A 57,671-nucleotide genomic window follows, 5' to 3' on the forward strand; every position below is an offset into this window, starting at 1 on the left:
TAGGTTACAGGTGTAAAGGTGGTGACATCAAAGCCGAGTAATACTAATCGCCCGAAGCTTTCTCAAGCAACAGAACTATATTGTTGTCTTCTCACCCTTTTCAATAACTTCTTTCAATAATATGTCAATTGTTATGGCAGCAGTGAACAGTGAATAGTGAGGTTTCCTTTCTATACTCACCAATCACCACTCCCAACTAACAATAAAGATCTTCAGGTGCCTATATCGGCGGTGTCCACCTCTTCCCATTCCGAACAGAGAAGTTAAGCCCGCCAGAGCCGATGGTACTGCGGTAAAACGTGGGAGAGTAGGTCGGTGCCAACCTTTACTAAAGCCCCTTTCAGCAATGAGAGGGGCTTTTTGCGTTTTATGCTCTTTTCCCTGCATATCCAACCGGAATGTCATTCCTCCTTAAAGCTTCGGCTATGCCCGATAATGCTCGCATATCTCTATAAATTTCATCAGAAGAAATAGCACCCAAGCTTCTATTCATTCTTCCTCTTATCTGCAGATCGTGTTACACCACCTGACGCGGTAGATCAGGCTTGGCACCCCCATCTTACTTATACAAATCGTACTGGATATCGCTTTGCCAGGATATGCTGAACAAACAATTTCACCATAACCCCACAAAGGGTGGAAGTAAAGAGGGCGTTCGCTTTAAAAACTATTACGACGCCCCGACTCGACGCTAAATGGAATATTTTAAAACCGAGCCGCCAGCCGATATCTGGAAGGGCAGCGGGAACGGTTTTCTGACATAAATTTCCAGCGTGTCAATCTAAATTGATACTGGCTTATACGTAAACTCGTTTTCACGCGACGCAACAATTTATACAAGGTAGCAATTTTAGCAATTTGTGGTGGCGATTAGGCCATTTCCGTAATACGCGCTTTTTTAATCTTCGGTTTCTTAGCTTTGTTGCGCCGCCCCCACCAAATTATAAAACCGGTAACAGGCATGCTCGCACAAATTAAACTGCCAAAAAAGGCGGCAATTTTACCTGCGAGGCCCGCAACAGCGCCTACGTGAATGTCATAGTTCATGCGGGCTATCTTATCAGCCGTACTGGCTTTTGCCAGCCTGCCGTAAATATGTTTAACAGGTAACTCTTCAAGCGTATATTGATCATAAAAGCGATAATCAGCCTGCCAATAGGTGTACGGGTCAGGATTAACAGCTATTTCAATGGAAGCCTTATTGTTTTCAGGGAAGTGCACATCCATGCTGCCTTTAAAGTTCGTCAGTGTGTCATTGGTACGTGCCCAAAGTATATCGGTCGGAGGCGCATTTTGGCTGATCTTATTCATTTTGGTAGTGTCGGACAGTGACTCGGTGAACTGCACTTGCGATTTACCGCCAGAAGTTACCCAGTACATTGATTTGGCAAACCATTGAAAACCCCACACCAATCCGGTAATGGCAATAAAAATAATTACCCAGGTCATGTAAAAACCCAGCACGTTGTGCAAGTCGTAATTTACGCGGCGCCACTTGGCATTCCACTTTATGCTGAAGCGCTGTTTGGTTGCCGCGCGGTTTTTTGGCCACCAGAGTACAACGCCCGATATCAGCAGAAACAAAAACATGAGGGTACCGGTAGCTACAATTGGCTGGCCTATTTTAGGCGGCAGCCATAGGTAAAAGTGCCCATCGATCACGATACGGAAAAAATCCTGGTTCATATCCTTAACCCTGAGCACCTGTCCGGTGTACGGATTCATGAAAACGATGTAGTAATATTTAGGCTCGTAGCCGTAGTAAACGGCCATTGCCGACCGCCCCGTCTGGTAATTAATGCTATGCGGTTCTTTACCTTTTATCTGGGTGTTGGCAATCTCCTTGAGTTTTGATGGCGGCAAAACCGGTTTATTTTGTACCTGGGAAAAGCGATAGGCTTGGGTAGCATCTTCAATTTCCCGTTCAAATGCCAGTATACAACCGGTAATGCCCAAAAAACAAACCAAAAGGCCCGACGCAAGGCCGAGCCAAAGGTGCATTTTTCCAATCCAGTATTTAAAGTTTTTTTTAGCCGCCATTGTCATCTGTTGAGTGACAAAAATGCGAAAAATATCTTTATTAAGATTGATTACAAATAAAATACTTACAGCATTACTGCTTTAAGTACACCCTGTGCATATTCGCCCCAGTCCTTCATAGCGCTTTTAACGGTGTTCACAAATGTTTTGCGGTCAACCGCCTTGCCTTTTGCCGGCGCGTTTAACGATGCAGCGGGAACGTTGGTGTCGGTAACTTTTGTTGCAAACCAAGTGATGTTATCATGCGGCAGGGCAACGCCCAATATCATGCCCGGTAAACCCGAAAATGATTCCGGCCCACCTGATACAGGTATCTCATCCGTGTAAAAAGCCACTACATAAATAGAATCTAAAACTAAGGCATTAGCCCGGCGGCATTCGTAACCGGCAATATTGCGGGTTTCGCTGGTTATCTTCCATTTAATTTGACGGGTGCTGTCTTTCAATAAAAAAGTTTCCTCAAATACCTTTTTCTGGGCGATAATTTTATTGGCGTTTAAGTCGGTAAACACCACGTTATTTTGCCCGACAATTGCCCGGTTACCCCAGTACTGCGGATTATTCTCTTCCGGAATAGGCGTGAACAACGTTTTATTATCACCAAATGCTAAGGTAGCCTTCAGCTTTTTAAACTGCGGATTGTTTCTTTTATAGGCATCATACACATTGGCCATGTATGTTTCATTGTCCTTGTTTATCTCTTTACGTAACAGGGCGTACATATTGGCTGATTTTTCAAACTCAATAGTGCCTGATTTGGTAAAGTGCTTATTTTGAGCATTCAATGTACCTATGCTTAGTACCACAAGTACTAACAATGCTGTAAGTTGTTTGTATATCGTCTTCATGCTGATATTAATTTTTGGCAACGCCGCCGCCCATGTGGTTAAAATCATAACTAATTGAGAACATAAAATACCTGCGTATAGTGGTATAAGTGTTTTGGTAGATGATGTTATTGTTTGCGCTACGGCTAAACCCGGTGTTTTGGTTTAATAAATCGTTCACAGCTAATGATAGCCTTAAATTATCCTGTTTCATGAAGGTTTTTGTAACAGAAGCGTTCCAGATAGTACGGCGGAACGGGTCGGCAAATGTTTGTGTTGCCGCCTGGTACTCATGTTCTATGTCTGAACCTATTTGTATTTTGAAAGGCAGGTAAACATTAAATCCGCCGGATAAGTTATATGCCCTACCATTGCTGTTACGCTCCGGATTTAACGAGGTTTCATTGGTGTTGTATGACGGACGAAAGTCTACCCTGATATCATATTTCTTAGTTGCGTATTTAGATAAAGACAGGCCTAATGAATAGGAGTATGCCTTGGTGCGATTCTCCTGGTTGTTCACCATGTTATAAAAAGTATTGCCATTGATATTACCGTTTAAGCCGGCGTTAAAGCCCCAGAATATTTTACGGTTATACCAAAGCCCGCCATAAAAGTTATTGGTTTGGCGGTTTGGCAGGTTGAATGATTGGATAACGCTTCTACCGGTAATGGTATCGGTAAATACGTTGGTAACTATCGGGTTGGTAGTGAATGAGTACGAGCCGTAAAGGTTCATCCACTCATCAGCCAAAACCTTATATGAGTTGGCGTTAAAATTAAGACGGTGCGTAAATGATGGATCCAGATCGGGGTTACCTAAAGTGATATTCAGTGGGTCATTATTGATGCGTATAGGCTGTACCTGATCAATAGTAGGCTGCGTGGTATTACCATTGTAAGATAACCTAAACGATTTTTGCTGCGAGAAACGGTATTGCCAGCTGGCCTGCGGAAACCAGTTGGTAAAGTTCCGGTCGAAACGCATATTGTTAATGCGGTTAACCTGTTGAAAGTTTACAATGGCTGCTCTTGTACCAAAATTTAAAGTGGTTTTCCCTTTTTTATAGTTAAACACGGCACCCGCCTGGTTTGATAGCTGGTTCAATTTAAAATCACTGCTTAATGAGTCTATCTGGCGGTTGTAAATGCCGTTAGCAACTGTTCTTTCGAAGGTGCGCCTGTCGGCAGTGGCATTGTTAATGTTCACACCGTAATTTAGCACCACTGAAAAATCTTTAGTGAACGGCTCCGTATATGTAATGTTTGAATTTAACAATACGCTTTGCAGGTCATTCACTTTATACTGGTCAATATTGGTCGTACTATCAAGCGCGCCGCTTCTGTCGTAATAATTGATGGTTGATTTCAGGAAACCGTCGGCATTGTTACGCGTTACTGATGGCGCTATATTTACCGAGAATGTACGACCCTTTTTCTTTAGCTTTTTGTTATAAAAGATAGATGCGTTAAAAAGCTTTTGATTACCGTCAGTTGTCAATTCACGCACGTTGTCGTTCTGTAAGGTATCATTACGGCGACTAACGGAGTTGAAATTCTGGCGGGTATCGCTTTCTTTTAAAGTACCGCCAAAAGTTAGCTTCAGGTTTGATGTGGTATCTATTTTCAGATTATATGTACCATCAAGTTTCTGCCTGAACAGGTAGTTATCAAATTTCTGATCGGATAGCGTGGTTTGGCTCAGCGTTGGCGAAAGGTTATTAATATTGATGGAGTTGTTGGTTCCTTCAACCTCTATCGAACCTATTTTGTAGTTGCCGTTAACAGATTCCTTATCCTCATTCCATTTGGTATCAAAATGAGCGCCGCCGGTGCGCGCTGTTGGTAAGCCCTGGCCGCTGTAACGCCCGTCAAACGAGTCGAGCTCATCGCCGCCGCTGCTAAAGAAAATGGACACGCTGCCATCGTCGCCGTAAGTAACGTTGTCTGATCCGCCGCCGTATTTATCATTGTCATTCCACCCCAGGCCGGTTTTACCGGTATTGCTCAGCGTACCGTATACCGAGAACTTCTGTTTGTTTTTAAAGGTGTTGAACATCAGTTCGCCCTGGTAAAAATCGCGGGTGCCAACGGCGGCCGATGCTTTACCGAACGAGCCTTTCTTCTTGTCCTCTTTTAGCTTTATATTAAGGGTTTTGGTTTTCTGGCCGTCGTCAATCCCCGTGAAGGTAGCCTGGTCGCTTTTCTTGTCGTACAGCTGCACCTTGTCAACCATATCGGCACGCAGGTTTTTGGTAACCAGGGTTGGGTCATCGCCAAAAAATTCTTCGCCATCAACCAATACCTTACTCACAGTTTCGCCTTGCGCGGTTATTTTGCCATCCTTATCAACCTGAATACCCTGAAACTGCTTTAGCAGGTCTTCCACCTTGGCATTCGGTTGTATTTTATAGGTTTTGGCATCGTATTCAGTGGTATCGCCCTTTATTTTTATTTGCGCCGCAGAGCCTTTGATCATCACTTCCTGCAAAAGGCGCGATTTGAGGCTGAGCTTAACCGTACCGAAGTTATAGTCGGTTTTAGCGCCGTCTAACTTAAACTGCTCCACGTAATCAGCATAATCAGGGTAGGCAACCAGCAAAATGTAACTGCCCGGCGCCAACTTCGGAAAGTTGAATTTACCATCGCTGGCGGCGCGTGTATAACTTACCAGGATAGAATCTTTAGCCAGGAGAATACTTACAGATGCGTTTTCAAGTTTTACATTGGATACGGTATCGGCAACAATACCTTTCGCTGTGTAATTGGTTGTAGGGGATGGCGTTTGTGCGAACACCGTAAGGCAACTCATCATGAGCATAATAAGCGCCGAAATTGTGTATTTCATATAAAGCGTATAGGTTGCAGCAATAATAACTAAATTTTTAGGTAATAAATATTAGCGGAATGTTAATTCGATTTTTTTAACACTTTTTAACAGTATTGTTACTCATTATATGTGCATAAGACATTTCTTGTACGCCCTTCGTTACACTTTCTGCAAAATAAATATCACCACTGGGAGTTAGATTTTGATTGAGGTTATGGCAACGCAATATTTGCATAGTATGGCCCGTAACCGCATTGTAGACGCGAAAATTGTACGTTGTTTATAATCAAGCGTAAAAAATTTGATAATACCTTTTAGCAAAATCAAAAACCCATATATTAGCAGCTTTGGAAAAACCCATACAAAACCAACCAAATGAAGAAATTATTAACTATTACTTTTTTATTGACCATCATTTTCAGGTCGTACGGTCAGCAAACTGACCTGGCTGCCCTGGTAAATCCGCTGATGGGAACCGATTCGCAGTACGATCTGTCGAACGGTAATACTTATCCTGCCGTAGCCCTGCCTTGGGGCATGAACTTTTGGTCGCCGCAGACCGGTAAAATGGGCGACGGCTGGATGTATACCTACGATGCGCACAAGATACGCGGCTTTAAACAAACCCACCAGCCATCGCCGTGGATGAATGATTATGGCCAGTTTGCCATTATGCCGGTTGTAGGCAAGGGCAAGGTAAACCAGGATGCAAGGGCCAGCTGGTTTTCGCACAAGGCTGAGGTTACCAAACCTTATTACTACAGCGTTTACCTGGCTGATCATGATGTTACTACCGAGATCACCCCGACTGAGCGTGCGGCACAGTTCCGTATCACTTACCCTAAAAGTGACGAGTCATTCATCGTGATTGATGCGCTGGACCGTGGTTCATGCATCAAGGTATACCCGGAGCAAAAAAAGATAGTTGGCTACTCAACCAAATATGCACGTGGCCCGCTTAAAAACTTCAAAAACTTTTTTGTTATTTATGTAGATAAACCGATTACCGTAGCTAAAACCTACAAAGATACGGTTGAAAACAACGGCCTTGAGGTTGATGATAAACACGCGCTGGCAGTTATAGGCTTTAAAACCGTAAAAGGCGAAAAAGTAAACCTGCGCGTAGCTTCATCATTTGTGAGCATTGAGCAGGCTGACTTAAACCTGAAACGTGAGCTTGCATCTGATAGCTTTGATCAAACTAAAGAAAAAGCACACACCACCTGGAACAAAACGCTTGGCCGTTTAACCGTTGAAGGTGGTACCGACGAGCAACTGCGTACTTTTTATTCATGCCTATACCGCATGTTGTTCTTCCCGAACAAATTGTACGAGATCGACGCTAACAACAAAATTGTTCACTACAGCCCGCACACCGGTAAAACCGAGCCCGGTTACAAATTTGCGGGTACCGGTTTCTGGGATACCTTCCGCGCGTTGTATCCGTTCCTGAATTTGGTTTATCCATCTATAAACAAAGAGATGCAGCAAGGCCTGATCAGCGATTATAAAGAAGGCGGCTGGTTGCCGGAGTGGTCAAGCCCTGGTTATGCCGATATCATGATCGGTAATAACTCAGCCTCGGTAGTTGCTGATGCCTACATTAAAGGCGGCCGTGGTTATGATATCAATACTCTTTGGGATGCCGTGATACATGGTGCCAACAACGAGGATTCAAAAAATTCATCTATCGGTCGTCGTGGTGTTAAATATTATAACGATTTAGGTTATGTGCCTTACGATGTTAAAATAAACGAGAACGCTGCCCGTACGCTGGAGTATGCTTATGATGACTTTGCCATCTACAGCCTGGGTAAAGCTTTGGGCAAACCTGAGTCAGAGATCGCTATCTATAAAAAACGCAGCCGTAACTACCGTAACCTGTTCGATAAATCAACCGGCTTTATGCGCGGTAAAAACCAGGATGGCACATTTGCTTCGCCATTCAGCCCACTTAAATGGGGTGACGCCTTTACCGAAGGTAACAGCTGGCACTATACCTGGAGCGTTTTTCACGATATTAAAGGTTTGATTGGCCTGTATGGCGGCAACAAACAATTCGCTAACAAGCTGGATTCAGTATTCATCATGCCACCGGTATTTGATGATAGCTACTATGGTGGTGTTATCCACGAGATCCGCGAGATGCAGATTGTGAACATGGGGCAGTACGCGCATGGTAACCAACCTATTCAGCACATGACCTACCTGTACAACTACGCGGCTGAGCCATGGAAGAGCCAGTACCATGTACGTGAAGTAATGGACAAACTATACAAACCAACTCCGGATGGATATTGCGGTGATGAAGATAACGGCCAAACATCGGCCTGGTATGTGTTCTCGGCAATGGGTTTTTACCCGGTATGCCCTGCGGTTGACCAGTATGTTATCGGTTCGCCATTGTTCAAAAAAATTACCTTAAAGCTGGAGAACGGCAAAACGGTAACTATAAATGCAGCCAATAACAGCAAAGCAACCCGTTACGTTAACACCATTACTGTTGATGGCAAGCCATACACCCATAACTGGTTAAGCCACTCAGCACTGCAAAAAGGTGGTGTTATCAACTTTAACATGTCGGCACAGCCAAACAAAACACGTGGTACAGGCGCGGCAGATGCTCCGTACTCACTGTCAGACACTGAGAAGTAATAGTACATTATTATAAAAGCAAAAGGGGCTGCATTGAAAAATGCAGCCCCTTTTTTAAGCTATATGTCAGCTTTTATTGCTGTACAATTTGCCATTGCTGGTTGTTGCCGCTATTCCACGGCCATTGAATAACGTTCGCGCCATCAGCGGTTGAGCCGCCGTTAACATCGAGCGCCTGGCCGCTATTACGGTTGATGATACGGTAATAACCGCCGTCGTTAGCAACCACCTGCCATTGCTGGCTGTTGGCTCCGCTCCAGGTTGATTGTGTGATGCCCGCGCCGTTAGTGGTCGATCCGCCATTAACTTCGAGCGCCTTGCCGCTGTTGCGGTTGATAATACGGTAATAACCACCGCCATTATCAATAACCTGCCACTGCTGGTTGTTGCCGCCATTCCATGGCCATTGTATAATGTTGGCACCGTTGGCGGTTGAGCCGCCGTTAACATCAAGCGCTTTACCGCTGTTGCGGTTATTAATACGGTAGTAAGCGGATGAGTTAAAGGTACTGCCCTCGCCCCAGCCGTAACGTATACGCGCCAAACCCGATGCATTGGTAGTAGTAAGCGTAATGTTGGTACCGCTGCCGCCACGGGTTTGTATGCTATAGCTGTCGCCGTCGCGCAGGCCCGGCCAGTAAACGCTGGCAATACCATCAGCCCTGAACACGTTTGTTGAGCCAACTATATAAGCTATCTCGTTATCGCTGCCTACGGTGCCGGTATAATTTTTTCCGGTGGTCATGGCGGCGCCGTATTCGGTTACTACGGTGCGGCTGGCATAGCTGCCAAAGCGGCTGCGCCAGTCGGACTCCCATCCGCTAAGTGTACGGGTAGCCCAAAAGGCGTAATTATGCAGGGACAGCAGGCAATTGGTAAAGCGGCTGTCGGCCCCGATGCCGGTTACATTTTCGGAGTAGCCGGTACCGCCAAGCAAAATGCGGTTACGGGGCACATTGGGGTAACGGGTAAGCCACTCGGCGTAAATGGTAGTAAGCTGTGCCTGGGTGTAACCGTGCGGCTCATTAAACACCTCAAAGTATACATTGGCGTTGCCCTGGTATTTGGCAACTACAGTTTGCCACATATCCCAAAATTGAGTGGTGTTATCGATCATGCCATCGCGGGATGAAGCTGCTTCCCAGCAGGCCAGTATCACTTTCATGTTTTTGTTGAGAGCGCGGTCAATAGCGCCGGTGTATGATCCCCACCATGACTCAAGGACACTTGGCGGATTAATAGGCAGCCTGACCGTATTTACACCTGGCATATTGGTTTGAAAGCCTGTTAAAATAGCATTCGCTTTATCAGATACCGTTGTATAATTATCGCCCGCTTCAAGGCCCGATGGGATCACCCACCCATCCACAAAGTTATCGCGCCCGTCGGCCCAGTTTACGCCGGCTATCGAGGCCGCGCCAACGGCCAGTGTTTGTGTGTCTGAAGTGGTATCGGGCGATTTAACATCTGCTTGTTTTTCTTTTGAACAGCCTGACCATAGCAAAGCCAGTAAGCCAAGCGACATAAGCGTCTTTCTTTTCATAATTTTAGGTTAAGAAGTAATGAATTATTGGTTAGTACAATTACACTGGGTACTAAAGTCGGGCTTTTTGTCAAGGCCGATGCGGGGTAAACGGGTACAATTCAGGGGAGTATTGAATAATAAAGCGGTGCCGACTGCATTACAGCATCATGTAATAGTTACATAAAATGCATTTGTAAGTGGGCTTTTGTTTGCATTTAACTATGTATTTTCATTAGTTTTAGCCCGGCACAATTATACCGGCCAATTAGTAACCTGTTTCTGTAAATTCTTTTTAATCTTTCAGCGCAATTACGCGTCTGAATAAAAAACAAGATTTATCGAACACTTGCTAAAACGTTTATGTTGATCAGATAATGTACGCTACATTACCTATCAGCGTATTGTTGTGCTGCAATTAAAGAATAAACTAACGGGTTATAAGCCCGCTATTCGGAATAAATTAAACTATGGAAAGAAGAAAATTCATCGCCAGCACCGCTATGTTAGGTGCGGGCGTACTGGCCAGCAAGCTATCAGTTGCGGGCTCACTGGCCGATTATCCGGTTGTACGGGTAGCTGCTGCCAAACGTAACTTTACCAGCAAAGCTGTTGAGGCCGCTATTAAGGAGTTTAAACAAAAGGTAAAAGATAAAGAGCTGGGCTGGTTGTTTGAAAACTGTTTCCCGAATACGTTAGATACTACGGTTACTTATAAACAAAAGGATGGCCGCCCGGATACGTATGTAATTACCGGTGATATTGATGCCATGTGGCTGCGTGACAGCAGCGCCCAGGTTTGGCCGTACTTTCACCTGATTAAAAAGGATAAGGCATTGCAGGACCTGATAGCCGGTGTGATAAATCGCCAGGCAACAAACGTGCTGCGCGACCCTTATGCCAACGCTTTTTATGATGACGCGGCAAAAGTAGGCGAGTGGAAAACCGACCATACCGATATGAAACCCGGCCTGCATGAACGCAAATGGGAGATCGACTCGCTTTGTTACCCCATCAGGCTGGCGTACCAGTACTGGAAGTTAACCGGCGATACCAAACCGTTTGATGCTACCTGGAAAAAATCTATCGAAACTATCCTGAAAACGTTTATTGAGCAGCAGCGTAAGGACGGCGATGGGCCATACCATTTTCAGCGTACCACACAGTTTGCTACCGATACGGTGCCAATGAGCGGTTACGGCTACCCGGTTAAGCCTGTTGGTTTGATCTGCTCAGCCTTCAGGCCAAGCGATGACGCTACGGTTTATTCATTCCTGATCCCGTCAAACTTCTTCGCGGTTACGAGCCTGAAACAGGCGGCCGAAATGGTAAAAACTATCTCGAAGGACGATGCCCTGGCAACTCAGCTAACCGCTTTGGCTACCGAGGTTGACGCTGCCCTTAAACAGCACGCTGTTATTGATGTGCCTACTTACGGAAAAGTGTATGCCTTTGAGGTAAACGGCTACGGCAGCTATAACCTGATGGATGATGCCAACGTGCCAAGCTTGCTGTCGTTACCTTATTTAGGCGCTATGCCAAATACTGATCCTATTTATATCAATACCCGTAAGATGATACTTTCGCTGGACAACCCTTTTTTCTACAAAGGTACCGCAGCGGAGGGTATTGGCGGCCCGCACGTAGGCAAGGATATGATATGGCCGATGGCGATCATTATGCGCGCGCTTACCAGTAACGATGATGCTGAAATAAAGGAATGCATCCAGGTGCTGAAAAGAACGCATGGCGATACCGGCTTTATGCACGAAACCTTCCACAAGGATAATCCGAAGAAGTTTACCCGCAGCTGGTTTGCCTGGGCAAATACGCTGTTTGGTGAGTTGTTGTGGGAAACCTATCAAACCAAACCGCAGCTTTTACAGGCGTAACCACAAATCATCAGCCTATGAAATTAAGAATAACTTTAGCTATAAGCCTGTGCACCGCCTTTGCCTTTAAGGCGGGCGCACAAACCAAGGCCGAATATCAGCAACGTATCAATACTTTATACAGCGGTGTGCAGCAGCATTTACATGATGCTGCCGCCGGTTTGTATTATGAGGATACAAAGCCCGAATCAAAAAAACGCCACTCGTACCTGTGGCCGCTTTGCGCGCTGGTGCAGGGTGCGGATGAGATGGATAAACTGGAGCCTAAGAAACATAGAATCGATACGGTATTGGCGGCTATACAGCAGTACTATCGTGCTACGCCGCCTGCGCCGGGCTACCAGGCCATGGTGGTGCATGACGAAAAGGACTCGCGTTTTTATGATGATAACCAATGGATAGGTATTGCCGCTTTAGACGCTTATAATCGTACCAAAACAAAAAAATACCTGGAGCTGGGTAAAATGATCCATCGCTTTCAGTTAACCGCTTATGACGATGAGGCCGGCGGCGGATTGTACTGGAAAGAGGATGAACGCACTACCAAAAACACCTGCTCAAACGGCCCGGCTGTATTGATCGCCCTGCAACTGTACAAGATCACCAAGGAGAAAAAGTACCTGGACACGGCAATGCTGATCTACAACTGGACCAACAAAAACCTGCAGGCGCCATCAGGTGTGTTTTATGATAATATCAAGATACCATCGTTAAATGTGGATAAAGCAACTTATACCTATAATGCAGGTACCATGCTGCAGGCTAACGTATTGCTGTACAACATAACCAGGGATCAGAAATATTTGACCGAGGCCAAACGTATTGCGGATGCATCAAAAGCGCATTTTTTCAGGAACGGGCGTTTGCCGGGCAACTACTGGTTCAATGCGGTGCTGATACGCGGTTATATGGAATTGTACAAGGTAGAGAAAGATAAAGCCCGCCTGCAATTTATTATTGATGATGCCAACGCCATCTGGAACACAGAGCGCGAGGGTAACCTGGTAGGTAAGCGTAAGGAAAAGGCGTTGATTGACCAGGCCGCCATGATCGAGATCTACGGCAGACTGGCCAGCCTTAAATAAGGGTTTACTTAAATTACTATATTAGCTATTCATCCCGCCATTAATTGTGGTTGGATGAATAGCTTTTTTTATGGACATGCCATCCGTTTTTCGCCGAACACGTATAGCGCCTACACCCAGCGGTTACCTGCATATAGGCAACGCGTTATCATTTATTATAACCGCCGGTTTGGCTGCCGAAACAGGTGCCCAAATGCTGCTGCGCATTGATGATATGGACCGCGCCCGAGCCGATGAACGCTATGTACAGGATATATTTGATACCCTCGGTTTTCTGAATATTCCCTGGCAGGAGGGGCCGCGTGATCCGCAAGAGTTTAATAGTGGCTGGTCGCAAATGTTAAGGCTGGATAAATACAACGCCGCTTTGGAGCAGGTACGGAAAAGCGGGCAGGTATTTGCCTGTAATTGCAGTCGGTCGCAACTAAAAGGGTTGGCGGCATATCCCGGCAATTGTCGCTATAAAAATATCCCGCTGGATGAACCCGGCGTGAGCTGGCGTTTAAAAACCGAACCGGCAACTATCAGTATAAAAACCTTGAACGGATATATAACCGAGCCGCTACCTGTCGAAATGACTGACTTTGTAATACGAAAAAAAGACGGTTACCCGGCTTACCAATTGTCATCAGCGGTGGATGATGTGCTTTTTAATGTTGACCTCATCGTGCGCGGGCAGGATCTGTGGGCATCAACACTGGCGCAATTATATTTAGCGCAAATATCGGGCTTGCCGTTTAGTAACGTTACTTTTTATCATCATCCATTATTGTTAGGTAGCGATGGCACCAAATTGTCAAAATCAGCAGGCGCAACATCCATCAAATATATGCGGGAGCAGGGCTATTCAACAGAAGAAGTGTTAATCGCTATCGCGAAGCAAACCGGAGTAAATGAAACTATGATTGATTGGCGGCAGCTTTATGATAGACTTAAAGGAAACCTGCCATAAAAAGAAATTACTGGCCGCCGGTTTTTAAATACATATAAATTATACCTACCGCTACAATGGTAAGCAGTATCAACAAACCGGCAACGCCGCGGCGTTTATCCTGGCGCATTACCCAAATCAAAAAAACTACCAGTGGTATAACAAATATCAGCCAGAATATAAGCGATGGAAAACTCATGTGTTTTTTATTGAGTCCGGAAGTCGGGAAAGACCGTATCCGGATGTGTTTGCAAATATAGATTTTTTTAGTCCGGAAGTTGAAAAGTCCGGAAGTCCGAAAGTTGTGCTTCAGACTTATACTATACGGCTATTTTCTTCTTCTTTCGGACTTTTCGACTTCCGAACTACTTCAGCTAAAACGGCATCCGTGCCAATGGCGCTACATCCTGGCCGATGAATTCACCTTTCAGGAATTTGTGGTAACCCGCAATGGCTATCATGGCGGCGTTATCGGTACAGTATTCCATTTTGGGGATAAAGGTACGCCAGCCCAGGTCCATGCCTAATTGCTGCAAGCCCTGGCGCAAACCGGTATTGGCCGATACACCACCCGCCAATGCTACATCGGTAATGCCGTATTGCCCGGCAGCTTTACGCAGTTTGTTGAGCAAAATGGTAGCAATACGCTTTTCAACCGAAGCGCAGATGTCGTTAATGTTTTCCTCGATAAAGTTAGGATTCGCCGCCACGTTATCCCTGATGAAATAAAGGATGGAAGTTTTCAATCCGCTGAAGCTGAAATCAAAACCGGGTATTTGCGGCTCAGGGAATTTATAAGCGTCGGGGTTGCCGCTGCGGGCGTATTTATCAATCAGCGGGCCACCCGGGTAAGGCAGGCCTAATACCTTACTGGTTTTATCCATGGCTTCACCGGCGGCATCGTCAAGCGTTTGGCCGATGATCTCCATATCAAAATAATCCTTCACCAGCACAATTTGCGTATGCCCGCCCGAAACGGTAAGACACAGGAATGGGAATGCAGGGTTATGATCGCCTATAAAATGGGCCAAAACATGCGCCTGCATGTGGTTAACCTCTATCAACGGGATGTTTTTTGCCAGCGCGAAAGCCTTGGCAAATGATACGCCAACTAAAAGTGAGCCTAAAAGTCCGGGGCCGCGTGTAAAAGCCACCGCATCAATATCATTTTTGTTTACTTTTGCGTTTAATAACGCCTGTTGAACAGCGGGAACAATATTTTGCTGATGCACACGCGAAGCAAGCTCAGGCACAACGCCGCCGTAAGCTTCGTGTATAGTTTGATTGGCAATAATATTGCTTAGGATGTTACCGTCAGCACATACCGATGCCGAGGTTTCGTCGCACGATGACTCTATGGCTAAAATTACAGGCACAATTATCTTTTAAAAACGCAAAGTTATTAAAAAAGTACTCAAAATAACGTTAAGCATAGTATTGCTCATTGTATTGATGATTAGTATACTACTGTTGGCTTTTCAGTACAAACCGGTGCAAACATGGGCAGCCAAAAAGGCCACCTCCTACCTGTCGAAAGAATTAGATACAAAAATTGATATTAAAAGTCTGTACATAAAACCGTTTTCATCTGTTGTGCTTGAAGGGCTTTATGTGCTCGATAAACAAAAGGACACCCTGCTGAGTACGCCAAGGTTAATAGTAGAAGTAAGTGGCTTCTCGATATTCAACAGCATCAAAAAGCGCTATATTGATTTTACCTCGGTGCAGCTGGATAACGGCTCGTTTTACCTGAAAAAACAGCGCGACAGCACAACCAACCTGCAATTTATTATTGATTACTTTAACTCGGGCGATACCACCAAAAAGGCCAGCAAACCCTGGATACTTGATTTTGAACGCATCGGCATCAATAACCTGCGGTTCAGGTACAAAAACCAGCTGCGCGATACCCTGGTAAAAGGTGTCAACTTTGATGATATTGATGTAAAGGGATTTAGTGCTGTTGTGCGTAACCTCGATTTAAAAAATCACCTGTTCAAAGCATCAGTTAACAAACTGACGCTTAAAGAAAAGAGCGGATTTTATCTTAAAAATTTAACCGCTCAAACTACGGTTGATACTAACCAAATTTTGCTACAGCAGCTTACGCTGCAAACACCTAATTCATTTTTGCGCGATCATTTTAAAATGAGTTTTGACTCCTTTGATGATTTCAGCGATTTTGAACGCCGCGTAAACATGGATGCCGATTTTAAGAACGCGCACCTCTCCTCAAAAGACGTAGCTTACTTTACCAGCAGTTTAGATAAAACCCAATTTGAACTGGGCGTAAACGGGCGCATCCGTGGCAGGGTTGATAATTTGCGGGCCACCAACCTGCTGGTTACCGCCGGGCAAAGTACCTATGTAAAAGGTAATTTCAGGGTGAAAGGCTTGCCCGATTGGGAGAACACCTTCCTTGGGTTGGATATAGAACAGATCGCCACTAATAAAAAAGATCTGGACTATATAGTGAAGCGCTTTACAGGCAGTAACAAGCAAATGATACCTGCTATTGTAAGCAAGTTTGGCAACGTAAACTTTAGCGGTAATTTCAGCGGCTTACAGAATGATTTTGTGGCTTATGGTACTTTCAAAACCAGGCTCGGCCGTTTTGATACGGACATCAACCTGAAGATCGGTAAAAATGGAATACCGTCATACAGCGGTAAGCTAACTACCAATCAGTTTGATTTGGGTACACTGATAGATGATAAAACCATCGGTCGTACCTCATTCACCGCGCAGGTTAAGGGCAGCGGCGATGAGCTTAAGAATTTGAACATAGCGGCCAACGCCAAACTGAAAACTTTCCAGTTTAAAGGGTATACGTATAACAATGTATCGGTGGATGGTACGTTTAAACGCCGTTTTATTGATGGGCTGGTAAAGATAAACGACCGCAACATCAGGCTTACGCTGGACGGAACACTTGACCTGAACCCGAAACTGCCCGTATACGATTTTACTGCTAATATTCAGAACGCTCATCTGAATAAGCTTAAGCTGATGAAGGATACCATTACGGTGAGCACCACCTTGAACGCCGATTTTTCAGGTAATAACCTCGACAACATAAATGGTAATATATTTTTAACAGGTACCAGGCTGGTAAATCCGCGAACTAATTATGTGGTTGATTCTCTTTACCTGGCGGCGAGTGGCAGCGGCAGGCAACGCTTGCTGGAGTTTCAGTCGGACGCGGCTAATGGCAGTATAACCGGTAACTACAGCCTTTCAACACTGCCCGATTATTTCAAGACCATTGTTAAAAAATACATTCCATCGTTAAAAACGGATATCAAGCCGTTTAAACCGCAGGATTTTGATTTCAATTTTAAACTAAAGGATGTTGATCCGTTGCTGGCTGTTTTTATGCCGGGTCTTAAAATACCTGATCAGGGTACGCTGATCGGTAAGTTCAATTCGGCGGACCAAACCGCCACACTTACCGGTTACATTAAAACTATCCAATACAATAAGATCATTCTGCACGATCTGATTATTGACGAGAATACGGCGGCTCAGTACCTCAACGCTAACATAACGTTAAGCAAGGTTGACCTGAGCGATAGTTTGTACGTGAAAGATGTAAGTATCACCAACTTTTTGAACCGCGATAGCCTGAACTTCAACGTCAAACTATCGGATAAGAACGCTACCAATCAGCTGGACCTTTACGGTTTGGTAGAGTTTGGCCGGGATACCACCGCCAAGCTGAAACTATTACCGTCTGACGTTATACTCGATCGTGAGCAATGGAAACTGGAAGAGCAGGTGCGGATCAGGCTGCTGGACGGTAAAACCCAGATATCAAACTTTGAGCTAAGCAACGGCGAGCAGATGGTAACTGTTGATGGTTTTATATCAGACAAAGCAGAGGATAAGCTGAATGTTGTTTTTAAACAATTCCGCATGAGTACGCTTAATCCGTTAACCAAACCATCGGGTATTGCGTTACGCGGGGCGCTCAATGGCGAGGTAATATTAACATCGTTGCTTAAAGCGCCGGGTATGGATGCTGATTTGGGAATTGATACGCTGATGATGAACGCCACGCAGGTTGGTAATGTCAAAATTATATCGAACCTGGATAACGAGCGTAAAAAAGCCATCGTTAGGCTAAATATTCTTAACCGCGGCTTGGAAACAATGGATATTGAAGGTGCTTACTCATTGCTGAAAGATGACGAGAACGCGCTTGACTTCGACATCAACATGAACCAAACGGAGGCAATTATTTTTACGCCTTTCATAAGCAACCTCGTGTCAGATGTTAAGGGAACCATATCAACCAGTTTAAAACTTACGGGCTCATTGCAAAAACCATTGCTTAATGGCTTTGTCACCCTGAACAATACTGGGGTAACGGTGAACTACCTGAAAACGCCGTATACTTTAAGTGACCGTTTGGATGTTGAAAATAGCGTAATCAAGATTGATAAGATGGTGCTGAAAGATAACCGGAAGGGGCAGGGCATCGTAAATGGTACGGTCGATCTGAACAATATATCAAACCCTACGCTTGATATTAAGATTGAAGCGACCAACCTGCTGGCGCTAAATACAACATTTAAGGATAACCACCTGTATTATGGTACCGCCTTTGGCAGCGGCGATTTTAGCTTTACCGGGCCTATTGATAACATGAAGATTGATATACGTGCTGCTACGCAGGCAGGTACAGTTTTCAATATTCCGCTCAACGCATCATCAACTGCGGCCGATTATGATTTTATCAGGTTTGTAAGCCATAGTGATACTACCAAAAAGGAAGCTGAAGATATTTCTAAAAAATTTAACGGCGTTACGCTGAACTTCGACCTTAGTGCGGATGAGGGCACTACGGTTAAAATTGTTACCGATTATGGTAAGCTTGAGGGTAACGGCGTTACGCGTAACCTGAAGCTGAATATTAACAGTTTAGGTGATTTTGAGATGTTTGGCGACTTCCTGATCTCATCGGGCAAGTTTGAGTTTACGGCCAAAAACTTCATCAGCAAAAACTTCCAGGTAAACCAGGGCGGTACCATCCGCTGGACGGGCGATCCGGCCAACGCCGAAATTAACCTGAATGCCGTTTATGAGGTGCGTACCAATATTGCGCCTCTGTATACCGCCGCAGGTTTTACATCGCCACGTGGCAACCAGCAGGTTTTGGTACAGGCGCAGTTGTTGCTATCCAAATCGTTGTTATTGCCGGTTATTGATTTTGATTTTACTTTCCCTACCGAGCCAAATATTAAAGAGGATGTGGCAACATATCTGTCAGATAATACCAACCGCAGCCAGCAGGCGCTGAGCATCATCGTTCGCAGGAGCTTTACGGCCGGTACAGGCGGCGGTAACCTTAACGAGCAGGTGCTGAGCACGGCCAGCGATGCAGTGAGTGAGTTTGCCTTTAATCAGCTGAACAGCTTTATAGCGCAGTCAAACATCAAGAATATCGACTTAAACATACGCTCCTTTAACGAGGCGAGTTTATCTGTTAGACTATTTAACGACAGGCTTATACTGAACGGAAGTTTGTTTACCAATACGGGTAGTAATAACCTGTTTTATAACAACACCAACCTGTTTAATGCTAACTTTAATAACCTGACCAAAGACTTTGAGGCGCTTTACCGAATCCGTAAGGATGGTAACCTTACCGCCCGTTACTCGTACAGGGTATTAAGCGGTACAGCGTTGAGTACCTTTAACCCGCTGGATGTGCAGTATGTAAATGGTATTGGTTTGGTTTACCAGCGCGATTTTGATAGCGTAGGTGAGTTTTTACGTAACATATTCAGGCAGGGCAGGCGCCGTACAGCACCTACAACACCTAACCCGATCAACCCAACACCGGCACAATCGCCAACGCCGGCGGTTAACTACAAGCTGAGGGATGACGATGAATGATTAATGATCGCGCATAATAGCGTGATCCATCTTATCGCGTTTGGTACGCAGGTAATGTTCGTTATGTTTGTTGGCCGGTATTTCAATAGGCACATTTTCAACCACCTCTAAACCATAACCAATTAAACCCGCACGTTTTTTGGGATTGTTGCTCATTAAGCGCATTTTGGTGATGCCCAGGCTGCGGATGATCTGCGCGCCTATGCCATAATCGCGGTGATCCATTTTAAAGCCAAGCTCCAGGTTAGCCTCAACAGTGTCGAGCCCGTTCTCCTGCAAGTGATAAGCCTTTAATTTATTTACCAGGCCAATGCCACGGCCTTCCTGGTTCATATATACAATAACGCCTTTACCTTCCTGCTCTATCATCTCCATGGCTTTGTGTAGCTGTGGGCCGCAATCGCACCTGCACGATCCGAATATATCACCGGTTACGCATGAGCTGTGTACGCGTACCAATACCGGTTCATCAGGCTCCCACGTGCCCTTTATTAAAGCCATATGGTTTTCGCCGGTGTCTATCTGTGTATAAGCAATCATATCAAAGTCGCCCCACTGGGTAGGCATCTTTACGGCGATCTCCTTAGTAACTAAGGTTTCGGTGCTCAAGCGATAGGCGATCAAATCCTTAATGGAGATGATCTTCATTTTAAATTCCCCGGCCATCTTCATCAGCTCCGGCAAGCGGGCCATTTCACCGTCCTCGGTCATTATCTCGCAGATAACCCCTGCCGGCTCAAAACCAGCCATCACAGCGAGGTCTACGGTAGCCTCAGTATGCCCTGCACGGCGCAGTACACCACCTTCCTTGGCAATCAGCGGGAATATATGTCCGGGTCTGCCAAGGTCAGCAGCTTTTATGGTCGGATCAATAAGGGCCAAACAGGTTTTTGAACGGTCAGACGCGGATATGCCCGTTGTACAACCATGCCCCAGCAAATCAACCGATACGGTGAAATTAGTTTCGTGCGAGGTGGTGTTACGCGTAACCATCAGGTCGAGCTCCAGTTCCTGCGCGCGTTCGGCAGTAATTGGGGCGCAGATAAGGCCCCGGCCGTAACGGGCCATAAAGTTTATCGCTTCGGGGGTGGCATTGCGGGCGGCGGTTAAAAAGTCACCCTCGTTCTCCCTGTCCTCATCATCAACAACTATAATTATTTCGCCATTTTTAAGCGCTTCAATGGCTTCGGGTATGGTGTTAAGCATCTTAGTCAGATCAGTGTACAGTAACAAAGTTACATTAAGGTTGCGGCAATCCGGTCGGTGTTGTGTAAAATAACTTTAGGCTGCCTTACGCTTGAATAAGCGGTTAAAAAAGCGTTTATAAGCTTCCATATCAAACAATGCGGAATCGGTAGCAGCCTTGTATGACAGGAACATGCCGATGGGCGAAAGCACGAATATGGCGATCCACATACCTATTGCCGGCGGGATGGCGCCATCCTTTACACCCTTTTCGCCAATAGTGGATATAATGTGGTACAGCAAAAAGAAGACAACCGATATAACCACCGGCATACCCAAACCACCCTTACGGATAATGGCACCCAGTGGCGCGCCTATCAGGAATAATACCAGGCAGGCTACCGATAGCGTGAACTTTTTTTGGTACTCCACCACCGAACGGCGAATGTTCTTCATGGTTTCCTTGGAGTTGGTTTCGTTCTGCTTAAGCATGTCCTGTATAGTACGGACCTCGCTTAGCGCGGTGGACACGGTACTGATCTGTTCATTAATTTCCATCCCGCCCAAAACTGAATTATTTTTAGGTGCGACCGGTTTTTTAACTGAATTTGATTTCTTTGGCAGCGTGAAAAACTTTACATAGGGCGAAAGCATTTTATACGTTTGCGTTACCGTACTATCCACCTGTTTTTCAGTCGAATCGCGGTAATGGCGTAATTGCTTCAGGTTCATCATCACGAAGGCTGACCGAAATTCGTCCTGCGGGGTACGTTTCATGTTCAAACCTGAGATGTCGAATTTTATTTCCGTATTTTGAAAACGCACCCGAACAAATACCTGCCTTGGGTCGAAGTTACTTTCACTGCGTTTTTCTTCGTAACGTATGCCGTCCTTAAGCTTAAGCACCAAAAATTTATCGCCCGGCGACCGGTACATTACGCCCTCTTTAGCCATGATGACGTTCATGTTGTTGGTCTTTTCGTCCTTTTGATAGATCATGATGTCGTAAAGCGTTTGCCCGTCCTTGCCTTTACGCATTACGCGGGTAGCCGCACCGGGGAAGTTGGTGGTAAATACACCTTCCTGCAGTAACTTGGCTGATTTTTGTTGCCGAACATCATACAGCAGCGAGTAGTACTTGAGGTTGGCTACCGGCAGCATATAATCAGAGAAAACGAACGCGCTGATAGCTAAAATAGCCACCACGATGAACATGGGGGCCATGGCGCGGCGCAGGGATATACCGGCAGATTTAATGGCTACCAGCTCATAATTTTCGCCGAGTGCGCCATACGTCATGATAGAAGAAAGCAAAACCGACAGCGGCAGCGCCATGGCTACGTTTGTGGCTGAGGCATATAGCATTAGCTCGGCAATAACGTACCACTCAAAACCCTTGCCCACCAAATCATCAATATACTTAAACAAAAACAGCATCAGCAGAACGAACATTACTATAAGGAATGTTACCACAAATGGCCTGATGAATGATTTAAGTAATAAAAGGTGGATCTTTTTCACACTGCAAAAATAAGGAAATAAAATTCCGCAGGCGGGCGTACCTGTGCCTGTTGTGCAAAGTAAACGTTATAAAAGGCTAAGTAGTATTGCGGTAGCCTGTCAGGCGCCTAATACGCTTATGAGGTAATCAATCTGGTTATCCCAAATCAGGCGCCGCTCGGCAATTGAGTCCTCGGTGGCAAAATCGGTAATGGCCAGGGCCACGTCATTGGTCAATTCATCCTGCACTACTTCCAATTCAAAATAGTATGGCTCATCGTCGAGCCATTTAAAGCGTACCAGCTTGTTCTCTTTAGCATTAACAAGTTTGGCTCGTTGCTGTTCGTCGTCCCAGGTAAAGGTATAGATCTGATCGCGCACGTTAACATCATCGGCAAACCATTGTGAAAGGCCGTTAGGTTCGCTTATAAAACTGTATAAAATTCTGGGTGATGATTTGATCTCATATTCCAGGTTGAATTTCTTCTTATCGGGCATAATCAGGGTTGTGACACAGTACTATAAAAGCGCTGGCAGTAAAAGTTGAACAATTTTTCTAAAGAAAACTATTTTCTACTATATTTGCAAACCTTTTTACAAAGGCACACAATTAAAATATCCGGCGGGGTAGCTCAGATGGTTAGAGCGTAGGATTCATAACCCTAAGGTCGGCAGTTCGATCCTGCTCCCCGCTACTTACAATGAAAGCTCGTTACATTATGTAGCGGGCTTTCATTGTTTTCTACGTAAAATACACATTCGCGCTGTATTATTAAAAGAAATTATAGGCGGATTTGAAAGGGTTATTTTATGTCTTACTTTCTAAATTCTACTAGTTTGCGATGAGATTTAGACTGCGTATCTTCACATCATTATGAGCAAACAAAGTTTATTTAATCATATTAGAAGCGAAGATGTTGTGCTTTGGATTGGCGCTGGTTTTTCTAAATATGCAGGATATCCACTCGGTAGTTCACTTAAAGAATTAATCGCTGAGTCTTTGAGTGAAAGTGAACGTGTGTTGATTGATTCTAATTTGCAATTAGCTGATTACGCAGAAGAGTTTGTTAGACTGAAAAATGGATCAAGAAATGAGATAATTAAATTGGTTCGTGATACATATCGCAAACCACCAGCCACCCTATCTAATCATTTAAATTTAACAGCAATACCACACTTTAAAAACATCATTACAACAAATTATGACCCTTTGTTGGAGATTGCATACGGTGATAAAGGTAACTTGATCTATCGTGAAATGGATATTGGACTTTTAGATAAAAGGAAAGTTAACATTATTAAAATTCATGGAGATTTGTCTGATAGTGAGAGTATCATTATAACTAAGTCTGACTATGCAGCTTTTTATAAACAAGATTGGAGTTCTCCATTTTGGGCATACTTGGCAACGCTTATGGCAACAAATGTTCTCTTGTTTGTCGGCTATAGTTTAGAAGATCCGAATGTGATAGCTATGCTTGAGCATATCGCGAAATACTTGAAAAAAATGCGTAAAGAAGCTTTTTATGTTGCTCCGAATGTAGCTCAACACCGCGTAGCACATCTAAATCGTTTAGGTATTGAGGTTATACAAGGAACCGGGGAACAATTGCTTATCGAAATTGAAGAAGATATCCGACTTAATATTTTTGGGGATCAGCGGCTACAAAAAGTTACAGCAGATACATTCTTGGCGTATTTTAAAAACAAAAATTTGTTGCCTGATTTAATCAGCACGTCAAAGGGATTTCAGGTCGCTTCTGTTCGTACTACTGATGGAAAGCTCGCCGACGGTATAGTAAAATTAGAATACGCTCCGGAAAGCGAATTTGCAAAGTTAAAACAAGCTTTTTTTAGGGGAGAAATCCACGAGCTTATTGTAAGTAAGGAAATGCTTAAAGATTTTCAATATGATATTGGTGGCATTCGTATGATGGGGCAAAATGATATTGAAGAGCTTCGAATCCGAAGTAACCCGGTAGATTATAAATTCGATTTAAGTTTTCCCGGTCTTGATCTTGATTTTGAAAATTTGGTAGCGAGTGTGCAACACAGCTTTACTCCTCGTATCAAAGTTAAATTACATCATCTGGACATAAATATTATATTCTCAAAGAAAAATGATGGAAGTGGTGATGTTGAATTGGAAATCAAGCGGAATATAATACATGAGTCGGTAAGATCAGCTATTCGTGCTTATCGATTTGTCAAATATTTTTTTGAACAGCAGCCATTTACGATTTATTTGCACAATAACGGCTCTATAATTAATAAAAAGTCTTATCAATATCGCAAAGATTTCATTGATGAAGCCGACTGGTTTATAAAATATTTTGAATCATTGAAGGAAGTTGAAGGCTTTTATGGAATAAAGTTCCGTGATATAACTGATATTGATTTAGAGTCTTTTAACAAATTACAGCGGTTAGAAAAGATTGCAAACGGAAAATCTTTTAAATTGGTTGATGGCCCAATCCGAATAACTATGACCGAAATGAACCAAACAACAGTTGAGTTTTGTAAGAGATTGGAAACCGAAGATGCTCCACTTGATATCGAACTCACTATTAATGAAATTGTTCATTTGCATGGTTGCGATATAAAGCTCAGTTCGCAGAGAATTCATGTGCCATCAGCAAGAGTGAAAAATCTAAAAAGATTAATAACAGGTAAAACAAGAGAAATTGAAGTGATTAGTCGTAGTGGCCGTATTTACACTTATTATCAGGAACCTTTTAACAAGACTAGATAGTAATAATAAGTTGGTGTAAATTCTACCTAATTGTTAATTATTCCATTTGATGTTAAATTTACCCCCTACTTTCCCAGCAGCCGCTGATATTCACTTTCTCCACCGTTCCTCATATTATCATTTAATTCTATACCGGCTTTTCTGAACGCCTGGATCAGCCGTTGGTCAAAGCCTTTAACATAGTGGGCAAAGGCCGTGGTGTCTTTTTCTTCGGGTATCTGGGTAAACGGATCGTCGGTTTTTGCAAAGCGGTGTAAAACCGCTGTGGTGCTGTCGTTACCTTCTAATAGTATGGAGTCGCCACGGGCAGTGATTTTTGCCGCGTAGGGTTTAGTCAGGTATATTATCGAGTCGTTTTCAATTTTGTAAGGCAGCTTAAAGCGGCCTGCTTTCTGGTTATAAAATACAACGTTCTGCGTGTCAATATCAAACTCGGTATAGCCATTCGCCATCGAAAAGCGGTGCCATTTGCCGGTGATGCAAAGTTTTTCCTTATTGGCTGATTTTTCAGCACCCTGATTACAGGCACAAAAAAGCAGCAATGTAATGGCAGATAGATAGATGATAGCTCTCATGTAATAAGTGTAAAAAACCTGCGGCTCGGTGTAATTCAGGCCGCAGGTTGTAAATAATGGTAATTACTGTGCCCAAATGGTGCAGTTAATGCTGCCGGCAGTGTTGCTTCCCCAGGTTTCAGAAACCATAATAGCCGGAATATTAAGCTGGCCAAGCGTGTAACCATAGCTCTGCCATTTGTTGTAGTGGTTGGCAAAGGTAATTACGCGGTTTGAGCCGGGCGTAACCTTGGTAACCCGCGAACTGTAGATCTGCCTGAAGCCGTCGCCGCCATCAATGTTTTTGCCGGTCATCCAGCGGGTCCAAACGTTGTAGCCCGCGCCGTCGCTTGTAAACGTACCCAAAAAGGTGCCGGTATGCGGCGACTCGGTGCCCCATGTTTCGTTAACGTAGTACTCGTAATACGGGCTCCGGCTCCAACCGTACCAGCCAAACGTACCACCGCCTGAGTTGGAGTAGCTTCCCAGGTTATAGCCGATTTTGTACGTAGGCGAGCCAACCGAATAGCCTTTGCCGCAAGTAAAGTTGCCGTTAAAGCCGCTCCAGTTTACGCTGTAGTTTCCGCCGCTGCCATTGGCATAGTTAACGGTGCCGGTGGCGCCATCGCTTTTCCATAACGACCAAAAGAAGCCGTTGTGCGTGCCCGATTGATAGGTGTTGGTTTTGAGCCTGCTTTTGTTAACCACCGCTTCGGCTTCAGGCTTTTCGGCAGGTTTGGCCGAGTCTTTTTTACAGCCCGAAATTAAGGATGAGCAAACAAGCAACGCAATTGCAGTTGCAACGGCAACCTTCCCGGTCACCATTGGTGAAGAGTTTTGTTTTTTCATAATTTGGAGTAATTGATTAAAACGAAGGTACCTGCCGGGTCGCCGCTGCAATGGCTGTAATGATTAAAAGTGTTGTACAAATGTTTACTTAATCGGAAAACATTTAACCTGTTTAAGTTATTGTATTACAGGTAATTGATAATTTATGAAAATCTATTTTAACTATTGATTTAACGTTTTACAGCAATGGATTAGCCACATTTCGGTTACAAACTCCCGCAATTAAGGTACATGTTAACGTTTTCGTAAGCCGACATTTGAGTATTAAATAATTAAACATGGAACATCAACAAGAAAACACAGGAGCACAAAATAATGTAACTCCAAATACAGGTAAAAAGGTTTGGTTCATAACCGGTTCGTCGCGCGGGTTTGGCCGCGTGTGGGCAGAGGCCGCGCTTAAACGTGGCGACAAAGTAGTGGCTACCGCCCGTAAACTGGAAAGCATTGCCGACCTTAAAGAGAAATACGGCGATAATGTACTAACCTTAGCGCTCGACGTTACCAATGCCGAACAGGTTAAGGCAACCATAGCGCAGGCGCATGCGCATTTTGGCCGGCTGGATGTGGTTTTAAATAACGCCGCCTACTCACTGGTAGGTACAATTGAAGAAGCCAGTGCGGATGAAATCCGTGCGCTTTACGAAACCAATGTTATTGGTCCGGTGGCGGTTATACAGGCTGCGCTGCCCTTGCTGCGTAAGCAAGGCGGCGGGCACATTATCGGCACATCGAGCAACGTAGGGCAGATCACTTTCCCGGTTATTGGTTATTATTGTTCAACAAAGTGGGCTTTCGAGGCTATTCACGAAAGCCTGGCCGCCGAGGTTAAACAATTTGGCGTAAAGGTAACCCTAATTGAGCCGGGCGCTTACGCTACAGAATTCGGTACGCCCGAATCGTTAAAGTTTACACAGAACCTTGACGTTTATGAGGATTTTAAACAGGAGTTTTTTGGCCAGTTAGGCAGTATGGAAAAAGGCGACCCTAATGCAACTGCTGATGCCGTTTTGCAAATTGTGGATGCTGAAAATCCGCCCCTACGCTTCTTTTTGGGTAGCCATTGTTTGCCTGGCGTGCGCGCCGCCTATAACGAGCGTTTAAAAACCTGGGAAGAATGGGCGGATGTATCGAGCGCTGCCCAGGGCAACGTTAAGTAACTGGTTTAATATGACTCATGGATAACCGATATTAATATCGGTTATCTTATTTTAAGGGTTAGATATGAAAAGAGAAGAGAACGGTCCGCATAAAATACAATCATTAACGGAAGCGCACCAGGCTTTTGGTTTGCCCAAGCCGCAGCATCCGCTTATCAGCCTGCTTAATGGCGCCCATCGGCCGGTTGAGCCTTTCAGGCACCATGTGCTGGGCTTTTACAAAATATCGTACAAGCCAAAGGTAACGGGCAGGTTAAAGTACGGCCAAAGTTATTATGATTTTGATGAAGGCGGTTTATTGTTCGCTTCGCCCGGGCAGGTAATAGGTAACAATAATCATGATGCCAGCGTGTGCTCTGCTTATACGTTGCTCATTCATCCCGATTTCTTTTTGGGCTATCCCTTGGCTAAAAATGTCAAGCAATTCGGCTTTTTCTCTTATACAACCAACGAGGCGTTGCATCTTTCGGAAGAGGAGAAGAACATGATCATGGGTATATTCAGCATGATTGAGACCGAACTAAGCAGCCGTATTGACGATTTTAGCCAGGATGTGGTTATCTCACAAATTGAGTTGCTTCTCAACTACGCTAACCGTTTTTATAAGCGCCAGTTCATCACCCGCAAAGCTGTAAACCATGATCTGCTGCAAAAGCTGGAAGATGTGTTAAATCAATACTTTAATGACGAAACCGCGCTCAGCCGTGGGTTGCCAACCGTGGCCTACATCGCAGAGCACCTGAACGTATCGGCAAGTTATTTGAGTGATATGCTGCGTACGCTGATCGGGCAAAACGCGCAGCATTATATACATGACAAGCTGATCGAGCGTGCTAAAGAAAAACTGTCGACCACCAACCTGTCGGTAAGTGAGGTGGCCTATGCTTTAGGGTTTGAGCATTCGCAATCGTTCAGCAGGTTATTTAAAACCAAAACTAATTTATCGCCGTTGGAGTTCAGGCGATCTTTTAATTAATATATATATTATAATAAGAACGCCCTTGAATCTGATTTAAGGGCGTTCTTATTATTAAAGATTGTTATGGTTTACCATATATCTGGATAGCTTTATTTAGCTGTTCCTCGGTACGGTGATATTCTTCGGGGCACGATTGCGGGTCGGTTATCTTAAAGTCCCCCTGGTCGTTTACCTGCATGTGAAATCTCTTTTTTTCGCCGTTATGCGTAACATAAACCTGGAATAGCTGCAGGCGTTGTATGTTCATGGTGTTAAACTCGAACGTGGCGCTATCAGCCTCGACCGTAAAATTTTTCATGCGGTAAAGATACAATGGCATTTTAATACCGCCCCTGGAAAAATTTAATTAAAGTACCGGATACACCTGCCCGGTTTGTGCGCCCAATACACTTTTTACATAGGCTTGCGCTACGCGGTGCATAGCCACGGGAATCTGCCCTTTAAAAAACGGAAAATATTCCGGCGATTCTTCTACAACAGTAGGAGCAACAGAGTTAATGCGAACACCATTTTCCAATTCGATGGCGGCTGCTTTGGCAAATGAATCTATGGCGCCATTAACCGCACTTACTGCCGAGCCCAAAACAATAGGATCATGCGCCATACTACCTGATGTAAGTGTAAACGAGCCTTTCGGATTGATGTAATGCTGCCCTATCAGCACCAGGTTTACCTGGCCAAGCAGCTTGCTGTCAATACCAACCCTAAAGTCGGCATCCGTCATTTGCGCAAGCGGGCCGAAATGGCCATCGCCGGCAGTACTAATCAGCGCATCAAAGGAACCCACCTGTTCAAACAATGCTTTGATGGAGTTTACATCGGTGATGTTTACCTGGTAATCGCCGCTTTTTGAGCCTACCCTTATAATTTCGTTATCTGCTTCAAGCGCTTTAACCACGTGTTTGCCAATGGTTCCGGATGCGCCAATAATGATGATTTTCATTTATTTTTATATTTTATTTCCATCAAAGTTACTCCAATACTTTACTTTTGTCAAGTAGTTACCTTTTTGTCGACTAATGACAAATGAGTAAGATTTGTTTTAAAATGGCTGTACTAAAGGAAAAAAAAGAAATAAATTATCATAGCGCCGAGGAATGCCCCATTACCGCTACTATAGATGTCATCGGCGGTAAGTGGAAACCTCCGATTATATGGCTGCTACTCAATGGACCATTGCGCTTTGGCGAGCTGCATAAAATAATACCCGGCATGGCACTTAAGGTATTATCAAGGCAATTAAAGGAACTCGAAGCCGATGGTATTATCATTCGCAGGGCTTACCCGGAAGTACCGCCAAGGGTGGAGTACAGCCTCAGCGAAAAAGGAGAAACATTGAGAGAGGTAATGTTTTTATTATCCGACTGGAGCCGGAAGCATATAATTAAGGATGAATAAGTGAATTCAATAATTATCTATTTGACTTGCTTTTAGGTAGAGCGGTTTATCCATTTACGCATTAAGTTAATAATGCTGATCAATTCATCAGGCTCAATAATATAAGGCGGCATCAGGTATAAAACTTTACCGATCGGGCGCAGCCAAACGCCCTCATCCATCGCGAAAGCTTTAAAGCCGCTAAGTGTAGTAGCATCCTTAACTTCAATTACGCCTATCGCTCCAATACTTCGCTTGCCGGCAATATGTGGTGAACTGATCGTATCAAATTCCCGGTTGATGATGGCGTTGATCTGCGTAATTTTGCTCAGGTAATCGTTCTGTTCAATAAGTTCAATACTTTTCAGTGCTACGGTGCATGCCAGTGCATTAGCCATAAATGTAGGGCCATGCATCAGGGCCTTTTCGTAATCGGCACCTAAAAAGCTGTTAAAAACGGCATCAGTGCTTAAAGTAGCGGCATGCCCCACGTAACCTGCAGTTAGCGCCTTGCCAACTACCATAATGTCGGGTGTTACACCTGCATGTTCGGCGGCGAATAGTTTGCCGGTACGCCCGAAGCCGGTAGCTACTTCGTCAAATATCAGCAACACATTATACTTATTGCATAGTTCACGGGCTGCCTGCAGGTATAAGGGTGAGTAAATATGGAACCCACCCGCACACTGTACTATCGGCTCAACTATAAAGGCGGCTATACGCTCGCTGTTGCTGCTAAATAGTTGCTCCAACTGATCAACGGCAGGTTGCACATCCGCCGCGGTGGCATCAAAGCCCCCCGGGGGGATATCTACAATGTAACCACGGTGCAACACATCCGCGAAAGCGCGACTAAAATCTGAATCATCGCTTACTTCCATGGCCTTGAAGGTATCGCCATGGTAGCCGTTTTTGAGTGATACTATTTTTGTTTTTCCCAGATGGCCCAGGTTTTTCCAGTGTTGTATAGCTGTTTTAAGCGCCACCTCTACACCTATGGAGCCACTGTCAGAGAAAAATACATGGTTAAGTCCGGCAGGGGTAATGCGTACCAAAGCTTCTGCAAGCTGTAATGCAGGCTCATGCGTTAGGCCGCCGAGCATTACATGGGCAAATTTTCCGGCCTGTTTGGCCAGGGCTGCATTCAATACCGGGTGGTTATACCCATGTATTACCGACCACCACGAAGATATACCGTCAATAAGTTTGCGGCCGTCTTCCAGTTCCATCATCACGCCGTTGCCCGCTACCATTTTCGGCAGGCGGCTGGCATGTTTCATTTGGGTATAAGGGTGCCAAAGCATAAGGCAAAGATACATGCCTTACGCTGCATTGCATGGGCTTATTTCTCGGCTCGCTTCTTAGGTTGTTTAAACAAGCCGTCCTCGTTTATAGAAATGGTTCTGCCACTATCGTCGGTTATGGTAGCTGTGTACTGCTGTTTGGTTGCCTCGATACTTAACCGGTTGTTTTTGCCCGATATGCTATATTCAGTTGCTTTGATGCCAAGCTCATCCAGATCGTGCGCGAAAAAGCTATGTTGTTTAAAATACTCCTGTTGCTTGTAATATACCAGCCACAGGTATTGCTTTTGCAGATCGGTATACGGTACGTTAAAGCTAACACCGGCATCGGTAGTGTTTTTAGTGAATAGCAGATACCCCCAACGCTCCGGGTAATGCATGCTGATCAGTCCGGGGGCCGACCACACCCAGTTGCGCTCCGGCAAATTTTTGCCATGCACATCCTTCAATTTAACATATTTGCCGTCTACCACTTTAGTGTCCCACTCCACGCGCGAAAAGTTGATGCGCCACAAACTACCGTCGGCTGGTTTATTGGTATCAAAGCCAAATACGATGGATTTAAGAGGTATGGCTAATTCCACCGTCCAGCCTTTGTCAGTATCTTTCGGGTTGTTCAGCGTACCCTGGAGTTTCACAGCTGAGCGCATGCCCGGTGTATCCCAACTAATTAGCGCATTGCCGCCGTGGCGGTAAGCCTTGGGTAAAAATAAGTCGAATATTTTATTAAGCTGGTTAACCTCTATCTCAAAATAATTGCGGCCATTATTATCGGGGTCAACAAAAAGCTCAAAATCATTATCCTGAAAAATAATATCGTCATGATGGGTAAGGTAAGCCCAAAGGTGTGGCTCATCCATTTTTACGGCAATGTACAGGTTGCTGTCGTCCCAAAGCATTTTAAGCTGCGTGTTGTATTGCGGCTTGGGCTTCGCATCGCCCTCAATATCAACAAAGCTGCTGGTCCATTTAGCCTGATCCCAAATTTTATCGTTAATGTCACCATCAATAAGCGGGGCTTTATTGGTATGGGTAATTATATAATGCTCGGGAGTAGTAAATAGATGGGCCATATCGCCAAAAGCAGATTGGCTTTTTACAGCAGTTGTTGCCGTTAAAGCAATTGCGGCAGTAATCAAATATTTAAGCATGCTTAAATATAGATAAATCAATTTTGCAATCGATAATTTAAAATTTTACACTTCTCAATTAATTAAATGTTAAAGTGACATAAATTGTAAGTTAAATGTAAAAAGGGTACTAAGTGACTGCTTTAGCCTATAAGTGCGGAGAGTTCACCCTTACATTAGCGTAATGGAGGCAAACTTTGCGGGGATAAAGTCCGGATTTTTCAGGCTGATTATTTATGGAGCATTGGTTTTTGGTGTGGCGGAGTTTATTCGTTGGGATGCCATGTTAGTGCACGGGCAGGAATCAAAATTTGGCGAAGACTCCTATACCGAATTCGCTCAAAGCGCTTTGTTATTGGCAGCGGCTGGCATATACATCAGTGTTTCTGCAAAGTATAAGCAATTTAAAGCGCTAGCCTTTTTCCTGTTCTCCTTTGCTATGGCATCCTTTATCCGCGAGCAGGATTCACTGCTTGATGATCATATATTTGACGGCGCGTGGCAGACCGGTGTGTTCAGCCTGTTTGCGTTTATGGTATTTTACCTGTGGCGGCATTGGCATCAGTTTTTGCAAAACGTAGCCTTGTTTGTGCACACGCAAGCCTTTGGTGTTTTTATAACCGGGTTTTTAACTACCTATGTGTTTTCCAGGTTATACGGACGGGGCAAATTTTGGCAGGAGATAATGGAGGACCGTTACCTTCGAGCCGTTAAAAACGCTTCTGAAGAATGTACAGAACTTTTTGGCTACACCATTTTAGCCATTGCCGCGGTTGAGTTTTACCTGTTTGTTAAAAGGCAAGCGGGAGCTTTATCCTTAAAGCCTGCAAAATCTAAGATACACACGTCGTCTGTAACAAGCGTTGCGTGAGGGATGTTTTCATGGTTGATGCCAAAAACGCATAATTATAAGTTAGTATTGTTTAAGCAACACCACTCCAATGACGTAATTTTGATGCAACCAATTATTAAAGCCACGTCTGATGAGAAAATTATTACGTTTCCTTTTGATTTTATTCTTATGCCTTAGCGCAGCTGCCTCGGCTCAGCAAGGGTATAAGCCATCCGAATCAAACCTTAAAGCGCGCGAGCATTTTAAGGACATGAAATTCGGGATGTTCATTCACTGGGGTATTTACAGTACGCTGGGTGACGGTGAATGGGTGATGGATATTAAGAAGATACCGTACAATGACTATAAACGCCTTGCAGATTTTTTCAATCCGCAAGCCTTTAACGCTAAGGAGTGGGTTGACCTGGCTAAACGGGCGGGTATGAAATATATTACCGTTACATCCCGACACCATGATGGTTTCAGCATGTTTGATACCAAGCAATCTGACTACAACATCGTTAAAGCCACGCCTTATAAAAAGGACCCGATGAAGGAACTGGCCGAGGAGTGCCAAAAGCAGGGAATTGAACTGCGCTTTTATTATTCTCTGTTGGATTGGGGCCGCGCTGATTATGCCTTTAAAAGCCCGATTGTGAACGGCGCGCCGGAGAAAGGCGACTGGAATAGCTACATCAACTTTATGAAAGCGCAGCTTACCGAGCTGATCACCAATTATCCCGGGGTAAAAGGTATTTGGTTTGACGGGCATTGGGACCGCAAAAACGCAAACTGGCATTATGATGAAATTTACGGACTGATACACAAATTAGGTCCGGATATTATGATTGGCAATAATCACCACCTGGCACCAATCCCCGGCGAGGATTTTCAGGCCTTTGAGAAAGATTTGCCGGGTAATAACAAAACCGGCTTTAGCGGCGATGCCAAGATTGGCGAACTGCCACTTGAAACCTGCGAAACCATGAACGGCAGTTGGGGCTTCAATATTAACGACAGGAATTACAAATCGGTAAAGGAACTGGTGCATTACCTGGTGAACGCCGCCGGGTTAGATGCTAATTTTTTACTGAATGTTGGCCCGATGCCTAACGGCAAAATTCAGCCGGAGTTTGTGGATACACTTGGAAAGATAGGTGCCTGGATTGATAAAAATGGCGAAACTATTTATGGCACACGCGGCACTGTAGTAAAGGCACAAACCTGGGGTACGTTAACGGCTAAAGCTAAAACAGTTTATGCCCATTTGCTTAACCCGGTTAAGGAAGGTAACCAGATACTAATACCTGGTTTTAAGGTTAAGCCTAAAAGTGTTACTGCTTTTAATGGTGGTGCAAAGTTGAAGTACAAAAAGGATAAAACTGGGTTAATTGTGCATCTGGATCAGCTACCTGCTGATGAGATTGACAGGATCATCAAGATAACCTATTGATAATTGAGAAAAATCAGTACATAAAAAAGGCTGCTTTAAATTAATAAAGCAGCCTTTTTAGTTTTATCAGATACCTGAAGCTTATGCTTCTTCCATACTTTCGCCGGTTACGGTTTCTTTTATCTTGCGTTCCAGTTCTTCCATCAGTTCCGGGTTATCGAGTATCAGTTGCTTAACCGCGTCACGGCCCTGGCCTAAGCGCGTTTCGCCATAGCTGAACCAGGAGCCAGCTTTTTTAATGATATTATAATCAACACCGAGGTCAATAATTTCACCCGATTTGGAGATGCCCTCGCCAAACATAATGTCAAATTCAGCTATACGGAATGGTGGCGCAACCTTGTTTTTAACGATCTTGATCTTAACGCGGTTACCTGATACTTCGTCGGTATCTTTAATTTGTGATATACGGCGTACATCCAAACGTACCGAAGCGTAAAATTTAAGCGCGTTACCACCGGTTGTAGTTTCAGGGTTACCAAACATTACGCCTATCTTATCGCGCAACTGGTTGATGAAGATACAGCAGCATCCTGTTTTGCTGATGGTACCGGTGAGCTTACGCAGTGCCTGAGACATTAAGCGCGCCTGCAAACCCATTTTCGAGTCGCCCATTTCACCCTCAATCTCCGCCTTTGGTACTAATGCGGCAACAGAGTCTATCACCAGAATATCAATAGCGCCCGAGCGGATTAGGTTATCAGCGATCTCTAAAGCTTGTTCACCATTGTCAGGTTGTGATATTAAAAGGTTCTCAACATCAACACCCAGTTTTTTAGCGTAAAATTTATCAAAAGCGTGCTCCGCATCAATAAATGCGGCTATGCCACCTTTTTTTTGTGCTTCGGCAATAGCGTGTATGGCCAAAGTTGTTTTACCGGATGATTCAGGTCCGTATATTTCAATAATACGGCCTTTGGGTAAACCGCCAACACCTAAAGCTATATCCAGGCCTATCGAACCGGTTGATATAACCTCGGTTGGTTCAACAACCGTATCGCCTAGTTTCATGATGGTGCCTTTTCCGTATGATTTTTCCAGCTTATCAAGCGTAAGCTGTAGTGCCTTCAATTTATCTGCGTTGCTCATCTTAAAATTATATGTAACAAATATAAAACTTTAATTTATAAATACTAAAAAAATTAGTATTTTATTTTATTTATCCTGGTATGTACAGGTGTCTTGTTAATCCTTACTTATCGTGCGCTTTTTAAGCTCCCTGCTTATCACGTTAAGCTTCTTCTTTTTTGCGGCCTCTTTTGCTTTCCTGGCTTTGTCGGCTTCGGCTTTTAGTAAAGCTTTTTCAGTATGGGCGCGCTCATAATAGCGGCAAAACCAGGTAAGCGGACAAATTTCACATTTAGGCGTACGCGCTACACAAATATAACGGCCATGCAATATAAGCCAATGGTGTGCTATAGCCAAAACCTCGTTTGGTAAATATTTAACTAATTCCTTTTCAACAGCCAGTGGTGTGCGGGCATTGTTGGTTAAGCCTATCCGGTTAGCCACCCTGAACACATGAGTATCAACAGCCATAGCCGGCGCGTCATATACCACTGAGGCAATAACATTAGCGGTTTTGCGGCCCACGCCCGGCATTTTTTGTAATTGATCAATTGAGGAGGGTACTACGCTGTTAAACTGTTCAACCAGCATTTTGCCCATGCCGGCCAAATGTTTGGCTTTGTTGTTAGGATAGCTTACGCTGCGTATGTAAGGGAAAATTTCCTCGGCATTTGATACGGCCAGACTCTCCGCATCCGGAAAGCGCTCAAAGAGGGCAGGGGTAACCTGGTTTATTCGCTTATCTGTACATTGAGCAGAAAGTATAACGGCAACCAACAACTGGTACGGCGAATTATAATGTAATTCAGTAACTGCGTCGGGTTGGTTTTTTGAAAAGTATTCAACAAAATGATGGTAACGTTCCTTTTTTAGCATAGATGTACAAGCGGCAACTGCGTGTTAACTAATGTAGCCGCAAAGGTATTCGGTTTTAACACTGAATAATAGCGTTAAGGCAAAATAATAGTAATGCTTGGAGGGGGATGTGTAATGGCAGATGGGTCATAGTTCACCCGGCTTATCATCGGCACTTTTACATCGTAATTTCAAAGTAACCTTGCCGATACCCGTGAACTATGAGCCATCAACCTGAATGTATTTTACTTGATGCTTTTTGAGTAATCAAGTATGCGGTGAATGGTTTGTAGCCTTGGCTGCATTTGCAACTGGTTCAAATCTGTACGGAGCGAGTTAAAGAATATTAAATCGTCCGCATTCAGATTTTCTGTATGCTCTTTCTCTTTCACTATAAAATGATTAGTGACCGCAAATAAGTTTTTTGTAGAGGTTTCGTCCATAAGCGCTTTTATAATTTTTTATAATTCAATAACGCAACCCTTTCCGAAATATTTTATCATATTTTAAAAACATGAAAAAAATTTCATCAAAATTTCATTAAGGGTATAAAAATGCTTTTTAAGCAGATGTAAGGCCGTTTAGATATATGAAAGATAATTTGTTTCTACGCATATAACGAAACAAGGTTACAATTTAATTTAACTATTAGTAATTATTTACTTAAGGCCCATTTCCTTCTTTAAAAATCGGCCTGTAAAGCTTTCCTTAACCTTGCACAAGCCCTCGGGTGTGCCTGAGAATAATATTTTGCCACCGCCGGATCCGCCTTCAGGCCCAAGGTCGATCACGTGGTCAACCACCTTAATTACGTCCAGGTTATGCTCGATTACTAAAACCGTGTTGCCTTTATCTACTAATTGGTAAAGCACACCAAGAAGCACGTTGATATCCTCAAAGTGCAAACCGGTTGTCGGCTCGTCTAATATATAAAAGGTGTTGCCGGTATCTTTTTTTGAAAGCTCGGTAGCCAGCTTTACGCGCTGTGCCTCGCCGCCTGATAACGTGGTTGATGATTGCCCCAGCGTAATATACCCCAAACCTACATCAAACAAAGTTTTTACCTTGCGGTGGATGGATGGGATATGCTCAAAAAAGCTGGTGGCATCCTCAATGCTCATGTCCAGCACATCGCTGATGGATTTGCCCCGGTAGCGCACCTCCAGTGTTTCGCGGTTGTAGCGTTTACCGCCGCACTCTTCGCAGGGCACCTGAACATCGGGTAAAAAGTTCATTTCGATCACCTTCATGCCCGCCCCCTGGCAGGTTTCGCAGCGGCCGCCCTTTACGTTGAACGAGAAACGCCCCGGTTTATAACCGCGGATCTTAGCTTCAGGCAATTGTACATACAGGTTACGGATGTCAGAAAATACGCCGGTATAGGTAGATGGATTTGAGCGTGGTGTACGACCGATAGGTGTCTGGTCTATCTCTATCACCTTATCAATATGCTCCAACCCCTCAATGCTGCCATAAGGCAATGGTTGCTTTTTAGCTCGGAAAAAGTGATGGTTCAGAATAGGGTACAAAGTTTCGGCAATCAAACTTGATTTGCCGCTGCCCGATACCCCGGTAATCCCGATCAGTTTACCCAGCGGAAACTCCACCGATACATTTTTGAGGTTATGGCCCGTGGCTTTTTTAAGCGCCAGTTTTTTGCCGTTACCTTCCCTGCGTTTTTTGGGGATGGCTATCTCTCGCTCGCCGTTGATGTAAGATGTGGTAAGCGTATGCTCGGCCATTAGTTGCTGTGGTGTGCCCTGGGCTACAATTTGCCCGCCATGCACACCCGCTGCCGGCCCCATGTCAATCACATGGTCGGCCTCTAAAATCATATCCTTATCGTGCTCAACCACCAGTACGGTATTGCCCAAATCGCGCAGGTTTTTGAGAGCGTTGATCAGCCGCTCGTTATCGCGCTGGTGCAGGCCGATGCTTGGCTCATCCAGAATGTACATTACATTCATCAACTGCGACCCTATCTGTGTAGCCAGCCTGATGCGCTGCGCCTCGCCGCCCGATAAGGTTTTGGCGGTACGGTCAAGCGTTAAATAGCTCAACCCAACATCCAGTAAAAAGCCGATGCGGGCGCGAATCTCTTTTAATATCTCGCGGGCGATAACATTCTGGCGTTCATTCAGCCTGTCCTCAATGCCTTCAAACCAACCTTGCAGGTTATTAATATCCATGCAGGCCAGCTCAAATATGTTCTTCTCGTCTATCTTAAAATGCAGCGATTCCTTTTTAAGCCGCGCACCGCCGCAGGTAGGGCAGGTACGCAATACACGATAGTTTTCCATATCGTCCAGGTCATCATCGCCGCGGCGTTCCTGCTGCTCCTCAAGCATCTTTACAATGCCCTCAAAATTGATGGAGTAGTTTTGTACGTTCCATTTATTGTACTCAACGGCTACGTTAATTTTTTCTTCGGTACCGTTAAGTATAATGTCCAGCTTGTCACGTTCCAGCTTTTCAATCGGAGTAGTTAACGAAAACTCGAATTTTTTGGCCAGTGCTTTTAATACCTGGAATATCCAGGTTTCGCGGTATTCGCCCAGCGGGGCTAAACCGCCATTTTGTATGCTGAGTTTGGGATTGGGCATAACCGCCTTTTCATCCACCTCAAAAATATAGCCCAGTCCGTTGCACTTATCGCAAGCACCGTAGGGCGAGTTAAACGAAAAGGTATTAGGCTGCGGCTCGTCATACGATATGCCAGATACCGGGTCCATCAGGTATTTACTGAAGTAGGATACATTGTTATCCTTATCCGCAATGCGGATGATGCCCTTGGCCAGTTTAAGTGCCGCCTGCACCGAGCTGTAAAGTCTTTTGCTATCCTTTTCGCTGATCACCAGTCGGTCAACCACAATATCAATATCATGGATTTTATAGCGGTCAACCTGCATTTTAGGGGTAACATCCATAATGGCGCCATCCACCCAAACCTTGAGATAGCCCTGCTTGCGGATCTGCTCAAACAATTCGCGGTAATGCCCTTTACGGCCTTTTACGGCTGGTGCCATAATGTTTACCGGCTGCCCGTCAAACTTTTCGCTGATTGTGCGCAGTATTTGGTCCTCGCTCATACGCTCCATTTTTTCGCCGGTGGAGTACGAGTAGGCCTCGCCCGCGCGGGCGAAAAGCAGGCGCATAAAATCGTATATCTCGGTAATAGTACCTACTGTTGAGCGTGGGTTTTTGCTGGTTGTTTTTTGCTCAATGGCAATTACCGGACTAAGGCCTGACACCTTATCAACATCCGGCCGCTCCATACCGCCCATAAACTGGCGCGAGTAGGCCGAAAATGTTTCCATATAGCGGCGCTGCCCCTCGGCATAAATGGTATCAAACGCCAGCGATGATTTACCGCTGCCGCTTAGTCCCGTTACCACCACGAGTTGGTTACGCGGAAACGAAACATCAATATTTTTTAAGTTATGTACCCGTGCGCCATAAACTTCTACTTCGCTTTGTTCGCCCAGGTCAACAGTTTTATCAGTCATACAGTATATTGAACAATATTAACCGCATACATAAGGCTTGGTTTGGCCGAGATGTATTTTGCTAAAATTTTTTGCAAATATAGTTAAAAAGCCTGTGGTTTAATAAGGTGAGATTGTTGCTGTTGTGTGATTTTAATTTGAGATGATATTGGAATCACAGCGCCTTCCTCACCCGCTTCAACACCAGCAAATTCTGCGCGTTCTTAGCATAGCCACTGATATTATTCTGATACAGGTTCACCAGCTTATCGTAGTACAATACCACCACCGGCGATTGGCTCATTACCAGGTTATCCATTTTGCGGTAAAGGGCATAGCGTGCCGAATCATTATTTACACGATAGGTCTGCTCAAAAAGCCTATCGAACTGTTTATTGTTAAACCCGGTATAGTTGGGTCCAAAGGGTATCTTGTTTTTGGAATAGAAGACAGATAAGTAATTCTCCCCGTCGGGGTAATCAGCTATCCATGATCCGCGAAAAAAGTTAACCCCGTTCTTGGCAATCAATTCGCGCAGACTGGCACCCTGGGTAACTTCAACACGGGTTTTGATGTTAACGCGCTCCAATTCGCCTTGTATGTATTCAATTAAATCGCGATAGGTGGTGGTGGTATTCAGTACAATTTCAGGTAAGCCACGTCCGTTGGGGAAGCCGGCCTCGGCAAGCAGGCGGCGCGCTTTCTCCGGGTTGTAACTATAACCCCGCACTTGCCTGTCATCAAAACCCGGCATACCCTGCGGAATAAACCCGGCATAACCCGGTGTGCCGATGCTGTTGCGCAGGTATTTGATCATCTTTTGCTTGTCGATAGCGTAATTAATAGCCTGGCGTATCTTCAATTGTCTTAAGGGGGAGTGTTTTACAATGCCGATATTGGTATCAATCAGTATACCTAAATACTCAGTATTCAGGTACGGCCTGATGTTCATGATAAACTTACCCCGGTACTTGCTGGTTAGCTTGCCCGATTTGGTAAGGATATCATCGCGATAGCTGCCATCAATCCCGTTAAAAAAATCCAGATCGCCTTTAATAAATTCCATAAAGGCGGTTTGTTTATCGCTTATAAAGCCTGCCTTTATCGCATCCAGGTAAGGCAGCGGGCGGCCTGCGCTGTCCTTTTCCCAATAACGTTCATTTTTTAGCAGTACCATTACTTCGCGCTCTTTCCAGTATTTGAATTTAAAGGGGCCGGTACCTATGGGGTGGCTGCGAAAATCTTTACCATAATGCTCTACCACTTCGCGAGGTACTACCGAACAGTATTGCGCGGTCAGCAGGCTTAGCAGCGGCGGGAAGGGCTGCTTTAATTTGATGATGAATGTGCTGTCGTTTTGGGCGATGAATGCGTTTTTATCCTTTACCTTATCACTGAATATCCACGAACCGGATGAGGCCACCTTTGAGTTGATCAAACGGCCGAAGCTGTAAGCAAAATCAGCGGCTATGCACTTACGCCCCTTGCCGGCGGGAAACAGTGGGTCGTCATGAAAATAAACATCATCACGTAAGTAAAAAGTGTATTGTAGGCCATCGGCACTAATGCTCCAGCTTTTGGCAATGCACGGCATGCTTTTAAGGCTATCATTTATCTGCACCAGGCCGTTGTACAACTGGTTATCCATCCATAAGGCGTTCTGGTTACGGGCAAAGGCCGGGTCGAGCGAGGTAAGGCCATCCTCAAGGTTGATGTTGAAAACGGTGCGCTTATCATGCGCTTTTTTACCGGCGCAACCGGCGATAAAAAGCATCAGCGCAAAGCAGGCCAGGGCTTTAAAAGTTCCGGCTAAGCTTATGATATAATATTTAATATTGCGCCGCATATTAATAATACATTGATTAAACCTTTAATATAAGTTATAATCCAAAACAAAAAGCGACAAATTAGATGCCGCTAATAAAAAGCGTCAACTTTTTAACAAAACTGATGTTATACACAACAAATAATAATTATGTCATGAAAAAGCTATTTCAATACACCTTAGCCATTTTAGCCCTAACCGTTGTTATTTCGGCATGCTCAAGCACCCGCAGCACTACCTCATCACACGTTCCGCGCGACAGGTTTGTAAATACCTGGGTGTGTAACACTGTTACCTATGAGGGTGGTTTATTACCTAACGCCGTACAATCCGCATTTGACCAGGCTCCGCCAAGCGCCTTTGTAGGCAGCGTATGGAAGCTTACCAATAGCGGTAACGGTATGTATACCTTGAGCAATGGTACATCGCAGTCAATTTTCTGGTCGGTTTATGAAGGCCCTAACGGAACCCAGTTCCAGTTCAAAAAAATCTACGAAGGCGATAAAGCTAAAAACGTAACAGAAGGTTACCGCCTGGATGTTGGCACAGCTAACAAAGAAACACTGGTGCTAAAAACACCTGTGCCAATTGGTGCGCAAACCGGCTATGTGGTTTACTCATTCAGCAAACAGAAATAATATCGATAAGATGATATGCAAAAGGCAGGGCCAGCGCCCTGCCTTTTTTTGTACCCCACCTAAGTCCTTCCCAAAGGGGATGATTTGAAGTCATTGTATCTCTGCAAATGAAAGTCCTCCCCTTTGGGGAGGATTAGGTGGGGATTTATATCGCTGGAGTGAATTTCAAACACACCGGCTTATCAACCTGGGTTGATGTCACCATAGCGCCGATCTTGCCTGTAGCAGGGTCAAGTTTAAATACATTGATGGTATTGGTATCCTGGTTGCCCACTAGCAGGAATTTGCCTGTTGGGTCGATAGTGAAATTACGGGGAGCTTTGCCGCGGGTTGAGGTGCGGTCAATAAATGTAAGCATGCCGTTTTGTGGGTTGATGGCATAGGTCACAATCTCATTTGCGTCGCCACGGTTAGAGGCGTATACAAATCTGCCATCAGGCGATACATGAATATCAGCCGCGCCAACCGCGCCCTTGAACCCATCAGCCAGCATGGTCACGGATTGTATTTGTTTAGGTTTGCCGCCGTTAAATTCAAAAGCGGTAACCTGCCCGGTAATTTCCTGTACCAGGTACATGTACTTTTTGTCGGGCGTAAAATCAAGGTGACGCGGGCCGCTGCCGGGTGCTACATTTATAAAGTCAACCGGTGCGGGGGTTAGGGGCTTTGAATCGCCGCTATCATATTTTTTTATGTTAATCTTATCAGTACCGAGGTCAGTCATCAACAGGTACTTTTCATCGGGTGATAAAAAAGCCCCGTGTGCGTGCGGCCCCGCCTGGCGTTGTTTGTTTACACTGCCGCCGTTATCCTGTATAACCTGTGCTGCAGGTTTTAGCGAGCCATCTTCGTTTATCGGTAATGCCGCGAATGATCCGCTGCCGTAATTAGCTACGAACACGTACTTCCTGTCTTTATCGACCGAAATATAACAAGGTGATGAGCCCGCGCTTTTTTGTTTATTGATAAAAGTTAAAGCCCCGCCCTTCGGGTCAAAACTGTAAGCATAAACATCGCCATTGTCAGTTTCGCTAACGGCGTACACAAACTTGTTTGTTTTATCTACGCAAAGGTAGGATGGGTTAGGTACGTCATCGCTCTGGCTCAGGTAAGCCAAACGGCCTGTCTCGGCGTAGAAGCGATATACCGATATCCCTTTGCTATTTTCGGTGCTGTATGCGCCTACAATCAAATCAAATGTTTTGGGCCCTTTTTTCTTGCTTTGTGCGTTCATCATAATAGGAGAGAGCAAGGCCAGTGCCAATAATAATTTCTTCATAACAATATTGGTGTTTACAATGCAAGGTATGTAAAAAACAAAAAAGCCCCTAAAAAGGGGCTCGTTTTATAATAAATGTTTTAACTGTATCAGTTCTTTCTCTTCAAGATACCGCCAGCGGCCGCGGGGCAAATCCTTTTTAGTAAGGCCGGCGTAAACCACCCTGTCCAGTTTTACCACCTCGTAACCTAACGACTCGAATATACGGCGTACAATGCGGTTTTTGCCGCTATGTATCTGGATGCCGATCTCACGTTTGCTGCCACCTTGTACGTATGATACAGAATCAGGTTTAATAAAACCATCCTCCAGCTCAACGCCAAATTCTATTTTGTTGAAGTCGCCCTGGGTTAGGCTTTTGCTTAATTCAACCTGGTAGAGTTTTACCACGTTGCTACGCGGGTGCGAAAGCTTGTCGGCCAGGTCGCCATCATTGGTCATCAGCAATAAGCCGGTTGTATTGCGGTCCAAACGGCCAACCGGGTAAATGCGCTCCTTGCTGGCTTTTTCAACCAGGTGCATTACCGTACGGCGTTCCTGCGGATCATCAGTTGTAGTAATATAATCTTTCGGTTTGTTCAGCAGCACATAAACCATTTTTTCACGCTTCAGCGTTTCGCCGTTGTAGCGTACCACATCCTTGGTAGGGTCAACCTTAAAGCCTAACTCTGATATTACTTCGCCGTTAACTGAAACCACACCGGCTTCAATCAGCTCATCAGCCTTACGGCGCGAGCATATACCGGCATTCGCTATGTAACGGTTCAGCCTGATCAGGCCGTCATTTTCTTTCTCTTTTTTAGGCTCGCTTGGATTTTTACGGCCACGCATATTTCTAACCGGGGCATCACTGCCGTCGTGGTTGTCACGGTTGCGGGTACGGCGGTCATCTCTTTCGTAAGGCTTGTCCCTAAAATCTGAGGTTTCACGTTTTTTATAACCACCTTCGCTCCGGCCGCGGGTGCCTCTTTCGCCACCATAGCTTCTTTTTGGCTTGTCGCCATCAGTAGGGCGGCCGCTGTATGGTTTTGAGCGAGAAGATGATGAGTACGGTTTTTTGTCGCCATATTCATTATCCTCGGTATTGCGTTTTGGCCTGTCGGCTGATTCCGAACGGCTTGAAAACGGCCTGTCGCCACGAGAGGCAAACGGCTTATCGCCTCGGGACGAAAACGGTTTACGCTCGCCAGATGAGAACGATTTTCGTTCACCTGTTTTGTCTTTGTCAAACTTTTTTAAGGGATTGTAGTTATCACCCTGGCCACTTTTTGCGGAGAATTTACCGCGGGTGCCTTGTGATGGTCTTTTTGAGTCATCACCTTTTGAGAACTTTTTAGGTGATCTGCTGGACTTGTCGTCGCGACTGTTCCCTGGTCTTTTAAATACCATAATTTTTTGTTTTACGCTTCTCAGCGGAGGAACAAAGTTAGGTTTTTTGTACGGATTTTACAAGTTTTTGTTTGGGCGCAAAAACGGTGTTTAACAGTGTTTTAAGATGGTTTTTGAACCGGTTAAAAAACGCTCAAAACACTAAGTAAAATGTAAGTATTTGAAAATGTGAATTATATAACGTACTTTTGCCCCAAGTTTTACATATTGTACACTAAATGGTAGAAAAAGGAATGACAAAAAAACACTTAATTACGTGCTCCGTAATGTTGGTGGTAATAATCATTTCGGCTTTTGATCTTTCTAATGCAACAGTAGTTAAACGGCCAAGTGTTGCGCATAATGCAACCCGGTTCGCGCTTATTGAACCGCCTGAAGAGGAAGCTGCCGGGTTTAGTTTTGCTGAGGAGGTTTTGCCTGTTAACAGTAAACGGGTAAGCCGCAAAATTAATTACTCGCTGTGGATGCATTCGTACACAAAAGTTCAGTCGAACATTCTGCATATCAAGGCAGAAAAATTATTTCCGGTAATTGTACCAATACTTGAAAAATATGGTATTCCCGAAGACTTTAAGTACCTGCCTCTTGTTGAATCAGGCCTGAAAGAGGGCACATCGCGCAAGGGAGCTCGCGGCTCGTGGCAATTTATGCCAGGTACGGCGCGTAGTTACGGCTTAAAAGTCAACAAAAAGAAAGATGAGCGCCTTAACTTGCGCAAATCAACTATCGCCGCTTGTAAGTACCTTAATGATTTGTATGACGAGTTTGGCAGCTGGACGTTAGCTGCAGCCGCATACAACAATGGGTCTATCAAGCTGGAAAAGGCTATGCACAGGCAAAATGAAGATAATTACTTCCGCATGCGCCTGAACCGCGAAACCGGCATGTATGTTTACAAGCTGGTAGCCATGAAAGAGGTTATTGAAAACCCTGAAAAATATGGCTATAAAGAGTTTTACGCCCAGGTTTATAACCAAACCAACCTAATGGCGTTCAATTAATTATTACCATTTTTACGGAGCACAATTTTAGCCCGCCTTAAGTTTAAGGCGGGCTTTTTTTATTGCCAATCAAAAACGTTCTTCCAATATTTCTTTTCCGGCCGCTACACCGGCCATGGTGCCGCTGGCAATAGCGGCAGATACCGCCCGCATGGGTGATGCCGCATCGCCGCAGGCAAACACACCCGGGATGCTGGTTTTCTGTATCATGTCTGTTTTTATGTGGCCATTTTCTGTAAACTCGCAGCCCAGTTGCGCTGGTGCGTCTGTATGTTGAAAAAAAGGTAAACGCGCATACATTGCGCTGAGCATTATGCTGTTGCCACCCTGCAGGTTTACTTTTTTAAGATAACCATTGTCATGCTCAATGCTGGTTACTGGCGCGTTAATAATATTGATGCCGTTGCGTGAGATGGCTGCTTGTTGTTCTGGTGTAAAGGTGGGTTTACCGTTGGTAAATACGGTCAGATCTTTTGTCCAGTTGAAGATAAGTTTAGCCAGATCGTACCCCATATCGCCATTGGCGAAAATGCCGGTAGGTTCATCGCGATATTCATAACCGTGGCAGTAGGGGCAGTGGATGATAGATATGCCCCAACACTCCGCAAAGCCATCTATGTCAGGGAAGATATCCTTAATGCCCGCGGCTATGATGATTTTTTTGGCCGAATATTTTTTGTCATCAGCCGTGCTTACTTCAAAATTATTCGAAGCTCCGGTAACTTCAGTTACTGTTCCGTTAATGTACTGCACATTGGGATAAGCTAGTACATCTTTTTTGGCGGCGGCCAGCATATCGGCAGGTTTCCAGCCATCATGCATAACCAGGTTATGCGAATGCGGTGTTTGGCGGTTGCATGGCTTGCCGCTGTCAATTATTAATGTTTTATATAGAGATCGCCCCAGGGCCAGTCCGGCTGATAAACCGGCGTTGCTGCCACCAATAATAATGACATCGTATGTTGTTTTTGCTTCCATGTTGAATAATAATTATTGCAACAAAGATGCATTTAAAAAATTATTGTTGATGATGTCCTTTGTCATCAAGACATCAAAAACAAAGAAACGCCGCTCAACTTGAGCAGCGTTTCTATTATAAAAAGCTTTATGCTTTCGGCTTTCAGCTTTAAGCTAAATTAAGCTTTCGCTTGTTGCTTGCGAATGATGTTTAACGCGCCACCTGCTTTAAACCACTCAATTTGCTGAGCGTTGTAGGTGTGGTTAACAGCAAAGCTATCCTGCGTGCCATCAGTATGGTGCAATACAACGGTAAGCTGCTTGCCCGGTGCAAACTCGGTTAAGCCATTGATGTCGATCTTGTCGTCTTCCTGAATTTTTTCGTAATCAGCAGGGTCGGCAAAGGTGATGGCCAGCATACCTTGTTTTTTAAGGTTGGTTTCGTGTATACGGGCAAATGATTTTACCAGTATGGCACGTACGCCCAGGTGGCGTGGCTCCATGGCCGCGTGCTCACGTGATGAACCTTCACCATAATTTTCGTCGCCTACAACTACAGTACCGATGCCGTGCGCTTTGTAATCGCGCTGGGTAGCAGGTACCGGGCCATATTCGCCGGTTATAGCATTTTTAACACTATCAGCACTATTGTTAAAATAGTTGATAGCGCCAATCAGCATGTTGTTTGATATATTATCCAGGTGGCCACGGAATTTTAACCATGGGCCAGCCATCGAAATATGGTCGGTGGTACATTTACCTTTTGCTTTGATCAGCAGTTTCAAACCTTTAAGGTCCGAGCCTTCCCACGGCGCAAACGGATCAAGCAGTTGTAAACGTGCTGATGTCGGACTAACAATTACCTCAACACCACTGCCATCTTCGGCCGGCGCCTGGTAGCCTGCATCTTCAACAGCAAAACCTTGTGCCGGTAGTTCGATGCCTTGCGGCTCGTCAAACTTGACAGCCTCGCCGTTCTCGTTAACTAATGAGTCGGTAAGCGGGTTAAAGGTCAAATCGCCGGCAATGGCAAATGCGGTAACGATTTCAGGAGAGGCTACGAACGCGTGTGTGTTCGGGTTGCCGTCCTGGCGTTTAGCAAAGTTACGGTTGAAGGATGTGATAATGGAGTTACGGCGTGTAGGATCATCAGTATGACGTGCCCATTGGCCGATACACGGACCGCAAGCGTTAGCCAATACCACACCGCCCATTTGAGCAAAGGTATCCAGGTAACCATCACGGTCAACCGTGTAGCGTACCTGCTCTGAACCCGGGGTGATGGTAAACTCAGCCTTGGTTTTCAGTTTTTTATCAATAGCCTGCTGGGCGATAGAAGCCGAACGGGTAATATCCTCGTAAGATGAGTTGGTACATGAACCGATCAAGCCCACCTCTAAAGTAGTAGGCCAGTTGTTCTCTTTAACCGCGGTAGCGAATTTTGAGATAGGCCATGCCAGATCCGGAGTGAAAGGGCCGTTAACGTGTGGCTCCAACTCGCTCAGGTTAATTTCGATCACCTGGTCAAAGTATTGCTCAGGGTTAGCGTAAACTTCCTCGTCGCCGGTTAAATGCTCGGCAATCGCGTCGGCAAGCGCGGCGATATCTTCACGCTTGGTGCCTTTCAGGTAAGCGGCAGCTTTTTCGTCGTAACCAAAGATAGAGGTAGTAGCGCCAATCTCGGCACCCATATTACAGATTGTACCTTTACCGGTGGCTGATAGTGAACGTGCACCTTCGCCAAAGTATTCAACAATAGCGCCTGTACCACCCTTTACAGTAAGTATACCGGCAACTTTTAAAATCACGTCCTTAGCTGAAGCCCAGCCTGATAGCTTGCCCGTTAATTTAACACCGATCAGTTTAGGGAATTTTAGCTCCCATGGCAAACCGGCCATTACGTCGCAGGCATCAGCGCCGCCAACACCAATAGCGATCATGCCTAAGCCGCCCGCGTTGGGTGTGTGTGAGTCGGTACCGATCATCATACCACCCGGGAAAGCATAGTTTTCTAACACTACCTGGTGAATAATACCTGCACCGGCTTTCCAGAAACCGATACCATATTTATCAGATACTGAAGCAAGGAAATCGTAAACCTCTTTATTTACATTGTTGGCGGTGTTAAGGTCATCAACAGCGCCAATTTTGGCTTGAATTAAGTGATCGCAGTGTACAGTTGAAGGTACAGCCACTTTTGGGCGACCGGCCTGCATAAACTGTAAAAGCGCCATCTGCGCGGTAGCATCCTGCATGGCCACGCGGTCAGGTGCAAAGTCAACATAATCGGTACCACGGGTGTACGCTGTAGTTGCTTCTCCGCCTGAAAGGTGCGCGTATAAAATTTTCTCGGTTAATGTAAGGGGTTTACCGGTAGCCTTGCGGGCAGCCTCAACGCGGCTTCCGTAACGCTCGTAAACCTTTTTGATCATATCAATATCAAAAGCCATTATTATTTGATCTTAAGGTGAGTAAAATAGCAAGAAATACCCTTGCTGCTTTTAGCGGCGAATTTACAAAATATAAACACTAAAAGCTGTCAGCGGTTTGTACAAATGTTATTTGGATATATTCTAAATAAATAGTAGTTTGTTTTGACAGTCAGGCTGAATGCCGAAGGGTTTAAACAGTGCACGATGCATAAACTTATGTGCCTTGCTGTTGTTAAAATATTAATTTTGATGTTTAATTAAAAGGAAGTTTTATGGCACTGTTCACATCGCGAAAGCAGAAAAAAGATATTAAGGTAAGCTTTAACAACGGCTTGCTATATGTAGAGAGCGATGGCAAAAGCCAGGCATTCCCGCTTGATTTTTACCCTAAATTGCTTAACGCTACCGAGGAAGAACAGGCAGACTGGGAACTTACCGGCAACGGTATACGCTGGAATAAGCTGGATGTTGATATTTTGCTTTAATTTGCAGGCGGATGCTAACCTTTGAGGATTTTTTTAAGAAAAAGAAGATAGACCTTGCCGCGCTGCAGCAGGGCGATCACGCGCTATACGGTGAGTTTAAGGACCATTACGAGGCTATGGGCGAAAAAAGCTTTGACCATACCAAAAAATTCTGGTTCAATAAACTGCGCAGGCAATATCATTTAGCACCCGAGGTTAAGGTCGAAAAAATTCGTGAGGAGAACCAACTTGCCGAGCAAACCGTTGTAGAAACGCTGACCGAGCCGGCCAGGCAGGCGCCAAAAGAAGCGGACGGCATTGCCGATGCCCCGGCGGCTAAACCTAAAGTTGGCTTTACGCCAAAATTCAGGGCGGCAAATGTTCCAAAACCTGCCGAAGATGCGGCGCAACCTAAAGCGGGGCCAGTCGGCGAAGAAAAATCAGCAGAAGAAACTGTACATGCTAAACCCAAAATAGGCTTTACGCCAAAATTCAGAGCAGCCAATCCGCCGAAACCGGTTGAAGAAACGGTTCAGCCTAAAGCAGAAGAAACACCTTTAGTTGAGGATAAACCTGCCGAAGATGTACCGGCAGCAAAACCGAAGATGGGTTTTACACCTAAGTTCCGTGCTGTCAACGCGCCGAAGCCTGTAGATGATGCAGCTCATCCAAAGGTGGAAGAAAAGCCTGCGGTTGAAGATGAATTTGCAGAAGAAAAACCTGCTGTACCAAAGTTGGGTTTTACGCCAACGTTCCGTGCAGCCAACGCGCCGAAACCTGTTGATGATGCAGCTCAGCCAAAGGCAGAAGAAAAGCCTGCGGTTGAAGATGAATTTGCAGAAGAAAAACCTGCTGTACCAAAGTTGGGTTTTACGCCAAAGTTCCGCGCAGCCAATGCGCCGAAGCCTGCTGATGATGTAGTTCAACCAAAAGCAGTGGAGTCGCCTGCTATTGAGGATAAACCGGAAGAAGCAACGCCAGCCGCGAAACCTAAACTCGGCTTTACGCCTAAATTCCGGGCATCCAATGCGCCTAAACCTGCCGATGATACGGCTCAACCTAAAGCTGAATCGGCCGGAGATGATAATGCCGTTGATCATAAAACAGAACAAGAAACACCCGCAGCACCTAAACTTGGTTTTAAGCCACGGTTTCGTGCAGGCGGCCAGCCTCAATCAGACGGCGATAAAACGGCTGACAGCGAGTAATTTGTTGCTTGTTTAAACACGTAAAACCCGCCATTTAAGGCGCTTTCGCCCTGTACCAGCGATTTTACAAAGCGATAACACTTTTGACATAAATTGCTGTTAACATTGCAACCGAAATGAAAATAGGAATAGTTTGTTATCCAACCTTTGGCGGTAGCGGGGTTGTTGCTACAGAGTTAGGTAAAGCACTTGCCGAGCGTGGCCACCAGGTGCATTTTATTACCTATAACCAGCCGGTACGCCTCGACCTGTTCTCCGAGAACTTGTTTTACCACGAGGTATCGGTATCAAACTATCCTTTATTTGAATTTCAGCCTTATGAGCTCGCCCTGGCCAGCCGCCTTGTTGATGTGGTGCGTTTTGAAAAACTTGATATTTTGCATGTGCATTATGCCATACCCCATGCCTCGGCCGCGTTTATGGCCAAGCAAATACTGGCCACTTATGGCATCAGCATACCGGTGGTTACTACCCTGCATGGCACTGATATTACCCTGGTGGGTAAGGACAGGACATTTAAACCGGTAGTTACGTTCTCCATCAATAAATCTGACGGGGTAACGTCCGTATCCGAATCGCTGAGAAAAGACACTTACGACTTTTTTGAGATAGAGAACGAGATTAAGGTGATCCCTAACTTTATTGATCTTAACCGTTTCAGCTTTAAAGCGAAAGATCATTTCCGCAAGGCCATTGCGCCGAACGGCGAAAAGATATTGGTACATACCTCCAACTTTCGTAAGGTAAAGCGTACTGAAGACGTGGTTCGTATTTTTGCCGAAGTGGTAAAAAAGGTGCCTGCCAAGTTATTAATGGTAGGGGATGGCGGCGAACGTTCGGGCTGCGAACAGCTGGCGCGGGATTTGGGCGTGGCCGATCAAACCCGGTTTTTAGGTAAGCAGGATGCCATTGAGGAAATCTTGTCTGTAGCTGACTTGTTCCTGATGCCTTCACAGTCCGAAAGCTTTGGCCTGGCAGCACTGGAAGCTATGGCCTGCAAAGTCCCCGTGATCAGCAGTAATACCGGTGGTTTGCCCGAACTGAATGTTGATGGCGAAACCGGATTTTTAAAAGATGTAGGTGATGTTGAAGGTATGGCCGAAGCCTCGGTGTATATTTTAGAGGATGAACAGCGCTTGCAAAACTTTAAAGACAATGCACTTGCCCGCGCTAAAATATTCGACCTCAAAAATATCCTGCCGCAGTATGAAGATTACTACGCTGAGGTAGTAGCGCGTAGTAAAGCTTAATCAAAAAATTAAAAGCACCTTGCAAATTGTGCTAAGTAAGTTAAACTTAGCGTGAAATTTACAAGGTGCTTGCCTATAACTATTGTTTGGCTGCCCAGGCATCCATTTTAGTTTCGAATACGCTGAGTGGCATGGCGCCATCCTTCAATACCTGGTTATGAAATTCGGCCAGGTTAAATTTGCTGCCCAATTGCTTTTCATACCGGGTGCGTAGCTCACGGATTTTAAGTGCGCCGGTTTTGTAGCCTAAGGCCTGTGCCGGTATGCCCATGTAACGTTCAATTTCGGCAGTGGCACCCTGCTCGCTGATGGCTTCGTTATCCATCATGTATTTAATGGCTTGTTCGCGCGTCATGCCTTTGGTGTGTATAGCTACGTCAACCACAAGCCTGATGGCGCGGTGCATTTCATCGCCAAGGGCACCCATGTGCTGGTATGGGTCGGTATATAAACCCAGCTCTTTGCCTAATGATTCGCAATATAATGCCCAACCTTCCACATAAGCATTCTCAAATATCAGGAAACGGCGGAATTTAGGTAGGGCGTTGTTTTCGAACGTAAGCGAGATCTGGTAATGGTGGCCCGGTATGGCTTCATGCAAAAACAGTGATTCCATGCCCGATGTTACGTTGAATGTTTTGGCATCCAGTATAGGCACATAAAATATACCCGGGCGCTTGCCGTCTGCCGACCCCGGGTTGTACTCCGCGCTGGCGGACGCTGCCCTAAAAGCCTCGGTTTGTTTGATTACGAAAGGTATTTTAGGCTCGTGGCTGAACATCTTTTTCAGATTAGGTTTCATGCGTTGATGGATGTTCTCGAACGCGTTGAGCACTTCCTTCGGCGTTTTGTAAGGCATGAATTTTTTGTCATTCCGCATGTAATCAAAAAACGCCTGCATGTTGCCTTTAAAGCCAACCAGTGTTTTAATGCTGTCCATTTGCCCTTTTATACGGGCCACTTCGCTAAGGCCGGTTTGATAGATCTGTTCCGGGGTTCTGTCAGTTGATGTTTGCTGCTTTACCAGGTGGGCGTACTTGGCCGCGCCATCTGTTACCGATGATAAGCCGGAAGTACTGCGGGTATGCGGCAGATAATCGTTTTTCAGATACAGGGCCAGTTTTTTATAAGCAGGCACCGCCACCTCCATAATGGTTTTCTTGTAGTCGGCGGTAAGTTTATCGGCATCGGCCCTGGCAATATTTTTTGGCAGGTTTTTTATTGGCTCGTAAAACAGGCTTTTCTCTGGTGAGGTAACCACAAAACTTTCCATCTGCGGTATCATTTTTATCACCAGTGATTTGGGTAGCACCACTCCTGTTTTAACGCCTTTATTAAAATTGCCAATAGCGGTATCAGCCCAGGCCGAAAAAGCGGTTAATCTTTTAAGCCAGTCGTTATAATCCTTAACCGTTTTAAACGGTTGCGCCGCACCACCCGAGCCAAACTGCCCGATGGTTATGGGCAGCGCGAACATTTGGTTAAAGGGTAAATACTCCAGGTGATGCTTAAAGCCATCCAAAGCGGTTTGCGCCTCGTACACAAAAATATCGTAAGATAATTTGTCGTTGTCGCTTAATTCCTCGCGGTTAAAGGTTTTTACGCTATCGAGGTAGGCCTTGTAAAAGCTTTCTGATTTTTTCAGATAATCTGCGGATAATGTATTGGGCAGCTCGCCATTATAGCGCGGATCGCCGATATAGGTTGCCGTCAGCGGGTCGAGTTTCAGGTAAGCTTCGTAATAGTTATCAAAAAGCTGGTTCAGCTTCTTGTTCTTGTCTGCTGATGACGAGCCGGAGCTTTTTGTGCCTGGTTGATTGCACGCGGCGATAGCGCCTGCAAGGCACAATGCCATTAAAGTTTTTTTCATGGTGTAAAGAGGTTAGCTAAGCACTAAAGCTAACAAAAAAGTAATTACAAAAGCAATGCTTATTCGGCCCTGAATTTAATGCTCAGTTTAACCTTTTTAGGCTGACCACTACTGTCAGCCATCCACTTAGGCCCATCCTTAACCAGAGCAATGGCTTGCTGATCGGTTTCATCGCTCAGGCTTTTGGTGATCTCAAAATCGGTTAATGAGCCATCAGCATTAACCACAAAAGTGAGTTTAACCGTGCCTTTTTTACCATCGGGAGAAACGGCGTTTTCTTTCAGGTATTCATTATAATCATCCCAACCATTTATTGGATGTGCTTCTTTGATCTTATGTTTGCTGCCATAACCTACCACCACAACCTCACTTAAAGCTTTCTGTGAAGGCTCCATAGCGATCATCAATGAATCCTGATTCTTAACTTTTACTTTTTTGCTCTCGTAGCCGAGATAGCCAAAGTTCAGGGTTGACTTTTCAGGAACAGTCAGTGAGAAGTTTCCATTCGCATCTGTTTGAGTGGCAATATCTTTGTCTCTTACGGTTACCGCTACGCCAGGTATTGGCTGTTTAAGTTCGTCGGTTACTTTACCGGTAATGGTTTTCTGTTTTAAATCGTTTGATTTTATTGTCGTTACTGAGGCACTTGTATAACTTCTTTTTGCTTGTGGATAGTAACTTGTAACAATTACTTCCTCGAGCGAGGCGCCTTTTCTGGTAGCTGTATCTGTTATTGCCGCATTAGGCTCAGGTGCAGGTTCTGCAACCGTGCTGCTCGCTCTTTGGCGTAGGGGCTTCGCTTTCCTGGCGGCCGCGATGTAAGGCGATTTAGATTCTTTAGGTTTTTCCGCTAAGTTTTGCAGCGCGCTATCCGGTTTTTTGGGAGTATTGGTAACTACCATCTCCGGCGACTTTACAATCTCAACCTGTTTAGCTAATGCTTTGTCGTTAATTTTAGGCTTGTCATTATACAGCCATAAGCCAATCGCGCCCAATAAAACAATAACAGAAGCGGCCGCGCTTAACCGCCATACCAGCATACTCCGTACCTTGCCTTTGTCGGTGCGTTGTTGCAAGCGCCCGGCAATATCATTAAGGTTGGCTTGCTGGTTAGCACCCGCTTTGCTATAACCTTCCAACGCATCCATCAGGAAGGGGTCGTTCTGTGCCTCGCACTCCAGTTGGTGCATGGCGCGGGCATCAAGCTCCCCGTTCAGGTACTTTTGAATTTGCTTCGTTATGTCGGCAGGCTTACTCACGGTTCTTTTCTATGCAAATTTTAAGGTTACGCTTTCCGTTTTGTATGTGGCTTTTTACTTCGTTCAGGCTAATGCCGGTATGGTCCGCGATTTCCTTGTAGCACTTTTGCTGCAGGTAAAACAGGTCAACACTTTGCCGCTGCCCGCCCGGTAGCTTATCCATACATTTCTCTAAAACGGCCATGTACTCCTCATTGTATTTTGTATCAGGATGCACATCAGCGGCAAATTCCATAACGTTATCATCAATAGTGGTTGTGGGCATCTTTCTATCACTGCGCAACTGCATCAGGCAATAATTACGGGCCAGTACATACAGCCATCCGCGAAATTGTTTAACCTCGTGCGCTTTGGCTTTGTTCACCAGTTCCTCAAAAATGCCCATTACGGCATCTTTGGCGTCATCCTCCCCCTCCAGATATTTTAAGCATACACCATACACCAGCTGAACATATTTTTCATACAAACGCCCCAGCACCTGCAGATCGCCATCTTTTCGATAGCGCTCAAGCAAAATCTCATCATCTGCTTCATCGGGAAGTATCGTTCGGCTAAAGAGGTTCATTTATGGTGCTGCAAAATAATTTTTTTAAATGGCTTATGGAAATGTGTATTCAGCTGCATCCTGCTGGTATAAAAACCAACAAATCATGAAACATATCTTATTTATCGCACTAATGTTTGCCGGCCTTTCAGGTTACAGCCAGGCGAACAAAACCCGCACCATAAGCGGAACCGTAAAGGATGATACGTCTGCATTACCCGGTGTGAGTGTAACTGTAGAGGGCACGCGGATAAGAACGCAAACAAATGCTCAGGGACATTATACTATTAATTTGGCCGATACGGCGAAAAGCCTCGTATTCTCATTTGTTGGTTACAAGCAGCAAATAATTAGAGTTAGGAAACAGATCATAATAAATGTAAGAATGGAAGCTGATTCACGCACTTTAAATGAAGTAGTGATTGTGGCTTCCGGTGTGCGGCAAGTGCGATCAGTAGCGTCAGCCTCGGTGAGTGTTATAGGCGCCTCTAAAACTTATTCAACAAATTATGCAATGCCACAGCCGGCTAATACCGAAAGCTACAAGGGCATTACCGAAAATGGTTTTCATGTAGCTTCAAACGATCCGCTTTCTACCTTTTCAGTTGATGTTGACGCGGCATCGTATAGCAATGTGCGCCGCTTCATCAATAGCGGACAATTACCTCCGGCCGACGCGGTGCGGATTGAGGAGATGATCAACTACTTTAACTACAACCTGCCCGGCCCCGCCAATAACGACCCGGTGGCCATACATACCGAACTTACCTCAGCACCGTGGAATACCAAACACCGTTTGCTGCGTATCGGCTTAAAAGCACGTACTATCCCCACTGAAAATCTGCCGGCGTCAAACCTGGTCTTTCTGATCGATGTGTCAGGTTCCATGAGCGCAGAGAATAAGTTGCCGCTGGTAAAGTCATCCATGAAGATGCTGGTTAACCAGTTGCGCGCTAAGGATAAAGTATCTATCGTTGTGTATGCCGGGGCGGCCGGTATTGTGCTGCAACCCACCACGGGCGATAAAAAAACCACCATTAACAACGCTATTGATAACCTGGAAGCTGGCGGCTCAACCGCCGGTGGCGAGGGTATAAAGCTGGCCTACAAGGTAGCGCACGAAAATTTGATGAAGGAGGGTAACAACCGCGTGATACTGGCCACCGATGGTGATTTTAATGTTGGTGCATCCAGCGATGATGATATGGAAAAGCTGATCACCAAACAGCGGGAGGGCGGCGTGTTCCTTTCGGTATTGGGTTACGGCATGGGTAATTATAAGGATAGCAAGATGGAGACCCTGGCCGACAAAGGCAACGGTAATTATGCCTATATCGACAATATTACCGAGGCCCGCAAAACCCTGGTAAGCGAGTTTGGCGGCACCCT

General features: G+C 45.1%; 44 protein-coding genes, 1 tRNA gene and 1 rRNA gene (1 of these 46 running past the window's edge). 19 read left to right on the plus strand and 27 right to left on the minus strand.

What is annotated here, in order from left to right:
* Positions 1-212: 212 nt before the first annotated feature.
* Positions 213-324: ribosomal RNA gene (rrf, locus tag ABD960_RS00005) — 5S ribosomal RNA — on the plus strand.
* A 546-nt stretch (positions 325-870) separates the two neighbouring features.
* Here the strand turns inward: rrf and ABD960_RS00010 are convergent.
* From ABD960_RS00010 to ABD960_RS00020, 3 genes are all read right to left on the minus strand, one after another.
* Positions 871-2,040, minus strand: coding sequence for a PepSY-associated TM helix domain-containing protein (locus ABD960_RS00010; RefSeq protein WP_345328660.1), 1,170 nt, complete (start codon positions 2,038-2,040; stop codon positions 871-873).
* 65 nt (positions 2,041-2,105) lie between these two features.
* Positions 2,106-2,888 (minus strand): GLPGLI family protein, encoded by a 783-nt coding sequence (locus ABD960_RS00015; protein WP_345328662.1) that lies wholly within the window; start codon positions 2,886-2,888, stop codon positions 2,106-2,108.
* A gap of 7 nt (positions 2,889-2,895) precedes the next feature.
* The gene (locus ABD960_RS00020; RefSeq protein ID WP_345328664.1) at positions 2,896-5,715 is read right to left on the minus strand and encodes an outer membrane beta-barrel family protein; all 2,820 of its coding nucleotides are present in this window, start codon (positions 5,713-5,715) and stop codon (positions 2,896-2,898) included.
* Positions 5,716-6,072: 357 nt separating this feature from the next.
* Between ABD960_RS00020 and ABD960_RS00025 the strand changes: the two genes are divergently transcribed.
* Positions 6,073-8,352 carry a GH92 family glycosyl hydrolase gene (locus tag ABD960_RS00025; RefSeq protein WP_345328666.1) on the plus strand — a complete coding sequence of 760 codons (2,280 nt, stop codon included), beginning with the start codon at positions 6,073-6,075 and terminating at the stop codon, positions 8,350-8,352.
* Between the two features lie 73 nt (positions 8,353-8,425).
* Here the strand turns inward: ABD960_RS00025 and ABD960_RS00030 are convergent, their stop codons facing one another.
* Entirely contained in the window at positions 8,426-9,895 is a 1,470-nt protein-coding gene (locus ABD960_RS00030; RefSeq protein ID WP_345328668.1) for an RICIN domain-containing protein, read from the minus strand.
* Between the two features lie 449 nt (positions 9,896-10,344).
* Here ABD960_RS00030 and ABD960_RS00035 point away from each other — a divergent pair, with 449 nt between their 5' ends.
* From ABD960_RS00035 to ABD960_RS00045, 3 genes are all read left to right on the plus strand, one after another.
* Entirely contained in the window at positions 10,345-11,766 is a 1,422-nt protein-coding gene (locus tag ABD960_RS00035; protein ID WP_345328670.1) for a glycoside hydrolase family 125 protein, read from the plus strand.
* Positions 11,767-11,783: 17 nt separating this feature from the next.
* On the plus strand, positions 11,784-12,851 hold the full coding sequence (locus ABD960_RS00040; RefSeq protein ID WP_345328672.1) for a glycoside hydrolase family 76 protein: 1,068 nt from the start codon (positions 11,784-11,786) through the stop codon (positions 12,849-12,851).
* A 70-nt stretch (positions 12,852-12,921) separates the two neighbouring features.
* Positions 12,922-13,803 (plus strand): glutamate--tRNA ligase family protein, encoded by an 882-nt coding sequence (locus ABD960_RS00045; protein WP_345328674.1) that lies wholly within the window; start codon positions 12,922-12,924, stop codon positions 13,801-13,803.
* 7 nt (positions 13,804-13,810) lie between these two features.
* Here ABD960_RS00045 and ABD960_RS00050 read toward each other — a convergent pair whose 3' ends face one another.
* Both ABD960_RS00050 and tsaD read right to left on the minus strand, forming a co-directional pair.
* Positions 13,811-13,981 (minus strand): hypothetical protein, encoded by a 171-nt coding sequence (locus ABD960_RS00050; RefSeq protein WP_345328676.1) that lies wholly within the window; start codon positions 13,979-13,981, stop codon positions 13,811-13,813.
* Positions 13,982-14,156: 175 nt separating this feature from the next.
* Complete coding sequence (tsaD, locus tag ABD960_RS00055; RefSeq protein WP_345328678.1) at positions 14,157-15,158, minus strand: tRNA (adenosine(37)-N6)-threonylcarbamoyltransferase complex transferase subunit TsaD; 1,002 nt, start codon at positions 15,156-15,158, stop codon at positions 14,157-14,159.
* 76 nt (positions 15,159-15,234) lie between these two features.
* Between tsaD and ABD960_RS00060 the strand changes: the two genes are divergently transcribed.
* Positions 15,235-19,683, plus strand: coding sequence for a translocation/assembly module TamB domain-containing protein (locus ABD960_RS00060; protein WP_345328680.1), 4,449 nt, complete (start codon positions 15,235-15,237; stop codon positions 19,681-19,683).
* On the opposite strand, the gene ABD960_RS00065 is transcribed toward ABD960_RS00060, so the two are convergent.
* From ABD960_RS00065 to ABD960_RS00075, 3 genes are all read right to left on the minus strand, one after another.
* On the minus strand, positions 19,684-20,889 hold the full coding sequence (locus ABD960_RS00065) for a bifunctional 3,4-dihydroxy-2-butanone-4-phosphate synthase/GTP cyclohydrolase II (RefSeq protein WP_425563463.1): 1,206 nt from the start codon (positions 20,887-20,889) through the stop codon (positions 19,684-19,686).
* Between the two features lie 75 nt (positions 20,890-20,964).
* On the minus strand, positions 20,965-22,389 hold the full coding sequence (locus ABD960_RS00070; RefSeq protein ID WP_345328682.1) for an LptF/LptG family permease: 1,425 nt from the start codon (positions 22,387-22,389) through the stop codon (positions 20,965-20,967).
* Positions 22,390-22,488: 99 nt separating this feature from the next.
* A complete protein-coding gene (locus ABD960_RS00075) occupies positions 22,489-22,866 on the minus strand; it encodes an START-like domain-containing protein (RefSeq protein ID WP_232179076.1) in 378 nt (125 codons plus the stop codon).
* A gap of 123 nt (positions 22,867-22,989) precedes the next feature.
* Here ABD960_RS00075 and ABD960_RS00080 point away from each other — a divergent pair.
* A tRNA-Met gene (locus ABD960_RS00080) sits at positions 22,990-23,063 on the plus strand.
* Between the two features lie 179 nt (positions 23,064-23,242).
* A complete protein-coding gene (locus ABD960_RS00085) occupies positions 23,243-25,120 on the plus strand; it encodes an SIR2 family protein (protein ID WP_345328686.1) in 1,878 nt (625 codons plus the stop codon).
* A 65-nt stretch (positions 25,121-25,185) separates the two neighbouring features.
* On the opposite strand, the gene ABD960_RS00090 is transcribed toward ABD960_RS00085, so the two are convergent.
* Positions 25,186-25,695, minus strand: a complete 510-nt coding sequence (locus ABD960_RS00090) for a hypothetical protein (protein ID WP_345328688.1) — start codon at positions 25,693-25,695, stop codon at positions 25,186-25,188.
* 63 nt (positions 25,696-25,758) lie between these two features.
* Positions 25,759-26,523 carry a glycoside hydrolase family 11 protein gene (locus ABD960_RS00095; protein ID WP_345328690.1) on the minus strand — a complete coding sequence of 255 codons (765 nt, stop codon included), beginning with the start codon at positions 26,521-26,523 and terminating at the stop codon, positions 25,759-25,761.
* Positions 26,524-26,801: 278 nt separating this feature from the next.
* Here ABD960_RS00095 and ABD960_RS00100 point away from each other — a divergent pair, with 278 nt between their 5' ends.
* On the plus strand, positions 26,802-27,683 hold the full coding sequence (locus ABD960_RS00100) for an SDR family NAD(P)-dependent oxidoreductase (RefSeq protein ID WP_345328692.1): 882 nt from the start codon (positions 26,802-26,804) through the stop codon (positions 27,681-27,683).
* Positions 27,684-27,747: 64 nt separating this feature from the next.
* Positions 27,748-28,659 carry a helix-turn-helix domain-containing protein gene (locus ABD960_RS00105; protein WP_345328694.1) on the plus strand — a complete coding sequence of 304 codons (912 nt, stop codon included), beginning with the start codon at positions 27,748-27,750 and terminating at the stop codon, positions 28,657-28,659.
* A gap of 64 nt (positions 28,660-28,723) precedes the next feature.
* On the opposite strand, the gene ABD960_RS00110 is transcribed toward ABD960_RS00105, so the two are convergent.
* On the minus strand, positions 28,724-28,960 hold the full coding sequence (locus ABD960_RS00110) for a hypothetical protein (protein ID WP_345328696.1): 237 nt from the start codon (positions 28,958-28,960) through the stop codon (positions 28,724-28,726).
* Positions 28,961-29,008: 48 nt separating this feature from the next.
* A complete protein-coding gene (locus ABD960_RS00115) occupies positions 29,009-29,605 on the minus strand; it encodes a short chain dehydrogenase (RefSeq protein ID WP_345328698.1) in 597 nt (198 codons plus the stop codon).
* 104 nt (positions 29,606-29,709) lie between these two features.
* On the opposite strand from ABD960_RS00115, the gene ABD960_RS00120 reads away from it, so the two are divergent.
* The gene (locus ABD960_RS00120; protein WP_345328700.1) at positions 29,710-30,060 is read left to right on the plus strand and encodes a winged helix-turn-helix transcriptional regulator; all 351 of its coding nucleotides are present in this window, start codon (positions 29,710-29,712) and stop codon (positions 30,058-30,060) included.
* A 32-nt stretch (positions 30,061-30,092) separates the two neighbouring features.
* Here ABD960_RS00120 and bioA read toward each other — a convergent pair whose 3' ends face one another.
* Together bioA and ABD960_RS00130 are read right to left on the minus strand one after the other, a co-directional pair.
* Positions 30,093-31,358 carry an adenosylmethionine--8-amino-7-oxononanoate transaminase gene (gene bioA, locus ABD960_RS00125; protein WP_345328702.1) on the minus strand — a complete coding sequence of 422 codons (1,266 nt, stop codon included), beginning with the start codon at positions 31,356-31,358 and terminating at the stop codon, positions 30,093-30,095.
* 23 nt (positions 31,359-31,381) lie between these two features.
* Positions 31,382-32,494: a carbohydrate-binding family 9-like protein gene (locus tag ABD960_RS00130; protein ID WP_345328704.1), complete on the minus strand. Its 1,113-nt coding sequence runs from the start codon at positions 32,492-32,494 to the stop codon at positions 31,382-31,384.
* Positions 32,495-32,657: 163 nt separating this feature from the next.
* On the opposite strand from ABD960_RS00130, the gene ABD960_RS00135 reads away from it, so the two are divergent.
* The gene (locus ABD960_RS00135; protein ID WP_345328706.1) at positions 32,658-33,344 is read left to right on the plus strand and encodes a hypothetical protein; all 687 of its coding nucleotides are present in this window, start codon (positions 32,658-32,660) and stop codon (positions 33,342-33,344) included.
* 112 nt (positions 33,345-33,456) lie between these two features.
* Entirely contained in the window at positions 33,457-34,758 is a 1,302-nt protein-coding gene (locus ABD960_RS00140; RefSeq protein ID WP_345328708.1) for an alpha-L-fucosidase, read from the plus strand.
* Positions 34,759-34,839: 81 nt separating this feature from the next.
* Here the strand turns inward: ABD960_RS00140 and recA are convergent, their stop codons facing one another.
* The 5 genes from recA to ABD960_RS00165 form a co-directional block, all read right to left on the minus strand.
* Entirely contained in the window at positions 34,840-35,847 is a 1,008-nt protein-coding gene (gene recA, locus ABD960_RS00145) for a recombinase RecA (protein WP_345328710.1), read from the minus strand.
* A 96-nt stretch (positions 35,848-35,943) separates the two neighbouring features.
* Positions 35,944-36,702: an endonuclease III gene (gene nth / locus ABD960_RS00150; protein ID WP_345328712.1), complete on the minus strand. Its 759-nt coding sequence runs from the start codon at positions 36,700-36,702 to the stop codon at positions 35,944-35,946.
* Between the two features lie 224 nt (positions 36,703-36,926).
* Entirely contained in the window at positions 36,927-37,124 is a 198-nt protein-coding gene (locus ABD960_RS00155; RefSeq protein WP_345328714.1) for a hypothetical protein, read from the minus strand.
* Between the two features lie 216 nt (positions 37,125-37,340).
* Positions 37,341-40,187, minus strand: coding sequence for an excinuclease ABC subunit UvrA (gene uvrA / locus ABD960_RS00160; RefSeq protein WP_345328716.1), 2,847 nt, complete (start codon positions 40,185-40,187; stop codon positions 37,341-37,343).
* A gap of 154 nt (positions 40,188-40,341) precedes the next feature.
* A complete protein-coding gene (locus ABD960_RS00165) occupies positions 40,342-42,012 on the minus strand; it encodes an ABC transporter substrate-binding protein (protein WP_345328718.1) in 1,671 nt (556 codons plus the stop codon).
* Positions 42,013-42,146: 134 nt separating this feature from the next.
* On the opposite strand from ABD960_RS00165, the gene ABD960_RS00170 reads away from it, so the two are divergent.
* A complete protein-coding gene (locus ABD960_RS00170; RefSeq protein ID WP_345328720.1) occupies positions 42,147-42,629 on the plus strand; it encodes a hypothetical protein in 483 nt (160 codons plus the stop codon).
* A 145-nt stretch (positions 42,630-42,774) separates the two neighbouring features.
* On the opposite strand, the gene ABD960_RS00175 is transcribed toward ABD960_RS00170, so the two are convergent.
* Together ABD960_RS00175 and ABD960_RS00180 are read right to left on the minus strand one after the other, a co-directional pair.
* Positions 42,775-43,908: a lactonase family protein gene (locus ABD960_RS00175; RefSeq protein ID WP_345328722.1), complete on the minus strand. Its 1,134-nt coding sequence runs from the start codon at positions 43,906-43,908 to the stop codon at positions 42,775-42,777.
* 66 nt (positions 43,909-43,974) lie between these two features.
* Positions 43,975-45,297 carry a pseudouridine synthase gene (locus ABD960_RS00180; protein WP_345328724.1) on the minus strand — a complete coding sequence of 441 codons (1,323 nt, stop codon included), beginning with the start codon at positions 45,295-45,297 and terminating at the stop codon, positions 43,975-43,977.
* 233 nt (positions 45,298-45,530) lie between these two features.
* Here ABD960_RS00180 and ABD960_RS00185 point away from each other — a divergent pair, with 233 nt between their 5' ends.
* Positions 45,531-46,298, plus strand: a complete 768-nt coding sequence (locus tag ABD960_RS00185; RefSeq protein ID WP_345328726.1) for a lytic transglycosylase domain-containing protein — start codon at positions 45,531-45,533, stop codon at positions 46,296-46,298.
* Positions 46,299-46,367: 69 nt separating this feature from the next.
* On the opposite strand, the gene ABD960_RS00190 is transcribed toward ABD960_RS00185, so the two are convergent.
* Positions 46,368-47,276 carry an NAD(P)/FAD-dependent oxidoreductase gene (locus tag ABD960_RS00190; protein ID WP_345328728.1) on the minus strand — a complete coding sequence of 303 codons (909 nt, stop codon included), beginning with the start codon at positions 47,274-47,276 and terminating at the stop codon, positions 46,368-46,370.
* Positions 47,277-47,434: 158 nt separating this feature from the next.
* Positions 47,435-49,705, minus strand: a complete 2,271-nt coding sequence (locus tag ABD960_RS00195; protein ID WP_345328730.1) for an aconitate hydratase — start codon at positions 49,703-49,705, stop codon at positions 47,435-47,437.
* 254 nt (positions 49,706-49,959) lie between these two features.
* Between ABD960_RS00195 and ABD960_RS00200 the strand changes: the two genes are divergently transcribed.
* The 3 genes from ABD960_RS00200 to bshA all read left to right on the plus strand — a co-directional run bounded on the left by ABD960_RS00200 (position 49,960) and on the right by bshA (position 52,609).
* Positions 49,960-50,172, plus strand: coding sequence for a DUF2442 domain-containing protein (locus tag ABD960_RS00200; RefSeq protein ID WP_345328732.1), 213 nt, complete (start codon positions 49,960-49,962; stop codon positions 50,170-50,172).
* An 11-nt stretch (positions 50,173-50,183) separates the two neighbouring features.
* Positions 50,184-51,359 (plus strand): hypothetical protein, encoded by a 1,176-nt coding sequence (locus ABD960_RS00205; protein WP_345328734.1) that lies wholly within the window; start codon positions 50,184-50,186, stop codon positions 51,357-51,359.
* Positions 51,360-51,475: 116 nt separating this feature from the next.
* Positions 51,476-52,609 carry an N-acetyl-alpha-D-glucosaminyl L-malate synthase BshA gene (gene bshA, locus ABD960_RS00210; protein ID WP_345328736.1) on the plus strand — a complete coding sequence of 378 codons (1,134 nt, stop codon included), beginning with the start codon at positions 51,476-51,478 and terminating at the stop codon, positions 52,607-52,609.
* 79 nt (positions 52,610-52,688) lie between these two features.
* On the opposite strand, the gene ABD960_RS00215 is transcribed toward bshA, so the two are convergent.
* Genes ABD960_RS00215 through ABD960_RS00225 form a run of 3 tightly spaced genes read right to left on the minus strand, consistent with a single transcriptional unit; the run spans position 52,689 to position 56,303 of the window.
* On the minus strand, positions 52,689-54,479 hold the full coding sequence (locus ABD960_RS00215; RefSeq protein WP_345328738.1) for a DUF885 domain-containing protein: 1,791 nt from the start codon (positions 54,477-54,479) through the stop codon (positions 52,689-52,691).
* A gap of 59 nt (positions 54,480-54,538) precedes the next feature.
* Positions 54,539-55,738 carry a TonB family protein gene (locus ABD960_RS00220; protein WP_345328740.1) on the minus strand — a complete coding sequence of 400 codons (1,200 nt, stop codon included), beginning with the start codon at positions 55,736-55,738 and terminating at the stop codon, positions 54,539-54,541.
* Positions 55,731-56,303 (minus strand): RNA polymerase sigma factor, encoded by a 573-nt coding sequence (locus ABD960_RS00225; RefSeq protein ID WP_345328742.1) that lies wholly within the window; start codon positions 56,301-56,303, stop codon positions 55,731-55,733. Before ABD960_RS00225 ends, ABD960_RS00220 begins: the two co-directional genes overlap by 8 nt.
* Before the next feature lie 85 nt (positions 56,304-56,388).
* Here ABD960_RS00225 and ABD960_RS00230 point away from each other — a divergent pair, with 85 nt between their 5' ends.
* Positions 56,389-57,671 carry the 5' portion of a vWA domain-containing protein gene (locus ABD960_RS00230; RefSeq protein WP_345328744.1) on the plus strand. It continues 589 nt past the right edge of the window, so 1,283 of the gene's 1,872 nt are visible here — the first part of the coding sequence; it begins with the start codon at positions 56,389-56,391; its stop codon lies off the right edge, out of view.

It is taken from the genome of Mucilaginibacter defluvii, from assembly GCF_039543225.1.
GTDB classification, from domain to species: domain Bacteria; phylum Bacteroidota; class Bacteroidia; order Sphingobacteriales; family Sphingobacteriaceae; genus Mucilaginibacter; species Mucilaginibacter defluvii.

Coding starts and splice junctions, on each gene's coding strand:
- ABD960_RS00185 (WP_345328726.1), top strand. CDS start 45,531: ATGACAAAAAAACACTTAATTACGTGCTCCGTAATGTTGGTGGTAATA.
- ABD960_RS00015 (WP_345328662.1), bottom strand. CDS start 2,888: ATGAAGACGATATACAAACAACTTACAGCATTGTTAGTACTTGTGGTA.
- ABD960_RS00010 (WP_345328660.1), bottom strand. CDS start 2,040: ATGGCGGCTAAAAAAAACTTTAAATACTGGATTGGAAAAATGCACCTT.
- ABD960_RS00180 (WP_345328724.1), bottom strand. CDS start 45,297: ATGGTATTTAAAAGACCAGGGAACAGTCGCGACGACAAGTCCAGCAGA.
- ABD960_RS00035 (WP_345328670.1), top strand. CDS start 10,345: ATGGAAAGAAGAAAATTCATCGCCAGCACCGCTATGTTAGGTGCGGGC.
- ABD960_RS00130 (WP_345328704.1), bottom strand. CDS start 32,494: ATGCTTAAATATTTGATTACTGCCGCAATTGCTTTAACGGCAACAACT.
- ABD960_RS00065 (WP_425563463.1), bottom strand. CDS start 20,889: ATGCTTAACACCATACCCGAAGCCATTGAAGCGCTTAAAAATGGCGAA.
- ABD960_RS00200 (WP_345328732.1), top strand. CDS start 49,960: ATGGCACTGTTCACATCGCGAAAGCAGAAAAAAGATATTAAGGTAAGC.
- bshA (WP_345328736.1), top strand. CDS start 51,476: ATGAAAATAGGAATAGTTTGTTATCCAACCTTTGGCGGTAGCGGGGTT.
- ABD960_RS00175 (WP_345328722.1), bottom strand. CDS start 43,908: ATGAAGAAATTATTATTGGCACTGGCCTTGCTCTCTCCTATTATGATG.
- ABD960_RS00105 (WP_345328694.1), top strand. CDS start 27,748: ATGAAAAGAGAAGAGAACGGTCCGCATAAAATACAATCATTAACGGAA.
- ABD960_RS00135 (WP_345328706.1), top strand. CDS start 32,658: ATGGAGGCAAACTTTGCGGGGATAAAGTCCGGATTTTTCAGGCTGATT.
- ABD960_RS00155 (WP_345328714.1), bottom strand. CDS start 37,124: ATGGACGAAACCTCTACAAAAAACTTATTTGCGGTCACTAATCATTTT.
- ABD960_RS00090 (WP_345328688.1), bottom strand. CDS start 25,695: ATGAGAGCTATCATCTATCTATCTGCCATTACATTGCTGCTTTTTTGT.
- ABD960_RS00190 (WP_345328728.1), bottom strand. CDS start 47,276: ATGGAAGCAAAAACAACATACGATGTCATTATTATTGGTGGCAGCAAC.
- bioA (WP_345328702.1), bottom strand. CDS start 31,358: ATGTATCTTTGCCTTATGCTTTGGCACCCTTATACCCAAATGAAACAT.
- ABD960_RS00170 (WP_345328720.1), top strand. CDS start 42,147: ATGAAAAAGCTATTTCAATACACCTTAGCCATTTTAGCCCTAACCGTT.
- ABD960_RS00020 (WP_345328664.1), bottom strand. CDS start 5,715: ATGAAATACACAATTTCGGCGCTTATTATGCTCATGATGAGTTGCCTT.
- ABD960_RS00110 (WP_345328696.1), bottom strand. CDS start 28,960: ATGAAAAATTTTACGGTCGAGGCTGATAGCGCCACGTTCGAGTTTAAC.
- nth (WP_345328712.1), bottom strand. CDS start 36,702: ATGCTAAAAAAGGAACGTTACCATCATTTTGTTGAATACTTTTCAAAA.
- ABD960_RS00040 (WP_345328672.1), top strand. CDS start 11,784: ATGAAATTAAGAATAACTTTAGCTATAAGCCTGTGCACCGCCTTTGCC.
- ABD960_RS00075 (WP_232179076.1), bottom strand. CDS start 22,866: ATGCCCGATAAGAAGAAATTCAACCTGGAATATGAGATCAAATCATCA.
- ABD960_RS00045 (WP_345328674.1), top strand. CDS start 12,922: ATGGACATGCCATCCGTTTTTCGCCGAACACGTATAGCGCCTACACCC.
- ABD960_RS00215 (WP_345328738.1), bottom strand. CDS start 54,479: ATGAAAAAAACTTTAATGGCATTGTGCCTTGCAGGCGCTATCGCCGCG.
- ABD960_RS00095 (WP_345328690.1), bottom strand. CDS start 26,523: ATGAAAAAACAAAACTCTTCACCAATGGTGACCGGGAAGGTTGCCGTT.
- ABD960_RS00195 (WP_345328730.1), bottom strand. CDS start 49,705: ATGGCTTTTGATATTGATATGATCAAAAAGGTTTACGAGCGTTACGGA.
- ABD960_RS00205 (WP_345328734.1), top strand. CDS start 50,184: ATGCTAACCTTTGAGGATTTTTTTAAGAAAAAGAAGATAGACCTTGCC.
- ABD960_RS00030 (WP_345328668.1), bottom strand. CDS start 9,895: ATGAAAAGAAAGACGCTTATGTCGCTTGGCTTACTGGCTTTGCTATGG.
- ABD960_RS00165 (WP_345328718.1), bottom strand. CDS start 42,012: ATGCGGCGCAATATTAAATATTATATCATAAGCTTAGCCGGAACTTTT.
- ABD960_RS00140 (WP_345328708.1), top strand. CDS start 33,457: ATGAGAAAATTATTACGTTTCCTTTTGATTTTATTCTTATGCCTTAGC.
- ABD960_RS00060 (WP_345328680.1), top strand. CDS start 15,235: ATGATTAGTATACTACTGTTGGCTTTTCAGTACAAACCGGTGCAAACA.
- ABD960_RS00085 (WP_345328686.1), top strand. CDS start 23,243: ATGAGCAAACAAAGTTTATTTAATCATATTAGAAGCGAAGATGTTGTG.
- uvrA (WP_345328716.1), bottom strand. CDS start 40,187: ATGACTGATAAAACTGTTGACCTGGGCGAACAAAGCGAAGTAGAAGTT.
- ABD960_RS00115 (WP_345328698.1), bottom strand. CDS start 29,605: ATGAAAATCATCATTATTGGCGCATCCGGAACCATTGGCAAACACGTG.
- ABD960_RS00050 (WP_345328676.1), bottom strand. CDS start 13,981: ATGAGTTTTCCATCGCTTATATTCTGGCTGATATTTGTTATACCACTG.
- ABD960_RS00225 (WP_345328742.1), bottom strand. CDS start 56,303: ATGAACCTCTTTAGCCGAACGATACTTCCCGATGAAGCAGATGATGAG.
- ABD960_RS00120 (WP_345328700.1), top strand. CDS start 29,710: ATGGCTGTACTAAAGGAAAAAAAAGAAATAAATTATCATAGCGCCGAG.
- recA (WP_345328710.1), bottom strand. CDS start 35,847: ATGAGCAACGCAGATAAATTGAAGGCACTACAGCTTACGCTTGATAAG.
- ABD960_RS00100 (WP_345328692.1), top strand. CDS start 26,802: ATGGAACATCAACAAGAAAACACAGGAGCACAAAATAATGTAACTCCA.
- ABD960_RS00025 (WP_345328666.1), top strand. CDS start 6,073: ATGAAGAAATTATTAACTATTACTTTTTTATTGACCATCATTTTCAGG.